Raw genomic sequence first — 57,671 nt, forward strand, 5'->3', positions numbered from 1 at the left:
GGCCATCACGCTGATAAACAGCGCCAGCCCCGGCCAGAACATTTGCAGCGGCTGGGTCCAGATATACTGGCGCGCGTCGTTAATCATCACGCCCCATTCGGCGGTCGGCGCGGTCACGCCGAGGCCGAGGAAGGACATCCCCGCAACGTGCAGCATCATATGGCCGATATCCAGCGTCGCCAGCACCAGCAGCGAGGGGATCACCGCACCTGCCAGATGATCAACAAACACCCGCACATGGCCCGCGCCAGAAAGCCGTGACGCCAGTACAAACTCGCGCTGGCGTAGCGAAATCACCAGGCTGCGCACCATGCGCGCATACCACGCCCAGTGCGACAGGGCGATGGCGATAATCACGTTGGTCAACCCGGTGCCGAGTACGCCGACCATAAAGAACGACAGAATCGAAGTCGGGAAGGTCATAAACATATCCGCGACGCGCATGGTGGCCTGATCAACGCGCCCGCCAATCAGCCCGGCGCTGCCGCCAATAACCAGCCCTAATGTCAGCACCAGCAGCAGGCAGGCCATTACCGAGCCGAGCGACACGCGGGTCGCCGCCATCAGCCGCGAGAAAATATCGCGCCCTAAATGATCGGTACCCAGCCAGTGCTGCGCATCCGGTGAAAGCAGGCGAGACGGTAGATCAATCGCCTGTGGGTCATACGGCAGCCACCACTGGCTGGTGAGCGCAATCAGCGCCAGCAGGGCGATAATGATCAGCGCCAGGCGTACCGACCAGCGGGAAGAGAGGAAAAAGTTCACGCGTGGGCTCCTTCATGACGACGAATGCGCGGGTCCAGCGCGGCGTTGAGCAAATCGACAATCAAATTACAGACCACAAAAACCACCACCATCATCAGCGTAAAGCACTGGATCACCGGATAGTCACGGTTAAAAATCGCCGACACCGCATAGCGCCCGACGCCCGGCCAGGCAAAGATGTTTTCGATAATCATCGTCCCGCCAATCAGTTCGCCAATGTGCATCCCCACGGCGGTGATCATCGGCAGCGAGGCATTGCGCAGAATATGACGACGTTCGGTCTGTTTGTCGTTCAGGCCGCGTAGCCGCGCCCAGGTGACGTGACGCTGACCGGCGACGTCCAGCATACTGGCGCGCAGTAGCCGTGCATTAATCGCCAGCGACATAAAGGCAATGGAAACCGCAGGCAAAATGATGTGCTGCCAGCCGCCGTAGCCCATCGCGGGTAGCCATTGCAGATACACCGAAAACGCCATCACCAGTAAAAACGCCAGCCAGAAGTTAGGCATCGACACGCCGAGAAACGCGATGAAACGTACGGCGAAATCCGGCAGACGGTCGCGATGGCGCGCCGCCCAGATACCGAGCGGCACGGAAGTGAGCAGAATTAATACCAGCGCGGCACCTGCAAGTTCCAGCGTGGCGGGCAGGAAGTTCAGCATATCGTCCAGCACCGGGCGTTGGCTGGCGAATGAGATACCAAAGTCAAGATGCAGCGCCTTCCACAACCAGGTGCCGTACTGGACGTACAGCGGCTGATCCAGCCCGAGCATGGTGCGGGTAGAAGCCAGCATCTCCGGCGTCGGCGGCAGGTTAGATAAACGCAGATAATCGAGCGCCGGGTCGCCGGTACCGAGGCGCAGCATCAGAAAAATGATCACCGAGGCGGCGAGCACCATCGGGATCAGCAGCAGAAAGCGGCGTAATACGTAACGCAACATTAAGGTTTCACCGGTTTAATCTGTTCGAACGGAATTTCGGTGGCGATCGGCGCGTAGGGGATGTTACCCAGCTCCGGTTTTGATACCACCATCATTGAGATGTAACTGATAGGCAGATAAACCGCCTCGTCATGCAGACGGGTCAGAATGTCGCGATACAGCGCCTGACGTTGCGTTTCGTCATGGGTCGCCAGCACTTCGCCGATCTCTTTATCAATCAGCGGCTTGTCGGCTAATCCTTGCTGTGCCTGGAAATCAGCGTGCGACGGTACGCGCATTGAACTCAGGAAGGCGTGTGGATCGTATGGCGCGCCCCAGGTGCGATGGAAAATCATGCCAAAACGACCGTCGCGCTGACGAGCATAGATACTGCTCTCTTCTTCGCCAATCAGTGAGACATCTGCGCCAATCTGGCGCATATCAGCCTGAATGATTTCCGCCATCGATTTGCTTAACGCATCGGTGCCGATGAACGACAGTTCAATGCGCAGCGGCTGACCATTTTTCTCGCGGATGTCTTTGCCCGCAGGCAACGTCCAACCGGCTTTTTCCAGCAACGCTTTCGCTTTCTGCGGATCGTACTGGCGCGGTTTCAGGCCGAGGTTGGCATAGGGCACAGAAGGAGCAAACAGGGTGTCTGCGACCTGCTGGGTGCCATACAACGCGTTATCAATCAGCGATTTTTTGTTTACCGCGTAATTAAGAGCTTCACGTACGGCCAGCTCGTTGGTGGGGGCTTTGGCGGTATTGAGCGCCAGCATCACGGTTTCGATCGGCTGTGACAGTTGGGTGTGGTAAGCCGGGTTCTGGCTAAAGCGGGCGAAGGTATCGAGCGGTAATAACCCTTCGTTTCCGTACAGCAGGTCGATATCGCCAGTTTCAAACGCCACCGCGCGGGTAGTCGGGTCCGGGATGACGTTAAAAGTGATCTTCTTAATCGCCGGCTTCTCGCCCCAGTAGTTTTCGTTACGGACAAAGACATCGTACTGATTCAGTTTCGATTCCTGCAAAACCCACGGCCCGGTGCCAATTGGCGCTTTAATCCCGTTCATGGTTTCATGGTTTTTAAACTGCGAGGGGGCGATAAAGCGGAAAGGGCGCGGCAGGGCCAGTTCTTGCAGGAAAGGATAGTAGGCGCTTTTCAGGGTGATTTGCAGCTCTGTTTTACTGAGTGCTTTGACATCAACAATCTGGTTTGCCAGCTCCAGCCAGGCGTGACGTTGACGGTTATCGAGCACTGCGCGGAAGTTTTCTGCCGCCGCCTCTGCATCAAACGGTTCGCCGTTGGAGAATTTCACGTCATCACGCAGGGTGAAGGTCCAGGTTTTACCATCTTCTGAATGAGTCCAGCTTTTTGCCAGCCACGGGATCACCGAACCGTCTGCCTGATATTTCACCAATGGTTCATAAACCATGCTCTGGGCGAACATCTGGTTAGGCGTGTAAAGGTGCGGGTTTAGTGGCCCGACATTCACCGGCCAGGCGGCGGTGATTTCATCTGGTGCAGCGGCATGGACGATAAAAGACGCACAAGCCAGCAGCGCAAATAGAGTGCGGCGGAGTGTGGAGAGCATGGTAACCCCAATGGATTAAAATAGATGGCGGAAATAAGTATGACGATTTTAAGTATTCGTCATACTGATAACCTGTTCTGGATCAAAAGATGGACAGTCGGGTGGGCGGATCAGTTAACTGAATCGATCCATTGCACACTGTCGGCGGTGAGCGTAAAGGGGGTAGGGGTGCAGATCGCCAGGCTTAAATTTTCTAGCTGACAATGGCTGACTGACAGCGAGGAGTGATAGGTGCTGTCTACGCTGACGATTTGCCAGGCGCTGCCGCCACGCTGTTTCACGATGGCTTCTTTGCGCGTCCAGATGCGCCAGAACATTTCCAGTTGCTGATCAGGATGCACGGCGTCCATCTCAGCGTGTTCCCCGAGGCTGAACACGGCGTTCGCCAGCCAGCGCCAGTTGGCGCGCGGGCGAATCACTTCGATATCGCAGCCGACTTCGCCTTCATCGCTCAACAGCAGGGCGATATCGTCACCGCTATGGCTTAAGTTGAACCATAGCGGCGTTTCCGGCGCGAATGCCGGTTTGCCTTGTTCGCCATAGATGATCTCCGGTAGCGGGGAAAGCGTGTGCGAAAGCAATGCACGCCCCGCCAGCCAGCGTTCGCGTCGTGGACCTTGCGGTGCTTGATCGCGTAAAGCCGGTGGCAGTGGAGCTGCGCTTAAGGTCGAAACTTTCCCCAGAACTATCCGATACATATCAGGGCCAACGTTTAATGGAAAATGAAAGTGCGTATCGTAACACTTGTCGCCTCATCCCGGTAACCGACTTTTCGGTCTGCCTGGTCCCAGTAAAATCGCCAGTTTGCTACCGCCTTTCGTAGTTTCCATCCAGATTTTACACACGCTGGTTAATGGCACCGAAAGTAGCATCCCTACCGGGCCGAGCAGCCATCCCCAAATTAACAATGAAAGAAATACCACCATGGTGGACATCCCCAGGCGATGGCCCATCATCCGTGGTTCTAAAATATTGCCGATGACCATATGGACCACTAAAAACAATGCGCCGACCAGAATACATTCGTAAATACCATTAAAAAGCAGCACCTGAACCATTGGCGGTACGGCGGAAATTACCGCGCCGATATTGGGCACGTAGTTGAGCAAAAACGCCAGTACTGCCCACATCAGCGCAAACTGTACGCCCATTAGCGCCAGCCCCAGCCAGACGATGACACCTGTCCATAAACTGAGTAGCGTCTTCAATGCAAGATAGTGCGAAACGCCTTTAAGTGCGCGGTGTAATCCTGCGATGTGAATCTGTGGGTTATTCAGCGCAAAACGCATTTTGTAAGGGACGTGGCGCACTTCAAACAGCATGAAAACTACGGTCATCACCAGCAAAAGCACGCTCGCCATTGCCCCGGAAAGCCCGGTCATTAGCGCCGTGGTGAAGGTAACCACTTTTTCCGAGTCCATCCGCTGCAGTATTCGCTCCGGCGACATATGCAAATTAAGAAAAGGCAACATCTCCTGCAATTTAAAAAGTTTGCGCGTCAGCTCCTTATTAAACTTCGGCAGCATAGAGATAAATTCGTTAAACGATGCCGCCAGTACGCCGACCAGCGCAGTTAGTGCGATCAGCATCACCACCACCACAATCGTAATGGCAACGGGGCGTTGTACTCCCCGACGAATAAACCAGGTGACGAGCGGGTTGAGGACGATGGCAAAAAACAGCGCCAGTAACAGCTGCACAATGATATCTGCCGCTGCGTGAATGCCCGCGAGGATCACTACCAGCGAGGCCAGCTTGAGCAGAATGTGCATGCCCGTTTTATCGGGTTGAGGGGTTTCCATTGGGGCTTCCTTGTGACTTTTTGTATTAAGTGTAGCGGGAGTCACGCCAGCAATATTCTGATTCTTACTGCTGATTTTCACGTCAGCACGTGGTAAAAATGAAACACTGTTGTAAAAATGTGGTGATCCTCATGCCCGAACCCGTAGCCGAACCCGCGCTAAACGGATTGCGCCTGAATTTGCGCATTGTCTCCATTGTCATGTTTAACTTCGCCAGCTACCTCACCATCGGGTTGCCGCTCGCTGTATTACCGGGCTATGTCCATGATGTGATGGGCTTTAGCGCTTTCTGGGCAGGATTGGTTATCAGCCTGCAATATTTCGCCACCTTGCTGAGCCGCCCTCATGCCGGACGTTACGCCGATTTGCTGGGCCCCAAAAAGATTGTCGTCTTCGGTTTATGCGGCTGCTTTTTGAGCGGTTTGGGATATCTGACGGCAGGATTAACCGCCAGTCTGCCCGTCATCAGCCTGTTATTACTGTGCCTGGGGCGTGTAATCCTTGGGATTGGACAAAGTTTTGCCGGAACGGGATCGACCCTGTGGGGTGTTGGCGTGGTTGGTTCGCTACATATCGGGCGGGTGATTTCGTGGAACGGCATTGTCACTTACGGGGCGATGGCGATGGGTGCGCCGTTAGGTGTCGTGTTTTATCACTGGGGCGGCTTGCAGGCGTTAGCGTTAATCATTATGGGCGTGGCGCTGGTGGCCATTTTGTTGGCGATCCCGCGTCCGACGGTAAAAGCCAGTAAAGGCAAACCGCTGCCGTTTCGCGCGGTGCTTGGGCGCGTCTGGCTGTACGGTATGGCGCTGGCGTTGGCTTCCGCCGGATTTGGCGTCATCGCCACCTTTATCACGCTGTTTTATGACGCTAAAGGTTGGGACGGTGCGGCTTTCGCGCTGACGCTGTTTAGCTGTGCGTTTGTCGGTACGCGTTTGTTATTCCCTAACGGCATTAACCGTATCGGCGGCTTAAACGTGGCGATGATTTGCTTTAGCGTTGAGATAATCGGCCTGCTACTGGTTGGCGTGGCGACTATGCCGTGGATGGCGAAAATCGGCGTCTTACTGGCGGGGGCAGGGTTTTCGCTGGTGTTCCCTGCATTGGGTGTAGTGGCGGTAAAAGCGGTTCCGCAGCAAAATCAGGGGGCGGCGCTGGCAACTTACACCGTATTTATGGATTTATCGCTTGGCGTGACCGGACCACTGGCTGGGCTGGTGATGAGCTGGGCGGGCGTACCGGTGATTTATCTGGCGGCGGCGGGACTGGTCGCAATCGCGTTATTACTGACGTGGCGATTAAAAAAACGGCCTCCGGAACACGTCCCTGAGGCCGCCTCATCATCTTAAAACTTACTGAATAACCAGCGTATTAATGATGTTTTCTGCGGTGGTCTGCGCTTTTTGCTGATCGTCAGCGGGCAGCGTAATTTGCATGGTCAGCAGTTGATTACCCACGTTACCCAGAATAACGGAAGAGTACGCCGTCTGGCCTTTCGCGGAGATAATGCTGTCTAACTGCTGCATTTTGTGACCTTTCAGCTCAATGGCTTTATTGGTTACCACTTGCAGCTGCGGATCGCGGCTACGTTGCTGATCTTCCAGACGCTTCGCCAACACCGCCAGATCTTCTTTCGGATCATCGCCCATGATGACGATGACTGCTTTCTGCCCGGTGGCATCGGACCAGACATGCATGTTATTGGCCTGCGTTCCCAGCTTACCGCTCTGGTCGGTCATATCCGCTGGCAGCGAGAAACTTAACTTGCCATCAAGCAGGTTGACGGGATTCCCGGTAGCGTTACTTTCCGCGACCGAACCCTGCGCCGTAGCGTTAGTGTCTTTATCATCACAGGCCGCAAGCCCCATAACCAGCAGGCCAATTCCGACATATTTAACCAGATTGCGCATTGACTTCTTCCTTTCGATAAACGGCCATAACGGCTCATTCATCCATCTTATCACAACTCTGATAACGAACCTTTAACTCGCCTGCAAAGCGTTGATTTCAGATTTATCTGCCAGTCTTTTCAACAGCATATTGAGTAATACGCCATACATTGGCAGGAAGAAAACGATACTGATTAACACTTTGAAACAGTAATCGACCAGCGCGATTTCCATCCAGTGTTCAGCCATAAAGGCATCGGGGCTGCGCCAGAAGGCAATGAAGAAGAAGGCCAGCGTGTCGCTGACGTTCCCAAACAGGGTGGAAGCTGTTGGTGCCAGCCACCAGCGGCGACTCTGACGCAGGCGGTTAAAAACGTGCACGTCGAGGATCTGGCCCAGCGCGTAGGCCATGAAACTGGCGGTGGCGATACGGGCGACAAACAGGTTGAAGTGAGCGAGTGCGCCGAATCCCTGCCAGGAGCCCATATAGAACAGCGACGAGATGACGTAGGAGATCAGCAACGCCGGGATCATCACCGCAAAGATGATACGACGGGCCAGCGGTGCGCCAAAAATACGCACGGTCAGGTCGGTAGCAAGGAAAATAAACGGAAAGCTAAATGCGCCCCAGGTGGTATGGAAACCAAAAATGGAGACGGGAAGCTGAACCAGATAGTTACTGGAGGTGATCACCAGCAGATGAAATAACGATAACCAGAACAACGCCTTATAGCGTTGAGTTTGCGAGAAAACGTTCATATTGTACCTTTTTGATTAACCATTGGGGTGAGGGAACCCAATACGTACGACACGTCTGTTACCTTAACATAATAACGTGCTGACCCTTTTTTCGAGCCGCCGCATGATACTGCTTTACGTTGACAATGCAATGGTTAATTTTCACGCAATCGTTAACCTGGTTTGCTTACGGACTCACAGGGCGTAAACTAGCGCCGTTTTTTTATGTGATGAGAAGAAAATGACCGATCTCTTTTCCTGCCCTGACCACACACTCGACGCACTTGGCCTGCGCTGCCCGGAACCAGTAATGATGGTGCGCAAAACCGTGCGCAATATGCAGCCAGGTGAAACGTTGCTGATTATTGCTGACGATCCGGCGACGACCCGCGATATTCCTGGGTTTTGTACCTTTATGGAACACGAACTGGTTGCTAAAGAGACGGATGGACTGCCTTATCGTTATTTGATTCGTAAAGGCGGTTGATGGGGGAAGATTGGCTTCGATGCCGCCTTTTCCCCTCACCCTCACCCTAACCCTCTCCCCAGAGGAGCGAGGGGACCGATCGCGCTCAATGTTGCGATCGGTTTGCCTTATTTCCTGCGCAACAGCCTTAACGCATTCGCCGTCACCAGCACCGTCGCACCGGTATCTGCCAGCACCGCCAGCCACAGGCCGGTCATCCCTAAAAGTGTGGTGACGAGGAAGATCCCTTTCAGCCCCAGCGCAATAGTGATGTTCTGGCGGATATTGGCGTGAGTGGCGCGTGCCAGTTCAATCATTTGCACCAGGCCGCGCAGGTGGTTATGGGTTAATGCTGCGTCGGCGGTTTCCAGGGCCACGTCTGTGCCACTGCCCATTGCAATCCCAATAGCGGCGGCTTTCATCGCTGGCGCGTCGTTAATACCATCACCGACCATCGCCAGCGGCGCATGTTGATTCAGCTCGGTCACCGCTTTGACTTTATCTTCCGGCAACAGGCCCGCTTTAAACTCCAGCCCCAACTCCCCGGCAATTGCCGCCGCTGCGCGTGGATTATCGCCGGTGAGGATCACCCCTTTGACGCCCAGCGCGTTCAGTTCACTGATGGCAGTTGCAGCATCGGCGCGCAGGGTATCCTGCAATGCAATTACGCCAAGCACGTCATCGTTACGCACTACCAGCACTACCGTTTGCCCGGCGCTTTCCAGTTCATTAATCAAACCAGCAAATGCAACAGCCGGATGTTTTCCGGCAGCGCATATCAACACGCGCTCACCGTTAACCTGCGCTTCAATGCCAGACCCAACCAGCGCCCGCTGTGATTGGGCGGCGGGAATGGCGAGTTCAGCAACCTGTGCTTCGCGCACAATGGCTTGCGCCAGTGGATGCGTCGCGCCTTGCTCGACCGCCGCTGCCAGTGTCAGCAGTTCGGATTCACTAATACCCGTTGCCGGATGAATCGCGGTAACGCGCGGTTTACCGACGGTCAGCGTACCGGTTTTATCAAACGCCACCTGGGTAACACGACCTAGTTGTTCCAGCGCCGCACCGCCTTTAATCAACGCCCCACGACGCGCTGCTGCTGCCAGCCCGGAGGTTATCGCCGCGGGCGTGGAGATAACTAACGCACACGGGCAACCAATCAGCAGCAGCGTCAGCCCTTTATAAATCCACTCTTGCCAGCTGGCGGCAAACAGCAGCGGCGGCACCAGCGTTACCAGCAGGGCGACGGCCATAATCGCGGGCGTGTAGATACGGCTGAAACGGTCGATAAACCGCTCAATGGGGGCGCGACGCTCTTCGGCTTCTTCGATCAGTTTCAGAATCCGGTCAATGGCGCTGGCACCCGGTTCTGACAGCACTTCCAGCGTTACCAGACGGTCTACGCTGGTGGCTCCTGCAGGAACTTTATCGCCCGTCGCGCGCTCCACCGGAATGGATTCGCCGGTCAGGGCGCTTTCATCAAAACTGGCAAACGGTGAGAGCAGTTTACCGTCGGCAGGCAAACGTCCACCTGCGGCGACTTCAATCACATCGCCAGGGCGCAGGCTGTTAATCGCCACCTCTTCCCGCTCACCGTTACGCAGGCGCGTGGCGGTTTCTGGTTTCAGCGCCATTAACGCGCTAACGCCCTGACGCGCGCGGCTGGCGGCCCAGCCTTCCAGTCGTTCACCAATCAAAAACAGCAGCAACACCATCGCAGCTTCAGCCGTTGCGCCAATAAACAGCGCACCAATAGCGGCTACGCTCATTAACGTTTCAATGGCGAAGTAGCTGCCGGATTTGATCAGCCGTAATGCCTGACGAGCAATCGGGTACAGCCCAACCAGCGTGGTCGCGATAAACGCCAGTTGCCCGAACGGATGATTGAACTGCTCCAGACCCCAGCTGATTGCCATCATCACGATTAGCGTAATCAGCGGCAGATTCTCTTTCAGGCGTGATGCTTGTGGTTCGTCGGTAGCCTGTTCATCGCGCAGGGAATAGCCCGCTTTTTGCACCGCAGATTCAACTTGTGCACGGATGTCATTGTCGGCATCAACCACCAGTTTTTCGGTGGCGAACAGTACCTGCACCTGATTCACGCCTGCAAGCTGGCGCACGGCATTTTCTACCTTGCGCGCACAGGCGGCGCAGTCCATGCCGCTGACTTTCCAGCTATAGCGGGTGCCGGAGACGTTTTCAGAGAGAGTTGGCGTGCTGGAACATGCGCCGTCGCAGCAACAGTCGTTGGCGTTCTGTACCGTGGTTAGCGGTTTGAACGCAGCAAATTGAGGGGCTTTCTTGCCGTGATTGTCAGGAGTCGACATGGCATCCTCCGGTTAAGTTTTTTCTCATTAACCGAAGGATACACTCTGGAGTCGACTCCAGAGTCAAGTTTTATCAGAGATACAGCGAGCGAACGATGAGGAAATGACCGGCAAAGTAGCAGGCCGCAGCAATCGCGTTGTCCGCACGGAAGCGTCGGCGATAGTGACTACCCAGCCAGACAAAGTTACTGATAAACAGCAACGAAGCGCCGACAAACGCAGAGAGCGCCGGAGCGGTCGGACGGAAGAACCACAGTTCACCTGCCAGCCACACCATCACCAGCGTCATGCCGATAAACGTGCAGATAGGCCAACGATACTCTTCCAGACGCGTCCAGATAATCGCCAGTAACAGCGCGCCCAGAACCAGCAACACCAGTGGCAGAGGCCAGAAGAAAGAGAGCGTCATCTGACTGGCGAAATAGATGGTGTACAGCAGGTGCGAGAGGAAAAACGCGCCGATGGCGTACATCAGACGTTGACGTGGCAACAGGGTTAGCGCATCGCCCAGCAGTGAGGCGCACAGCCCCGCCAGCACCAGATAGCTAATGGCGTCGAACATTGGCGCTTGCCAGGCCAGTAACAGCAGGAGAAGAAGGGTTAACGGTTTAAACACCCAGCGTTGCCAGGTTGGCCCACGATACGATGCATCCACAGATAGCCATGCGGAAAGACAGACAGCGATAAACGACCAAAGCATCTTAGTTCCTTGAATTCGTTATTTTTTCGTAAGCGGAATGCCTACGGTCTTGCTTCCAGTTTAGTGGCGAGGGTGGACGGATGACAACACCATAACTGGCAGGGTATGCTTAATTCCGCATTTTCCGATGAGGGATAAAGATGAGCAAACCACCTCTTTTCTTTATTGTTATCATTGGCTTAATCATCGTCGCCGCATCGTTTCGTTTTATGCAACAACGACGGGAAAAAGCTGATAATGATATGGCACCGCTCCAGCAAAAGCTGGTGGTGGTGAGCAACAAGCGGGAAAAACCGATTAACGATCGCCGTTCGCGCCAGCAGGAAGTAACTCCGGCAGGCACCAGTATGCGCTATGAGGCAAGCTTCAAACCGCAAAGCGGAGGAATGGAGCAGACGTTTCGCCTCGACGCCCAGCAGTACCACGCCCTGACAGTGGGCGATAAAGGTACGCTGAGCTATAAAGGAACGCGCTTTGTCAGCTTTGTAGGCGAACAATAAGGTTATTTTTTAACTTTAAATTTCTTCTGCCAGACCAGCAGTTCAAACACGCCGAAAAGGAAAATCCGCACCTTTTCGGCGGTGGTCATCTGCGGGCCATCTTTCGGTAAAGTGGATTTCAATAGCGCCAGTTGCATACCATGCATCAGCACGGTAAAAATCAGCGCCACGTTAACGAAAATATTCAGCGGACGCGGGAAGGGATGCACCAAGTTGAGGATTAAAAATCCCCAAACACAGAGCATTAACAAACGACCAATATTAATCAGCATCACTTTCTCCTTGTGCTTCGCGTTGATACAGCCGATAAGCCACCTGACCCGCCACTTTTTCCCGATGTAATGACCAGTTCGCCGGAACGGTGGGCAGACCGTTTTCGACTTCGCTTTCGACATAAATCAGGGCTTCGTCAGCCAGCCAGCCGTTATCTTCCAGTAAATTTATCGTCTCTTCTAACAAGCCACGGCGGAACGGTGGATCGACAAACACGATATTATGCGGTATGCCTTTTTGCGCCAGGAATGACATCGCGTTGCTGTTCACCACGCGTGCATTGCCTGCTTTTAGTGTCGCCAGATTCTTAATTAACTGCTGAGAAACCGCGCGATCCATCTCAATCAACGTGGCCCCCGCAGCGTAGCGCGATAACGCTTCCAGCCCCAGCGCGCCGCTCCCGGCGAAGCAATCCAGACATTGGGCATCAACAATGACCGGAGCCAGCCAGTTAAACAACGTTTCGCGTACGCGGTCGGTGGTGGGGCGCAGACCTGGGCTATCAGGAACCGGGAGTTTACGGCCTCGCCACTGCCCGCCAATAATGCGGATTTGGCCGCTGCCGGAATGATTCGGTTTTTTCATGATAAATTGCTCAATCCGCCAGATAACACATACTTGCAGGCGGTGATGTGAATTAAGTTAAGTGATAGACTATTTCATCATTTTTTTAGCTGCTATGTACATAGCGTTAACGCTGTGCCATGAAGCAACAGCGAGGAGTGTAGTCGCAAATGGCGAAAGAAAAAAAACGTGGCTTTTTTTCCTGGCTGGGCTTTGGTCAAAAAGAGCAGACCCCGGAAAAAGAGACAGAAGTTCAAAATGAACAACCGGTTGTAGAAGAAATCGTTCAGGCGCAAGAGCCTACGAAGGCTTCTGAACAAGCCGTTGAAGAGCAGCCGCAGGCGCATACTGAAGCCGAGGCGGAAACTTTTGCTGCCGAAGTTGTGGAAGTCACTGAACAGGTTGCTGAAAGTGAAAAAGCGCAGCCTGAAGCGGAAGTCGTTGCACAGCCGGAACCGGTCGTAGAAGAAACGCCGGAGCCAGTGGCTATCGAACGTGAAGAGCTGCCGTTGCCGGAAGACGTCAACGCCGAAGAGGTTTCGCCAGAAGAGTGGCGGGCTGAAGCGGAAACCGTAGAGATTGTCGAAGCGGCGGAAGAAGAAGCGGCTAAAGAAGAAATCACCGACGAAGAGCTGGAAGCACAGGCGCTGGCTGCCGAAGCGGCAGAAGAGGCGGTGATGGTGGTTCCTCCGGCAGAAGAAGAGCAGCCGGTGGAAGAAATCGCTCAGGAGCAGGAAAAACCGACCAAAGAAGGTTTCTTCGCGCGCCTCAAACGCAGCCTGTTAAAAACCAAAGAAAATCTCGGTTCAGGATTTATCAGCCTGTTCCGCGGTAAAAAAATCGACGATGATCTATTTGAAGAGCTGGAAGAACAGCTGTTGATCGCCGATGTGGGTGTGGAAACCACACGTAAAATTATCACCAATCTGACGGAAGGCGCATCCCGCAAGCAGCTTCGTGATGCCGAGGCGCTCTATGGCCTGCTGAAAGAAGAGATGGGCGAGATTCTGGCGAAAGTCGATGAGCCGCTGAATGTTGAAGGTAAAACGCCGTTCGTGATCCTGATGGTGGGCGTCAACGGTGTGGGTAAAACCACGACGATTGGTAAGCTGGCACGTCAGTTTGAGCAGCAGGGTAAATCGGTGATGCTGGCGGCGGGCGATACTTTCCGTGCAGCAGCGGTTGAGCAGCTTCAGGTCTGGGGTCAGCGCAACAATATTCCGGTGATTGCACAGCATACCGGGGCGGATTCCGCCTCTGTTATCTTCGACGCCATTCAGGCCGCTAAAGCGCGTAATATCGACGTCCTGATTGCCGATACCGCCGGACGCCTGCAGAACAAATCGCACCTGATGGAAGAGTTGAAGAAAATCGTCCGCGTGATGAAGAAACTCGACGTTGAAGCGCCGCATGAAGTTATGCTGACTATCGATGCCAGCACCGGGCAGAACGCGGTAAGCCAGGCCAAACTGTTCCATGAAGCCGTTGGCTTAACCGGCATCACGCTAACGAAACTGGACGGCACGGCGAAAGGCGGGGTAATTTTCTCGGTGGCTGACCAGTTTGGTATCCCTATCCGCTACATTGGTGTCGGCGAACGTATTGAGGATTTGCGTCCGTTTAAGGCGGACGACTTTATAGAGGCACTTTTTGCCCGAGAGGATTAACAATGATTCGCTTTGAACATGTCAGCAAGGCTTATCTCGGTGGGAGACAGGCGCTGCAGGGCGTTACGTTCCATATGCAGCCGGGTGAGATGGCGTTTCTGACCGGTCATTCCGGCGCAGGGAAAAGTACCCTCCTGAAGCTGATCTGTGGGATTGAGCGGCCCAGCGCCGGGAAAATCTGGTTTAGCGGCCATGACATCACGCGTCTGAAAAACCGTGAAGTTCCGTTTCTGCGCCGCCAGATTGGCATGATTTTCCAGGATCACCATCTACTGATGGACCGTACTGTCTATGATAACGTGGCGATCCCGCTGATTATCGCCGGTGCCAGCGGTGACGATATTCGTCGTCGTGTATCGGCGGCGCTGGATAAAGTCGGGCTACTGGACAAAGCGAAGAACTTCCCTATTCAGCTTTCTGGCGGTGAACAACAGCGTGTTGGCATTGCCCGCGCGGTGGTGAACAAGCCCGCGGTACTGCTGGCGGACGAACCGACTGGTAACCTGGACGACGCGTTGTCGGAAGGGATTCTACGTCTGTTTGAAGAGTTTAACCGCGTTGGGGTAACCGTATTGATGGCAACGCACGACATCAACCTGATTTCACGGCGTTCCTATCGCATGCTCACCCTGAGCGATGGTCACTTGCATGGAGGCGTGGGCCATGAATAAGCGCGATGCAATCAATCATATTCGGCAGTTTGGCGGGCGTCTTGATCGCTTCCGTAAATCGGTCGGCGGCTCTGGCGACGGCGGTCGTAACGCACCGAAACGCGCGAAATCCTCGCCAAAACCGGTAAATCGCAAAACCAACGTTTTCAACGAACAGGTACGCTATGCCTTCCACGGCGCATTGCAAGATCTGAAAAGTAAACCGTTCGCCACGTTTTTAACGGTGATGGTTATCGCCATCTCCCTGACGCTGCCCAGCGTCTGTTATATGGTGTACAAAAACGTTAACCAGGCGGCGACGCAATATTATCCGTCACCGCAAATCACTGTTTACTTGCAAAAAACGCTGGACGATGACGCCGCTGCGGGTGTGGTGGCACAGTTGCAGGCCGAGCAAGGCGTAGAGAAAGTGAATTATCTTTCTCGTGAAGACGCACTGGGCGAGTTCCGTAACTGGTCTGGTTTTGGTGGTGCGCTGGATATGCTGGAAGAAAACCCGCTTCCGGCAGTGGCGGTGGTGATCCCGAAACTCGATTTTCAGGGGACGGAATCACTGAATACGCTGCGTGATCGTATCACCCAGATTAACGGCGTTGACGAAGTGCGGATGGATGACAGCTGGTTTGCCCGTCTGGCGGCGTTGACCGGGCTGGTCGGGCGCGTTTCGGCGATGATCGGCGTGTTGATGGTGGCGGCAGTGTTCCTCGTCATCGGCAACAGTGTGCGTCTGAGCATCTTTGCTCGCCGTGACTCCATTAACGTGCAGAAACTGATTGGTGCGACGGATGGTTTCATCCTGCGCCCGTTCCTGTACGGAGGCGCATTGCTGGGATTTTCTGGCGCATTGCTGTCATTAATTTTGTCAGAAATTCTGGTACTGCGTTTGTCATCGGCGGTTGCGGAAGTGGCACAGGTTTTCGGAACGAAGTTCGATATCAATGGCTTATCGTTCGATGAATGCCTGCTATTGCTGCTGGTATGCTCGATGATTGGCTGGGTGGCAGCGTGGCTTGCCACGGTACAACATTTACGCCACTTTACGCCGGAATAATAAAATCGTGTTATACTCTTTCCCTGCAATGGGTTCCGTAGCAGGGAAAGAGACCCCGTTGTCTCTTCCCGGTATTTCATCTCTATGTCACATTTTGTGCGTAATTTATTCACAGCGTTGCATTGAACTTGTGGATAAAATCACGGTCTGATAAAACAGTGAATGATAACCTCGTTGCTCTTAAGCTCTGGCACAGTTGTTGCTACCACTGAAGCGCCAGAAGATATCGATTGAGAGGATTTGAATGACTGACAAAATGCAAAGTTTAGCTTTAGCCCCAGTTGGCAACCTGGATTCCTACATCCGGGCAGCTAACGCGTGGCCGATGTTGTCGGCTGACGAGGAGCGGGCGCTGGCTGAAAAGCTGCATTACCATGGCGATCTGGAAGCAGCTAAAACGCTGATCCTGTCTCACCTGCGGTTTGTTGTTCATATTGCTCGTAATTATGCGGGCTATGGCCTGCCACAGGCGGATTTGATTCAGGAAGGTAACATCGGCCTGATGAAAGCAGTGCGCCGTTTCAACCCGGAAGTGGGTGTGCGCCTGGTCTCCTTCGCCGTCCACTGGATCAAAGCAGAGATCCACGAATACGTTCTGCGTAACTGGCGTATCGTCAAAGTTGCGACCACCAAAGCGCAGCGCAAACTGTTCTTCAACCTGCGTAAAACCAAGCAGCGTCTGGGCTGGTTTAACCAGGATGAAGTCGAAATGGTGGCCCGTGAACTGGGCGTAACCAGCAAAGACGTACGTGAGATGGAATCGCGTATGGCGGCACAGGACATGACCTTTGACCTGTCTTCCGACGACGATTCCGATAGCCAGCCGATGGCTCCGGTGCTCTATCTGCAGGATAAATCATCTAACTTTGCTGACGGCATTGAAGATGATAACTGGGAAGAGCAGGCGGCAAACCGTCTGACCGACGCGATGCAAGGTCTGGACGAGCGTAGCCAGGATATCATCCGCGCGCGCTGGCTGGATGAAGACAACAAGTCCACGTTGCAGGAACTGGCTGACCGTTACGGTGTTTCCGCTGAGCGTGTGCGCCAGCTGGAAAAGAACGCGATGAAAAAACTTCGCGCTGCCATTGAAGCGTAATTTCCGCTACTCAGCAGAGAACCCTGGATGAGAATCCGGGGTTTTTGTTTTTTGGGCCTCTGTAATAATCAATTTCCCCTCCGGCAAAACGCCAATCCCCACGCAGATTGTTAATAAACTGTCAAAATAGCTATTCCAATATCATAAAAATCGGGTATGTTTTAGCAGAGTATGCTGCTAAAGCACGGGTAGTCATGCATAAAACGAAATAAAGTGCTGAACAACAACATCACAACACACGTAATAACCAGAAGAATGGGGAACCTCAGGATGAACATGAAGGGTAAAGCGTTACTGGCAGGATGTATCGCGCTGGCATTCAGCAATATGGCTCTGGCAGAAGATATTAAAGTCGCGGTCGTGGGCGCAATGTCCGGTCCGGTGGCCCAGTACGGTGACCAGGAGTTTACTGGTGCTGAGCAGGCGGTTGCGGATATCAATGCTAAAGGTGGTATCAAAGGCAACAAACTGCAAATCGTGAAATATGACGATGCCTGTGACCCGAAACAGGCGGTTGCGGTGGCGAACAAAGTCGTTAACGACGGCATTAAATATGTGATTGGTCACCTCTGTTCTTCATCAACGCAGCCAGCGTCAGACATCTATGAAGATGAAGGCATTTTAATGATCACCCCAGCGGCAACCGCGCCAGAGCTGACCGCTCGTGGCTATCAGCTGATCCTGCGCACTACCGGCCTGGACTCCGACCAGGGGCCGACGGCGGCGAAATATATTCTTGAGAAAGTGAAACCGCAGCGTATTGCTATCGTCCACGACAAACAGCAGTACGGCGAAGGTCTGGCGCGTGCGGTGCAGGACGGCCTGAAGAAAGGCAATGCTAACGTGGTGTTCTTTGATGGTATCACCGCTGGGGAAAAAGATTTCTCAACGCTGGTGGCGCGTCTGAAGAAAGAGAATATCGACTTCGTTTACTACGGTGGTTATCACCCGGAAATGGGGCAAATCCTGCGTCAGGCACGCGCGGCAGGGTTGAAAACTCAGTTTATGGGGCCGGAAGGTGTGGCTAACGTTTCGCTGTCTAACATTGCGGGCGAATCAGCGGAAGGGCTGCTGGTGACCAAGCCGAAGAACTACGATCAGGTTCCGGCGAACAAACCCATTGTTGATGCGATCAAAGCGAAAAAACAGGACCCAAGCGGCGCATTCGTTTGGACCACCTACGCCGCGCTGCAATCTTTGCAGGCGGGCCTGAATCAGTCTGACGATCCGGCTGAAATCGCCAAATACCTGAAAGCGAACTCCGTGGATACGGTGATGGGGCCGCTGACCTGGGATGAGAAAGGCGATCTGAAAGGCTTTGAGTTCGGCGTATTTGACTGGCACGCCAACGGCACGGCGACTGATGCGAAGTAATCATTAATCGGCAACTTTGGGTTGCCGCCAAATTGCTAATATCGAGTACGTTGCTTCATGCCGGATGCGGCGTAAACGCCTTATCCGGCCTACAAGATCCAAAGAAATCAGTAGATTGCAACACACGTTGTAGGCCTGATAAGCGTAGCGCATCAGGCAATTTCTCGTTGGTCATCACTTTGGAAATCAAACTTTACGATTAACGCTTCTCCCAGCCGTCCTGTTGTGCCGTAAACCCCAATGCCTGCATAAACGTCGCCATCACGCCGCGATCTTCCACGCCTGCATCCGCCATCCACCAGCATGAAACGCCAGGATTGTTACGCAAAACCTCTTCCAGCAGATATTGCCCCACACCGCGACGGCGGGTGACTTCCCGCACGCGCAGGGAATCCAGTGCGCCCTCCGTGCCGCTTAAGGTTACCCGTACGGCCGCGAGCAGACGCTCGTTAAAAAGCGCGGCGTAGATACGGTGGTTATCGTCAACCTGTAACGAGGAAGGGGAATACTCCGGCCAGATCTTTTGCAGGTCAATCCGGTCCTGGTCGCTAAAGTTTTCTAATCGAATGATGGTCAGCTTCATGGGTAACCCGTGTAAATCACAAAAGTGGAACCAGTGTAGCGAAATAATTTAATCGGAGGCTTTCTCTTTTTTATTTCTTTTGGCAGGTGATTAATTTTTTTTCAGCAATAATTACAAAGTTAAAACATTAGAGAATGAAAAATACCCAGCATAATCCCCTGAATGGTAGTGAATTATTCCGCCCTTTGTACCGTTATTTTATGCTGACAACGGCGCTTTTTTCTGTTTATCTATCAATAAATTCAGAATATTATCTGTTCTTAATCGACTGAAAAATAGGGATTTTAATCGCTATCATCACAAAATACTGCGCTAAACCCTTAATCAGACAGGCAAAAACAGTGCAGTATAAAAAAAGAACAGTCTGATTTGTTAACACATAAGAACAAAGCAACACAACATCACGAATGGGGATTTTTGACTATGAAACGGAATGCGAAAACTATCATCGCAGGGATGATTGCACTGGCAATTTCACACACCGCTATGGCTGACGATATTAAAGTCGCCGTTGTCGGCGCGATGTCTGGCCCGATTGCCCAGTGGGGCGATATGGAATTTAACGGCGCGCGTCAGGCGATTAAAGACATTAATGCCAAAGGGGGAATTAAAGGCGATAAGCTGGTTGGCGTGGAATATGACGACGCCTGCGACCCGAAACAAGCCGTTGCGGTCGCCAACAAAATCGTTAACGACGGCATTAAATACGTTATTGGGCACCTGTGTTCCTCCTCTACCCAACCTGCATCAGATATCTACGAAGACGAAGGTATTCTGATGATTTCGCCGGGAGCGACCAACCCGGAGCTGACCCAACGCGGTTATCAACACATCATGCGCACTGCCGGGCTGGACTCTTCCCAGGGGCCAACGGCGGCAAAATACATTCTTGAGACGGTGAAGCCCCAGCGCATCGCTATCATTCACGACAAACAACAGTATGGCGAAGGGCTGGCGCGTTCGGTGCAGGACGGGCTGAAAGCGGCTAACGCCAACGTCGTCTTCTTCGACGGCATTACCGCCGGAGAGAAAGATTTCTCCGCGCTGATCGCCCGCCTGAAAAAAGAAAACATCGACTTCGTTTACTACGGCGGTTACTACCCGGAAATGGGGCAGATGCTGCGCCAGGCCCGTTCCGTTGGCCTGAAAACCCAATTTATGGGGCCGGAAGGTGTGGGTAATGCGTCGCTGTCGAACATTGCTGGCGATGCTGCCGAAGGCATGTTGGTCACTATGCCAAAACGCTATGACCAGGATCCGGCAAACAAAGGCATCGTTGATGCGCTGAAAGCAGACAAGAAAGATCCGTCCGGGCCTTATGTCTGGATCACTTATGCGGCGGTGCAATCTCTGGCGACTGCCCTTGAGCGTACCGGCAGCGATGAGCCGTTGGCGCTGGTGAAAGATTTAAAAGCTAACGGTGCAAACACCGTGATTGGGCCGCTGAACTGGGATGAAAAAGGCGATCTTAAGGGATTTGATTTTGGTGTCTTCCAGTGGCACGCCGACGGTTCATCCACGGCAGCCAAGTGATCATCCCACCGCCCGTGAAATGCGGGCGGGTTTAGAAAGGTTACCTTATGTCTGAGCAGTTTTTGTATTTCTTGCAGCAGATGTTTAACGGCGTCACGCTGGGCAGTACCTACGCGCTGATAGCCATCGGCTACACCATGGTTTACGGCATTATCGGCATGATCAACTTCGCCCACGGCGAGGTTTATATGATTGGCAGCTATGTCTCATTTATGATCATCGCCGCGCTGATGATGCTGGGCATTGATACCGGCTGGCTGCTGGTGGCGGCGGGATTCGTCGGCGCAATCGTCATTGCCAGCGCCTACGGCTGGAGTATCGAACGGGTAGCCTATCGTCCGGTGCGTAACTCTAAGCGCCTGATTGCGCTTATTTCCGCAATCGGCATGTCTATCTTCCTGCAAAACTACGTCAGCCTGAACGAAGGTTCGCGCGACGTGGCGCTGCCCAGCCTGTTTAACGGTCAGTGGGTGGTGGGCCATAGCGAAAACTTCTCTGCCTCTATTACCACCATGCAGGCGGTGATATGGATTGTTACTTTCCTCGCCATGCTGGCGCTGACGATTTTCATTCGTTATTCCCGTATGGGGCGCGCCTGCCGTGCCTGCGCGGAAGATCTGAAAATGGCGAGCCTGCTTGGCATCAACACCGATCGGGTAATTGCGCTGACCTTTGTGATTGGCGCGGCGATGGCGGCGGTGGCGGGTGTGCTGCTCGGTCAGTTCTACGGCGTAATTAACCCCTACATCGGCTTTATGGCCGGGATGAAAGCCTTTACCGCTGCGGTGCTCGGTGGGATTGGCAGCATTCCGGGAGCGATGATTGGCGGCCTGATTCTGGGGATTGCGGAGGCGCTCTCTTCTGCCTATCTGAGTACGGAATATAAAGATGTGGTCTCATTCGCCCTGCTGATTCTGGTGTTGCTGGTGATGCCGACCGGTATTCTGGGTCGCCCGGAGGTAGAGAAAGTATGAAACCGATGCATATTGCAATGGCGCTGCTTTCTGCCGCGATGTTCTTTGTCCTCGCTGGCGTCTTTATGGGCGTGCAACTGGAGCTGGATGGCACCAAACTGGTGGTCGACACGGCTTCAGACATCCGTTGGCAGTGGGTGTTTATCGGCACGGCGGTGGTCTTTTTCTTCCAGCTTTTGCGACCGGCTTTCCAGAAAGGGCTAAAAAGCGTTTCCGGGCCGAAGTTTATTTTGCCCGCGATTGATGGCTCCACGGTGAAGCAGAAACTCTTCCTCGTGGCGCTGCTGGTGCTTGCGGTGGCGTGGCCGTTTATGGTCTCACGCGGGACGGTGGATATCGCCACTCTGACCATGATCTACATTATTCTCGGCCTCGGGCTGAACGTGGTGGTAGGGCTTTCCGGCCTGCTGGTGCTGGGGTACGGTGGCTTTTACGCCATCGGCGCTTACACCTTTGCGCTGCTCAATCACTATTACGGTCTGGGCTTCTGGACCTGTCTGCCGATTGCTGGATTAATGGCAGCGGCGGCGGGCTTCCTGCTTGGTTTTCCGGTGTTGCGTCTGCGCGGTGACTATCTGGCGATCGTTACCCTCGGTTTCGGCGAAATTGTGCGCATATTGCTGCTCAATAACACTGAAATCACCGGCGGCCCGAACGGAATCAGTCAGATCCCGAAACCGACGCTCTTCGGACTCGAGTTCAGCCGTACCGCCCGTGAAGGCGGCTGGGACACGTTCAGTAATTTCTTTGGCCTGAAATACGATCCCTCCGATCGCGTCATTTTCCTCTACCTGGTGGCGTTGCTGCTGGTGGTGTTAAGTCTGTTTGTCATTAACCGCCTGCTGCGGATGCCGCTGGGCCGTGCGTGGGAAGCGTTGCGTGAAGACGAGATCGCCTGCCGTTCGCTGGGCTTAAGCCCGCGTCGTATCAAGCTGACTGCCTTTACCATCAGCGCCGCGTTTGCCGGTTTTGCCGGAACGCTGTTTGCTGCGCGTCAGGGCTTTGTCAGCCCGGAATCCTTCACCTTTGCCGAATCGGCGTTTGTGCTGGCGATAGTGGTGCTCGGCGGTATGGGCTCGCAATTTGCGGTAATTCTGGCGGCAATTTTGCTGGTGGTGTCGCGCGAATTGATGCGTGATTTCAACGAATACAGCATGTTAATGCTCGGTGGTTTGATGGTGCTGATGATGATCTGGCGTCCGCAGGGTTTGCTGCCCATGACGCGCCCGCAACTCAAGCTGAAGAACGGCGCAGCGAAAGGAGAGCAGGCATGAGTCAGCCATTATTATCTGTTAACGGCCTGATGATGCGCTTCGGCGGCCTGCTGGCGGTGAACAACGTCAATCTTGAACTGTACCCGCAGGAGATCGTCTCGTTAATCGGCCCTAACGGTGCCGGAAAAACCACGGTCTTCAACTGCCTGACCGGATTCTACAAACCCACCGGCGGTACCATTTTACTGCGCGATCAGCACCTGGAAGGTTTACCGGGGCAGCAAATCGCCCGCATGGGCGTGGTGCGCACCTTCCAGCATGTGCGTCTGTTCCGTGAAATGACGGTGATTGAAAACCTGCTGGTGGCGCAGCATCAGCAACTGAAAACCGGGCTGTTCTCCGGCCTGTTGAAAACGCCCTCTTTCCGTCGCGCCCAGAGTGAAGCACTCGACCGCGCCGCCACCTGGCTTGAGCGTATTGGTTTGCTGGAACACGCCAACCGTCAGGCGAGTAACCTGGCCTATGGTGACCAGCGTCGTCTGGAGATCGCCCGCTGCATGGTGACGCAGCCGGAGATTTTAATGCTCGATGAACCGGCGGCGGGTCTTAACCCAAAAGAGACGAAAGAGCTGGATGAGCTGATTGCCGAACTGCGTAACCATCACAACACCACTATCTTGTTGATTGAACACGATATGAAGCTGGTGATGGGGATTTCAGACAGAATTTACGTGGTCAACCAGGGGACGCCGCTGGCAAACGGTACGCCGGAGCAGATCCGTAATAACCCGGACGTGATCCGTGCCTATTTAGGTGAGGCATAAGATGGAAAAAGTCATGTTGTCCTTTGACAAAGTCAGCGCCCACTATGGCAAAATCCAGGCGCTGCATGAGGTGAGCCTGCATATCAATCAGGGCGAGATTGTCACCCTGATTGGCGCGAACGGGGCGGGGAAAACCACCTTGCTCGGCACGTTATGCGGCGATCCGCGCGCCACCAGTGGGCGAATTGTGTTTGATGATAAAGACATTACCGACTGGCAGACAGCGAAAATCATGCGCGAAGCGGTGGCGATTGTTCCGGAAGGGCGTCGTGTTTTCTCGCGGATGACGGTGGAAGAGAACCTGGCGATGGGCGGCTTTTTTGCCGAACGCGACCAGTTCCAGGAGCGCATAAAGTGGGTGTATGAACTGTTTCCACGTCTGCATGAGCGCCGTGTTCAGCGGGCAGGCACCATGTCCGGCGGTGAGCAGCAGATGCTGGCGATTGGTCGCGCGCTGATGAGCAACCCGCGTTTATTGTTGCTTGATGAGCCATCGCTCGGTCTTGCGCCGATTATCATCCAGCAAATTTTCGACACCATCGAGCAGCTGCGCGAGCAGGGGATGACTATCTTCCTCGTTGAGCAGAACGCCAACCAGGCGCTGAAGCTCGCTGATCGCGGCTACGTTCTGGAAAACGGTCATGTGGTGCTCTCCGATACCGGCGACGCGCTGCTGGCAAATGAAGCGGTGAGAAGTGCGTATTTGGGCGGGTAATAATATTTTGAGTAAAAAGGAGTCGAATGACTCCTTTTTTGTACTTGTTAGTTGTACAATTTAATTGTACTTAATATGGAGGGTATCATGCATACCATGAACTACAGCGAAGCGCGGCAGAACCTTGCATTGGTTCTGGAAACAGCGGCGACAGGTACTCCGGTAACGATCACGAGGCGTGGGCATAAGGCAGCTGTGATTATTAGCGCAGAAGAGTTTGAACGTTACCAGAAGGCTAAACTGGATGCGGAATTTGACGCCATCATGGCTATTCATGGCAGCGAAATTAAGGAGTTAGCGGATAAATGACCATTCAGTTTATCTCAGCGGAGGAGATAATTTATTTCCACGATAAATTGCTTAGCGTTACACCAGGTGTAACAGGAATGTCCGATCCAGGGCGAGCAGAAGCGCTTTTGTACCGGGTACTGAATAAGTATGAGTATGAAGGCGTTTCTGATCTTTGGCTGCTGGCGGCGATGCATCTATTGGCAATCTCGCGCGGTCATATCTTTAATGATGGTAATAAGCGCACCGCACTGTTTATCACGCTATTATTCCTTAAACGTAACGGCATCATACTTGCTGCAAACCCAGAGTTTGTAGAATTGACGGTTGATGTGGCGGCGGGAAAAGTATCGTTAGAAGATATCGTTACCCGCTTGCGTCAACGCGGTACCTGACAAGGTTCTTAGCCATTCTGCTTTTTATCCGTGCCCCATCTCCCATTTTCCCTCACCCGTACCGTCACCGCCTTGTCATCTTTCTGACACCTTACTATCTTACAAATGTAACAAAAAAGTTATTTTTCTGTAATTCGAGCATGTCATGTTACCCCGCGAGCATAAAAAGCGTGAATTCGCGCATTCGGTACAACAAGAGAGATAAACGATGAAACCGTTACATTATACAGCTTCAGCACTGGCGCTCGGACTGGCGTTAATGGGGAATGCACAGGCAGTGACGACCATTCCGTTCTGGCATTCTATGGAAGGGGAACTGGGTAAAGAGGTGGATTCTCTGGCCCAACGTTTTAACGCCGAAAATCCGGATTACAAAATTGTACCGACCTATAAAGGCAACTACGAACAGAATTTAAGCGCGGGGATTGCCGCATTTCGTACCGGCAACGCGCCGGCTATTTTGCAGGTTTATGAAGTTGGCACCGCCACCATGATGGCGTCGAAAGCCATTAAACCGGTATATGACGTGTTTAAAGAGGCGGGGATTCAGTTCGATGAGTCGCAGTTTGTGCCGACGGTTTCAGGCTACTACTCCGACAGCAAAACCGGCCACTTACTCTCCCAGCCGTTCAACAGCTCGACTCCCGTTCTCTATTACAACAAAGACGCCTTCAAGAAAGCCGGTTTAGACCCGGAACAGCCGCCGAAAACCTGGCAGGATCTGGCGGACTATGCCGCGAAACTGAAAGCCTCCGGTATGAAGTGCGGCTACGCCAGCGGCTGGCAGGGCTGGATCCAACTGGAAAACTTTAGCGCCTGGAACGGTCTGCCGTTTGCCAGCAAAAACAACGGCTTTGACGGCACAGACGCGGTGCTGGAGTTCAACAAGCCGGAGCAGGTGAAACACATCGCTATGCTCGAAGAGATGAACAAGAAGGGCGATTTCAGCTACGTCGGGCGTAAGGATGAATCCACTGAGAAGTTCTATAACGGTGATTGCGCGATGACCACCGCCTCTTCCGGTTCTCTCGCCAACATTCGCGAGTACGCCAAATTTAACTATGGCGTAGGCATGATGCCTTACGACGCCGATGCGAAAGATGCGCCGCAAAACGCCATTATCGGCGGAGCCAGCCTGTGGGTAATGCAGGGTAAAGATAAAGAAACTTATACGGGTGTGGCGAAGTTCCTCGACTTCCTCGCGAAGCCAGAAAACGCTGCCGAGTGGCATCAGAAAACTGGTTATCTGCCAATCACCAAAGCGGCGTATGACCTGACCCGTGAGCAGGGCTTTTATGAGAAAAACCCAGGTGCGGATACCGCGACGCGTCAGATGCTGAATAAGCCGCCGTTACCGTTCACCAAAGGGCTGCGTTTGGGCAACATGCCGCAGATCCGCGTGATTGTGGATGAAGAGCTGGAGAGCGTGTGGACCGGTAAGAAGACGCCACAGCAGGCGCTGGATACCGCCGTTGAGCGTGGGAATCAGTTACTGCGCCGCTTTGAGCAGTCTACGAAGTCTTAATTCTCTTACCCTCACCCTAACCCTCTCCCAAAGGGAGAGGGGACCGATCGGCGTGGTATCCAGGTGCCGTGTCGGTTTGCAACTTCGCTCGGTGGGAAAGTATGCACCGCCTTTCTCCCTCGCCCCTCTGGGGAGAGGGCCGGGGTGAGGGGAACACAACACGAAGAGTTTAACTATGTCATCATCCCGTCCGGTGTTCCGCTCGCGCTGGCTGCCCTATTTGCTGGTCGCGCCGCAGCTCATCATCACCGTTATCTTTTTTATCTGGCCTGCGGGCGAAGCGTTGTGGTACTCGCTGCAAAGCGTCGATCCGTTTGGTTTCTCCAGCCAGTTTGTCGGCCTGGATAACTTCGTCACGCTGTTTCATGACAGCTACTATCTCGACTCCTTCTGGACGACGATAAAATTCAGCACCTTTGTCACCGTCAGTGGTTTGCTGGTGTCGCTGTTCTTTGCGGCGCTGGTGGAGTACATCGTGCGCGGCAGCCGTTTCTATCAAACCTTGATGCTGCTGCCGTATGCCGTGGCTCCCGCCGTTGCCGCCGTATTGTGGATCTTCCTGTTTAACCCTGGTCGCGGGCTGATCACCCATTTTCTCGCTGAGTTCGGCTACGACTGGAACCACGCGCAAAACAGCGGTCAGGCGATGTTTCTGGTGGTGTTTGCCTCGGTGTGGAAGCAAATCAGCTACAACTTCCTGTTCTTCTATGCCGCGCTGCAATCCATTCCCCGTTCGTTGATCGAAGCCGCAGCCATCGACGGTGCAGGCCCGATTCGCCGCTTCTTTAAGATTGCGCTGCCGCTTATCGCTCCGGTGAGTTTCTTCCTGCTGGTGGTGAACCTGGTGTATGCCTTCTTCGACACCTTCCCGGTGATCGACGCCGCCACGTCCGGCGGGCCAGTACAGGCCACCACGACGCTGATTTATAAGATCTACCGCGAAGGCTTTACCGGACTGGATCTGGCTTCGTCTGCCGCGCAGTCGGTAGTGTTGATGTTCCTCGTCATCGTGCTGACGGTGGTGCAGTTCCGCTATGTTGAAAGCAAGGTGCGTTACCAATGATTGAGAACCGTCCGTGGCTGACAATATTCAGCCATACCATGCTGATCCTCGGGATCGCGGTGATCCTCTTCCCACTGTACGTGGCGTTTGTCGCGGCGACGCTGGATAAACAAGAAGTCTACGCCGCGCCGATGACGCTTATTCCCGGCACGCATCTGCTGGAAAACATCCACAACATCTGGGTGAACGGGGTAGGCACGAATAGTGCGCCGTTCTGGCGGATGTTGCTTAACAGCTTTGTGATGGCGTTTAGCATTACGCTCGGCAAAATTACCGTCTCGATGCTCTCGGCATTTGCCATTGTCTGGTTTCGTTTTCCGCTGCGTAACCTCTTCTTCTGGATGATTTTTATCACTCTGATGTTGCCGGTTGAAGTGCGTATTTTCCCGACGGTGGAAGTCATCGCCAATCTGAAGATGCTCGACAGCTACGCCGGCTTAACGCTGCCGCTGATGGCCTCGGCGACCGCCACGTTTCTGTTTCGCCAGTTCTTTATGACCCTACCGGATGAACTGGTGGAAGCCGCGCGGATCGACGGCGCGTCGCCAATGCGTTTCTTTTGCGACATCGTTTTTCCGCTGTCCAAAACTAATCTGGCGGCGCTGTTTGTGATCACCTTTATTTACGGCTGGAACCAGTATTTGTGGCCGTTGTTGATTATTACCGACGTGGATCTCGGCACCACCGTGGCGGGGATTAAAGGGATGATCGCCACTGGCGAAGGCACCACGGAATGGAACTCGGTGATGGCGGCGATGTTGTTAACGCTGATCCCACCAGTAGTGATTGTTTTAGTGATGCAGCGTGCCTTCGTGCGCGGCCTGGTCGATAGTGAGAAATAAGATGGCAGGACTGAAATTACAGGCAGTAACCAAAAGCTGGGATGGCAAAACCCAGGTCATTAAACCGCTGACCCTTGATGTGGCGGATGGCGAATTTATCGTGATGGTCGGGCCGTCTGGCTGCGGGAAATCGACGTTATTGCGAATGGTGGCCGGACTGGAGCGGGTGACGGAAGGCGATATCTGGATCAACGACCAGCGGGTGACCGAAATGGAGCCGAAAGATCGCGGGATTGCGATGGTGTTCCAGAACTACGCGCTTTATCCGCATATGAGCGTCGAAGAAAACATGGCGTGGGGGCTGAAAATTCGCGGCATGGGCAAGCAGCAAATTGCCGAGCGCGTTAAAGAAGCGGCGCGCATTCTGGAGCTGGACGGCCTGCTCAAACGTCGCCCGCGTGAGCTATCCGGCGGTCAGCGTCAGCGTGTGGCGATGGGCCGCGCGATTGTGCGCGATCCGGCGGTGTTCCTGTTTGATGAGCCGCTCTCTAACCTCGATGCCAAGTTGCGTGTGCAGATGCGTCTTGAACTGCAACAGCTGCACCGTCGCCTGAAAACGACTTCACTCTACGTTACCCACGATCAGGTTGAGGCGATGACGCTCGCCCAGCGAGTAATGGTGATGAACGGCGGCGTTGCCGAACAGATTGGCACGCCAGTTGAAGTGTACGAAAAGCCCGCCAGCCTGTTTGTAGCGAGTTTTATCGGCAGCCCGGCGATGAACCTGCTGACAGGCCGCGTGAATAACGAAGGCACGCATTTCGAACTGGACGGCGGTATTGCGCTGCCGCTAAACGGTGGCTACCGTCAGTATGCCGGGCGTAAAATGACCCTCGGCATTCGCCCGGAACATATAGCGCTAAGCTCGCAGGCAGAAGGTGGTGTGCCGCTGGTGATGGACACGCTGGAGATCCTCGGTGCAGATAACCTGGCGCACGGACGCTGGGGCGAACAGAAGCTGGTGGTGCGACTGGCGCATCAGGAGCGCCCGACGGCAGGCAGCACGCTGTGGCTGCATCTGCCGGAAAATCAGCTGCATCTTTTTGATGGTGAAACAGGACAACGAGTATGAGTAACTGGCCTTATCCCCGCATCGTCGCCCATCGTGGCGGCGGTAAACTGGCCCCGGAAAACACCCTGGCGGCAATCGACGTGGGGGCAAAATACGGTCATAAGATGATCGAATTTGACGCGAAGTTATCGAAAGATGGCGAGATCTTCCTGCTCCATGACGACAATCTCGAACGTACCAGCAACGGCTGGGGCGTCGCGGGTGAACTGAACTGGCAGGATTTACTGCGCGTGGATGCAGGCAGTTGGTACAGCAAAGCGTTTAAAGGTGAGCCGCTACCGTTGCTTTCGCAGGTGGCGGAACGCTGTCGCGAACACGGGATGATGGCGAATATCGAAATCAAACCCACCACTGGCACCGGGCCATTAACGGGCAAAATGGTGGCGCTGGCGGCACGCGAACTGTGGGCCGATATGACGCCGCCGCTGCTGTCATCCTTTGAGATTGATGCTTTAGAAGCTGCACAACAGGCTGCACCGGAACTGCCGCGCGGTTTGTTGTTGGATGAGTGGCGCGACGACTGGCGAGAACTGACCGCGCGACTGGGCTGCGTCTCTATTCATCTCAATCATAAGTTGCTTGATAAAGCGCGAGTGATGCAGTTGAAAGACGCCGGATTACGGATTCTGGTTTATACCGTCAATAAACCCCAGCGCGCGGCAGAGTTGCTGCGCTGGGGCGTGGATTGCATCTGCACCGATGCGATTGACGTGATTGGACCGAACTTTACGGCCCAATAGTTTTCAACGGAATATTAGGCTGCGGCGTGCTGGGCTGATTCAGCATGTCGCCGTTTCTCCTCTCCGGCAACATATGCTGCTGATTCAACGAACTATCCGGATTACGGTTGCTGTTTAACATCCCGCCGTTGGTGTTGGGCAGCATTTGCTGCCGGGCGGGATTTCGCTCCCCCGGCTGTGACTGCAACACCCGCTGAGAATTATTGTTGATCTGGTTTTCTAAATGCTGCTGTTGCAACTGCGTTTGCGTTTTCAGTTGCTGATTCAGCATCCCTTTTTGCTGGATTTGCTGCGTTTGCATTTGAGTCTGCATCCGCTGCTGGCTGGGGATCTGATATCCCGGCTGGTTGGGGTTGTTCAGAGTATTAATGGGCTGTGCAAAGCCGACAAACGGCAGGAGTGCCGTCAAAAGCAGAAGTCGTTTCATCGCGTATCCTCCTCTGAAGATATTCTTTAAGTTTACTCGCTTCCCGGCAAAACGATGATTAATTCAGAGTTATATACCAGGCTTAGCTGGGGTTGCCCCTTAATCTCTGGAGAATAACGATGATAAAACCGACGTTTTTACGCCGGGTAGCCATTGCTGCTCTGCTCTCAGGAAGTTGTTTTAGCGCCGCCGCCGCGCCTCCTCCGCCACCTGTTTCTTATGGCGTGGAGGAAGATGTCTTCCATCCGGTACGCGCGAAACAGGGGATGGTGGCGTCTGTAGATGCTACTGCCACTCAGGTGGGCGTGGATATCCTCAAGGAGGGCGGGAATGCCGTTGATGCTGCCGTGGCGGTGGGCTACGCGCTGGCGGTAACGCATCCGCAGGCGGGGAATCTGGGCGGCGGTGGTTTTATGCTGATCCGCACTAAAGATGGCAACACCACGGCTATCGATTTCCGTGAGATGGCACCCGCTAAAGCGACCCGCGATATGTTCCTCGATGACCAGGGCAACCCGAACAGCAAAAAATCACTCACTTCGCATCTGGCCTCCGGTACGCCAGGTACGGTCGCAGGTTTCTCGCTGGCGCTGGAGAAGTACGGCACCATGCCGTTAAATAAAGTGGTGCAGCCGGCGTTTAAACTGGCACGCGATGGTTTTATCGTTAATGACGCGCTGGCTGACGATCTCAAAACCTACGGTAGCGAAGTGTTGCCGAATCACGAAAACAGCAAGGCTATCTTCTGGAAAGAGGGCGAGCCGCTGAAAAAGGGCGACAAACTGGTGCAGGCGAACCTGGCAAAGAGCCTGGAGATGATTGCCGAAAATGGCCCGGACGAATTCTACAAAGGCACAATAGCGGAGCAGATCGCTCAGGAGATGCAGAAAAACGGCGGCCTGATCACGAAAGAAGATTTAGCGGCCTATAAAGCGGTCGAGCGCACACCAATAAGCGGCGATTATCGCGGGTATCAGGTTTACTCCATGCCACCGCCATCTTCCGGCGGGATCCATATCGTACAAATCCTCAATATTCTGGAAAACTTCGATATGAAGAAATACGGCTTTGGCAGCGCCGACGCGATGCAAATCATGGCAGAAGCTGAGAAATACGCCTACGCCGACCGCTCGGAATATCTTGGCGATCCGGATTTTGTCAAAGTCCCGTGGCAGGCGCTGACCAATAAAGCCTATGCCAAATCTATTGCCGATCAAATCGATATCAATAAAGCGAAGCCATCCAGCGAAATTCGCCCTGGCAAGCTTGCGCCTTATGAGAGTAATCAAACTACCCATTACTCTGTAGTGGATAAAGACGGTAACGCGGTGGCGGTGACCTATACGCTGAACACCACCTTCGGTACGGGCATTGTCGCGGGCGAGAGCGGTATTCTGCTTAATAACCAAATGGATGATTTCTCCGCCAAACCGGGCGTGCCGAACGTTTACGGGCTGGTGGGTGGTGACGCTAACGCGGTCGGGCCGAATAAACGTCCGCTGTCGTCGATGTCACCAACCATTGTGGTGAAAGACGGTAAAACCTGGCTGGTCACCGGAAGCCCAGGCGGGAGCCGGATTATCACCACCGTGCTGCAAATGGTGGTGAACAGCATCGATTATGGTATGAATGTCGCCGAAGCGACCAATGCACCGCGTTTCCACCATCAGTGGTTGCCGGACGAGCTGCGTGTCGAAAAAGGGTTTAGCCCGGATACGCTCAAGCTGCTGGAAGCAAAAGGTCAGAAAGTGGCGCTGAAAGAGGCGATGGGTAGTACACAAAGCATTATGGTTGGGCCGGACGGCGAGTTGTACGGCGCATCCGATCCGCGCTCGGTGGATGATTTAACGGCGGGGTATTAATATCTTAAGCCCTCCCGGTAGGTGAGGGCTTAAATGACAAACTTAGATTGCAAATTCTCTATTTCACCCGCGCCATATAATACGCATCGATATATTCACCATTACGAAAAGCGTAATTTTTGCCGGTGCCTTCTATGTGAAATCCGAATTTTTTATAGACGGCGATTGCCGGGGCGTTATCCGCAAATACCGTCAACTCAATACGATCTATCCGTAGCCAGTTATCGCACATTTCAATCAATTCGCGGATCAGGGCGCTGGCGACGCCGCGGTTGTGCCAGCGGGAGTCAACACAGATACCAAAAGTTGCAACATGACTGCGGCGTGGGCCTTGATAAGCCTCAATGAAAAGATGACCCACCACGATGCCATCAATGCAGGCAACCAGTTGTTTAAACCCCTGGCGATCTTTCAATCTTTCTGGCCACCAGCCTTCCGAAGGATGAGGTAGTTGTAGTGTGTTGCAATACACCTCCGGCTGGGCGTGAATCTGCCTGATGGCCTCGTAATCCCGTGTTTCTGCGTGGCGTATCACTATCTCACTCATTCCTTTGTCCTCTTTGGGGTAAATGTCCCTTTCAACATCATTGACTTTCACATACGAGTCAAATGCATTTTTTTGCAAAAAGTGTTGGACAAGTGCGAATGAGAATGATTATTATTGTCTCGCGATCAGGAAGACCCTCGCGGAGAACCTGAAAGCACGACATTGCTCACATTGCTTCCAGTATTACTTAGCCAGCCGGGTGCTGGCTTTTTTTTTGATCTTTCGTTCTCAATTTATCCACGGGGGGCTTGTGTTCGTTATGCGCACTCCAGTAGGAACCGCGTCCGCTTTGCGCTAAGGTGTAAATAACCACCTTAATAAGGACGAAATCATGGTCATCAACTGCGCCTTTATTGGCTTCGGCAAAAGCACCACCCGTTACCATCTGCCGTATGTACTTAACCGCAAGGATAGCTGGCATGTCGCGCATATTTTTCGTCGCCATGCGAAGCCGGAAGAACAGGCTCCCATTTATTCCCATATCCATTTCACCAGCGATCTCGACGAAGTACTAAACGATCCCGATGTTAAGCTAGTTGTGGTCTGCACCCATGCGGACAGCCACTTCGAGTACGCGAAGCGCGCGCTGGAAGCCGGGAAAAATGTGCTGGTCGAAAAACCGTTCACCCCGACACTTGCGCAGGCGAAAGAGCTGTTTGCACTGGCGAAAAGCCAAGGGCTGACCGTCACGCCGTATCAGAATCGTCGCTTTGATTCCTGCTTCCTGACAGCGAAAAAAGCGATTGAAAGCGGCAAGCTGGGAGAGATTGTCGAAGTGGAAAGCCATTTTGACTATTACCGCCCAGTGGCAGAAACCAAACCTGGACTGCCGCAGGATGGCGCGTTTTATGGCCTTGGTGTGCATACGATGGACCAGATTATTTCTCTGTTCGGTCGCCCGGATCACGTCGCTTATGACATCCGCAGCCTGCGTAATAAAGCCAATCCTGACGACACCTTTGAAGCGCAGCTGTTTTATGGCGACCTGAAAGCCATCGTCAAAACCAGCCATCTGGTGAAAATCGATTATCCGAAATTTATCGTTCACGGTAAGAAAGGTTCGTTTATTAAATACGGTATCGACCAGCAGGAAACCAGCCTCAAGGCTAATATTATGCCGGGCGAACCGGGATTCGCGGCGGATGATTCGGTCGGTGTGCTGGAGTATGTCAATGACGAGGGCGTGACGGTCAGAGAAGAGATAAAGCCGGAGATGGGCGATTACGGGCGCGTTTATGATGCGTTGTATCAAACCATCACTAACGGTGCGCCAAATTACGTCAAGGAATCTGAAGTTCTTACCAATCTGGAAATCCTTGAACGAGGATTTGAGCAAGCCTCTCCCTCCACAGTGACTCTCGCGAAGTAAGTTTGATGGCCCCTCGAATAGTTCAATTTTTTTGAACAGAGGGGTCAATTTTCACCCTCTATCATCCCAGGCGGATCGGGTCCACACTAAGCCCATCGAAATCATTCAGGGGGCGAATAAAAATGATCTACTTACGCAAAGCAAATGAACGTGGTCATGCAAATCATGGCTGGCTGGACTCCTGGCATACTTTCTCTTTTGCCAACTATTACGATCCGAACTTTATGGGCTTCTCCGCGCTGCGCGTGATTAACGACGACGTGATTGAAGCAGGGCAGGGCTTCGGCACTCACCCGCATAAAGATATGGAAATTTTGACCTACGTGCTGGAAGGTACTGTTGAGCATCAGGACAGCATGGGCAATAAAGAGCAGGTTCCGGCGGGTGAATTCCAGATTATGAGTGCGGGTACGGGTATTCGTCACTCAGAGTACAACCCAAGCAGCACCGAGCGTCTGCATCTGTATCAGATCTGGATCATGCCTGAAGAAAACGGTATTACGCCGCGTTATGAACAGCGTCGCTTCGATGCCGTACAGGGCAAACAGCTGGTGCTCTCGCCGGATGCGCGAGATGGTTCGCTGAAAGTGCATCAGGATATGGAACTGTATCGTTGGGCATTGCTGAAAGATGAGCAGTCGGTGCATCAGATTGCCGCTGAACGCCGCGTCTGGATCCAGGTGGTGAAAGGCAATGTCACCATTAACGGCGTGAAAGCCTCGACCAGCGATGGTCTGGCAATCTGGGATGAGCAGGCAATCTCCATTCATGCGGATAGCGACAGCGAAGTGTTACTGTTCGATCTGCCGCCGGTTTAAAACTCAACGGTATCTTTGAAGCCTGCCTTTTTGCAGGCTTCCTCGCTCGCTCCGGTCGCGTGCTGATGTACGCTTCCGGGGTTTTGCCGCGTCGTTAGCACAATGCGATGCAATTGATTTAGTGTATATCTAATAATTGTAAACAAGCACTGTTTTCCCCGGGAAGGTTCTGATGCGTCCGTGTTAAACTAAGAGAATCTATCTCTTTTGTACCTTCAGGACGATGAAAAAGAAAAGACCCGTACTTCAGGATGTGGCTGACCGTGTAGGCGTGACCAAAATGACGGTCAGCCGTTTTTTACGCAACCCGGAGCAGGTTTCCGTCGCTCTACGCGGCAAGATTGCCGCCGCTCTTGATGAACTGGGTTATATTCCCAATCGCGCACCCGATATCCTCTCTAACGCCACCAGCCGGGCGATTGGCGTCCTGTTACCTTCTCTCACCAACCAGGTTTTCGCGGAAGTATTACGCGGAATCGAAAGCGTCACCGACGCGCACGGTTATCAGACCATGCTGGCCCACTACGGTTATAAACCGGAAATGGAGCAAGAGCGCCTCGAATCAATGCTCTCATGGAATATCGACGGACTGATCCTCACCGAACGTACCCACACGCCGCGCACCTTAAAGATGATTGAAGTGGCGGGGATTCCGGTGGTGGAGTTGATGGACAGCAAGTCGCCGTGCCTCGATATTGCCGTCGGTTTTGATAACTTTGAAGCGGCACGCCAGATGACCACCGCCATTATTGCTCGCGGGCATCGCCACATTGCCTATCTTGGCGCACGTCTCGACGAACGTACTATCATCAAACAGAAGGGATACGAACAGGCGATGCTGGATGCAGGCCTGGTGCCATATAGCGTGATGGTTGAGCAATCTTCTTCTTACTCTTCCGGTATTGAACTGATTCGCCAGGCGCGGCGGGAATATCCGCAGCTGGATGGCGTGTTCTGTACCAACGATGACCTGGCGGTCGGCGCGGCGTTTGAATGTCAGCGTCTGGGGTTAAAAGTTCCTGACGATATGGCGATTGCCGGTTTCCACGGTCATGACATTGGTCAGGTGATGGAACCACGGTTGGCGAGCGTACTGACGCCGCGTGAGCGGATGGGCAGTATCGGCGCTGAACGCCTGCTGGCGCGTATTCGTGGCGAATCTGTGACACCGAAAATGTTAGATTTAGGTTTCACCTTGTCACCGGGCGGATCTATTTAAGCCCACAAATTTGAAGTAGCTCACACTTATACACTTAAGGCACGGATGGATATTGCTTCTGATATTGTCCGGCCGGACAATGTTACCGATAACAGTTACCCGTAACATTTTTAATTCTTGTATTGTGGGGGCACCACTTTGAGCACGACTAACCATGATCACCACATTTACGTTCTGATGGGCGTCTCAGGCAGCGGCAAATCTGCGGTCGCCAGTGAAGTGGCGCATCAACTTCATGCCGCGTTTCTTGATGGCGATTTCCTCCATCCGCGCTGCAATATCGAAAAAATGGCGTCTGGTGAACCGCTGAATGACGACGATCGCAAACCGTGGTTGCAGGCGCTGAACGACGCCGCGTTTGCTATGCAGCGCACCAATAAAGTGTCGCTGATCGTCTGTTCTGCACTGAAAAAACACTATCGCGATTTGCTGCGTGATGGTAATCCGAATCTCTCGTTCATCTACCTGAAAGGCGATTTTGATGTGATTGAAAGCCGCCTGAAAGCGCGCAAAGGCCATTTCTTTAAAACCCAAATGTTGGTGACGCAGTTTGAAACGCTGCAGGAGCCGGGTGCAGACGAAACCGATGTACTGGTGGTAGATATCGATCAACCGCTGGAAGGTGTTGTGGCAAGCACCATTGAGGTTATTAAAAAAGGCAAATAAGTAGTGACTACATTAACGCTTGTTTTAACAGCAGTAGGGTCTGTTTTACTGCTGCTGTTTTTAGTCATGAAGGCACGTATGCACGCTTTCCTGGCTTTAATGGTGGTGTCTATGGGGGCTGGCCTTTTTTCCGGTATGCCGCTCGATAAAATCGCAGCGACGATGGAAAAAGGGATGGGAGGCACTCTCGGCTTCCTGGCGGTTGTTGTCGCCCTGGGAGCTATGTTTGGCAAGATCTTACATGAAACCGGCGCAGTCGATCAGATTGCCGTCAAAATGCTCAAATCCTTCGGCCACAGCCGCGCGCATTATGCCATCGGCCTTGCGGGGTTGGTCTGTGCGCTACCGCTGTTCTTTGAAGTGGCGATAGTTCTGCTGATTAGCGTTGCTTTCTCAATGGCGCGCCACACCGGTACGAACCTGGTGAAGCTGGTAATCCCATTATTCGCAGGCGTGGCGGCAGCGGCGGCGTTCCTGGTGCCAGGGCCAGCGCCAATGCTGCTGGCATCGCAGATGAACGCCGATTTTGGCTGGATGATCCTGATTGGCCTGTGTGCGGCAATTCCGGGAATGATTATTGCCGGGCCGCTGTGGGGTAATTTCATCAGCCGCTACGTGGAGTTGCATATTCCTGACGACATCAGCGAACCGCATCTCGGCGAAGGCAAAATGCCATCTTTCGGATTCAGCCTGTCGCTGATCCTGTTGCCGCTGGTGCTGGTGGGGCTGAAAACCATTGCCGCGCGTTTTGTGCCAGAAGGCTCTACCGCTTACGAATGGTTCGAGTTTATTGGTCATCCGTTTACCGCGATTCTGGTTGCTTGTCTGGTAGCGATTTATGGCCTGGCAATGCGTCAGGGCATGCCAAAAGACAAAGTGATGGAGATTTGCGGTCACGCGCTGCAACCGGCGGGGATCATTCTGCTGGTGATTGGTGCGGGCGGCGTGTTCAAACAGGTGCTGGTTGACTCTGGCGTAGGTCCGGCACTGGGCGAAGCGTTAACCGGCATGGGCCTGCCGATTGCTATCACCTGCTTCGTGCTGGCCGCTGCAGTGCGCATCATTCAGGGTTCTGCAACCGTAGCCTGTTTAACGGCGGTGGGACTGGTGATGCCAGTCATTGAACAACTGAACTACTCCGGTGCGCAAATGGCGGCGCTGTCGATTTGTATCGCCGGTGGTTCGATTGTTGTCAGCCACGTTAACGACGCCGGTTTCTGGTTGTTCGGTAAATTTACCGGCGCGACCGAAGCCGAAACGCTGAAAACCTGGACCATGATGGAAACCATCCTCGGCACTGTTGGTGCCATCGTTGGGATGATTGCGTTCCAGCTGTTGAGTTAATTACTGCGACAAATTACTGCGAGCTTGCTCGCAGTAATTCATTTCTCTTATCTCCTCTCTTCATCTTTTTGATCTCTCTCGCAAATTTACCTGCTAATAATCCGTTCTAATCACTGCCTAAAGATCGCAGGAGATAAAGATGGAAAAGCACGGAGCTGAATTGCTTTTACAGCGGATGTTAGGAAATACCACCGCTACTTTCAGGGAAGGGCAATGGGAAGCCATAGACGCGGTGGTGAACCAACGGCGAAAACTGCTGGTTGTCCAACGCACTGGCTGGGGGAAAAGTGCCGTGTACTTCATCGCCAGTAAAATCTTCCGCGATCGCGGCGCTGGCCCGACAATTATCATCTCTCCTTTGCTTGCCCTGATGCGTAACCAGGTTGCCGCCGCTGAACGGTTAGGTATTACGGCTGAAACGTTGAATTCTACAAACAGAGAAGAATGGCAGCGCATTAGCGATAAGTTGCTGCAAGGTGAGGTCGATTGCTTGCTGGTTTCCCCGGAACGTTTGGCAAACCAGGACTTTATCGAAACGGTTTTATATCCTATAGCCGATCGTATTGGCTTGCTTGTGGTCGACGAGGCGCACTGCATCTCTGATTGGGGCCACGATTTTCGCCCGGATTACCGACGTATATTAGATATTTTGCGCCAACTGCCTGCGAATACCCCTGTTCTGGGTACAACCGCGACAGCGAATAATCGTGTCGTTGAGGATATCCGTCAGCAATTGGGTGACATTATGATTCAGCGTGGAACGCTGGCTCGCGAAAGTTTGGCGCTTGATGCCTTAGTCTTAGGTGAACAGTCATCCCGTCTGGCATGGTTAGCAACGGTTATCCCTCAGTTTTCCAAATCGGGAATTGTTTATACCCTGACTACTCGCGATGCCGAACTTGTCGCCGAGTGGTTAAGGACAAATGGTATCAGTGCATTTGCTTACTACAGCGGCGTGACTTGTGAAGGCGCGGAAGATTCTAATACTTCCAGGGAATATCTGGAGCAGGCGCTGCTGGCAAATAAAATCAAAGTGCTGGTCGCGACGACGGCATTAGGTATGGGGTTTGATAAACCTGATTTAGGTTTTGTCATTCATTATCAAATGCCGGGGTCTATTGTCGGTTACTACCAACAGGTAGGGCGTGCCGGGCGTGCTATAGATACCGCTGTTGGCATATTGCTTTGTGGTGGTGAAGACCGCGCTATTCATCAATTCTTCCGTGAAAGCGCCTTTCCTGCGGAGGCGCAAATTGATGAAATACTCAACGTACTTAGCGAGAATGACGGTCTTACCCTACGAGGCATTGAACAACGGACGAATCTCCGTTATGGGCAAATAGAAAAAGCACTGAAATTATTGGTAGCTGAAAATCCATCGCCTGTGGTGTATACCGAGAAATTATGGCGCAGAACTATCGTCAGTTTTTCTCCTGATCATGAACGAATTAACCATTTGATGAATCAGAGAAAAAGTGAGCTGTCAGACGTTGAAAGCTATATCACGACCAAGGAGTGCAAAATGCAATTTCTGCGCCGCGCACTCGATGAGTCAGGTGCCGAACGTTGTGGTAAATGTAGCAGTTGTCTTCAGCGTCCGTTGTTGTCGCCCGACATTGATAGCGGCTTACTCCATGCGGCAAATTTATTTATTAAACATGCTGACCTGCCATTAAATCTCAATAAACAGGTGGCAGCTGGGGCTTTTACGCAATACGGATTTAAAGGGAACTTGCCTGCGGGTTTACAAGGATCTACGGGGCGAATCCTTTCTCGTTGGGGAGATTCCGGGTGGGGAAAGCAGGTAGCACAAGAGAAAAAAACGGGGCGTTTCAGTGATGAGCTGGTGGAGGCATGTGCGGAAATGGTTCGCCAGCGCTGGAATCCGCATCCTGAACCAACCTGGGTATGCTGCGTTCCTTCATTAAGGCACCTCGACCTGGTTCCTGATTTTGCCCGGCGACTGGCGGCGAAACTTGGCTTACCTTTTATTGATGCCATTGAAAAAGTCGTGGACAATCCACCGCAGAAAATGCAGCAAAACCGTTTTCACCAGTGTCAAAATCTCGACGGGGCGTTTGTGATTACCCCTCCTTTGATGCCAGGTCCGGCGTTGCTGGTTGACGATATCGTGGATTCTGCATGGACGCTGACAGTTCTGACAGCACTGTTACGCCAGGCAGGTTGCCCGACGGTTTATCCTCTTGCCCTTGCTTCTACCTCGGTAAAAAATTGATGAATCTTTCAGCCAATGCACAAGCAACTCTCCTGCTAACCAGCGATTTTTCTCGCGCGGCGGCGAGTGAGTATAAACCTCTTAGTAATAGTGAATGGGGGAAGTTTGCATTATGGCTGAAGCACCAACGTATCAGTCCCGCCGAGCTTCTGGTGCCGCAACCGCAAGAGAAACTTACAGGCTGGAGCGATCCGCGTATTTCTCAGGAGCGTATTCTTGGCTTGCTGGCGCGTGGTCATAGTCTGGCGTTGGCGGTAGATAAGTGGCAACGCGCCGGTTTATGGATCATAACCCGAGGAGATGCTGATTATCCCGTTCGCTTGAAAAACCGATTGCGAATGGATGCACCTCCCGTTTTATTTGGCTGCGGGAATAAAGCATTACTGCAAGCGGAAGGTATGGCGATTGTTGGCTCGCGAGATGCTCCGACTGACGATTTGCGCTATACCCAACAACTGGCCGCGAAACTGGCCCAACAGGGGATTTGCGTTATCTCTGGTGGTGCGCGAGGTATTGATGAATGTGCAATGGCGTCGGCACTGGAGGCCGGGGGAACTGCCGTTGGCGTATTAGCTGATAGCTTGTTAAAAACGAGCACATTAGTGAAATGGCGTGAAGGGCTTATAGCAGGCAACCTGGTGTTGATTTCGCCGTTTTACCCAGAGGTACGTTTCACCGTCGGCAATGCGATGGCGCGAAATAAATATATTTATTGCCTTGCTGAAAGCGCAATGGTTGTACGTGCGGGAATGACCGGTGGAACGATAACCGGGGCGATAGAGGCATTAAAACATCAGTGGCTGCCTGTGCAGGTAAAACCAAATCAGGATATGCAATCAGCCAATTCACGATTAGTAGAAAATGGGGCGTCATGGAGTGCTGAACAGGCTGAGAATGTGACGATCAGACAGCCAGACGTTCCTGGGCTGATGTATGACAGAGCACTCCGTAACGCTCAACCAGAACTGTTTTCGCTGCATGAAGATGACGCAAATTACGCAGTAATGCCCGCGCATACGCCTGTCGATTTTTATCAACTCTTTGTGGCGGAACTGGCGATCTTTGCAAAAGAATCGATAAGTATTGAAAGGCTGGCGTCTTGTACTGGTTTAACCATCGAACAAATTAGTGTGTGGCTGAACCGCGCAGAAGAAGAGGGAAGGGTTATCCGATTGGGCGAAGGTCATTATCAGTTCAGGTAATAAAACAGGTGCCGCGTCTGGTTGTGTGCAGCACCTGTTTCAACCTTACCCCTTCATCCACATTCGAATGCCGTCGAGGAACATCTGAGTTGCCATCATCACCAGAATCAATCCCATCAGGCGTTCAAGTGCGTTCACCCCTTTCTCGCCCAGCAGACGTAAAAATAGCGAAGACTGTAGCAGGATGACAAAGGTGCCGCCCCAGGCCAGTAGCAGAGCAATTACCAGATGTCCCATTTGATTCGGGTACTGATGAGACAACAACATCAGCGTGGCGAGAATAGTCGGCCCGGCGACTAACGGAATTGCCAACGGCACGATAAACGGCTCTTCACCTGCCGGAAGCCCGCTGCTATTTCCTGAAGCACTGGGGAAAATCATCTTAATGGCGATCAGAAACAGAATGATGCCGCCAGAAATGGAGACGGTTTCTGCTCGCAGGCTGAGAAATGCCAGAATTTTCTCACCCGCAAACAGGAACACCAGCATCACCAGGAGAGCAATAAGCAACTCTCGCACCATGATTGCCCGCCGTCTTTTCGGTTCAGTATGTTTCAGTACGGACATGAAAATAGGTAGGTTTCCGAGCGGATCCATAATCAGGATCAATAAAACTGCTGCAGAAATGATTTCATTCATAACTCAAATTCCCTGATAATTGCCGCGGACTTTCTGCGTGCTAACAAAGCAGGATAAGTCGCATTACTGATGGCTTCGCTATCATTGATTAATTTCACTTGCGACTTTGGCTGCTTTTTGTATGGTGAAAGATGTGCCAAGAGGAGACCGGCACATTTATACAGCACACATCTTTGCAGGAAAAAACGCTTATGAAAAATGTTGGTTTTATCGGCTGGCGCGGTATGGTCGGCTCCGTTCTCATGCAACGCATGGTTGAAGAGCGCGACTTCGACGCCATTCGCCCTGTCTTCTTTTCTACTTCTCAGCTTGGTCAGGCTGCGCCGTCTTTTGGCGGAACCACTGGCACACTTCAGGATGCCTTTGATCTGGAGGCGCTAAAGGCCCTCGATATCATTGTGACCTGTCAGGGCGGCGATTATACCAACGAAATCTATCCAAAGCTTCGTGAAAGCGGATGGCAAGGTTACTGGATTGACGCAGCATCGTCTCTGCGCATGAAAGATGACGCCATCATCATTCTTGACCCCGTCAATCAGGACGTCATTACCGACGGATTAAATAATGGCATCAGGACTTTTGTTGGCGGTAACTGTACCGTAAGCCTGATGTTGATGTCGTTGGGTGGTTTATTCGCCAATGATCTTGTTGATTGGGTGTCCGTTGCAACCTACCAGGCCGCTTCCGGCGGTGGTGCGCGACATATGCGTGAGTTATTAACCCAGATGGGCCATCTGTATAGCCATGTGGCAGATGAACTCGCGACCCCGTCCTCTGCTATTCTCGATATCGAACGCAAAGTCACAACCTTAACCCGTAGCGGTGAGCTGCCGGTGGATAACTTTGGCGTGCCGCTGGCGGGTAGCCTGATTCCGTGGATCGACAAACAGCTCGATAACGGTCAGAGCCGCGAAGAGTGGAAAGGGCAGGCGGAAACCAACAAGATCCTCAACACATCTTCCGTAATTCCGGTAGATGGTTTATGTGTGCGTGTCGGGGCATTGCGCTGCCACAGCCAGGCATTCACTATTAAATTGAAAAAAGATGTGTCTATTCCGACCGTGGAAGAACTGCTGGCTGCACACAATCCGTGGGCGAAAGTCGTTCCGAACGATCGGGAAATCACTATGCGTGAGCTAACCCCAGCTGCCGTTACCGGCACGCTGACCACGCCGGTAGGCCGCCTGCGTAAGCTGAATATGGGACCAGAGTTCCTGTCAGCCTTTACCGTGGGCGACCAGCTGCTGTGGGGGGCCGCGGAGCCGCTGCGTCGGATGCTTCGTCAACTGGCGTAATCTTTATTCATTAAATCTGGGGCGCGATGCCGCCCCTGTTAGTGCGTAATACAGGAGTAAGCGCAGATGTTTCATGATTTACCGGGAGTTAAATAGAGCATTGGCTATTCTTTAAGGGTGGCTGAATACATGAGTATTCACAGCCTTACCTGAAGTGAGGACGACGCAGAGAGGATGCACAGAGTGCTGCGCCGTTCAGGTCAAAAAAATGTCACAACCAGAAGTCAAAAATCCAGTTGGATGGGGTGACACAATAAAACAGGAAGACAAGCATGTCCGATCGTATCGATAGAGACGTGATTAACGCGCTAATTGCAGGCCATTTTGCGGATCCTTTTTCCGTACTGGGGATGCATAAAACCACCGCGGGACTGGAAGTCCGTGCCCTTTTACCCGACGCTACCGATGTGTGGGTGATTGAACCGAAAACCGGGCGCAAACTCGCAAAACTGGAGTGTCTCGACTCACGGGGATTCTTTAGCGGTGTCATTCCGCGACGTAAGAATTTTTTCCGCTATCAGTTGGCTGTTGTCTGGCATGGTCAGCAAAACCTGATAGATGATCCTTACCGTTTTGGTCCGCTAATCCAGGAAATGGATGCCTGGCTATTATCTGAAGGTACTCACCTGCGCCCGTATGAAACCTTAGGCGCGCATGCAGATACTATGGATGGCGTCACAGGTACGCGTTTTTCTGTCTGGGCTCCAAACGCCCGTCGGGTCTCGGTGGTTGGGCAATTCAACTACTGGGACGGTCGCCGTCATCCGATGCGCCTGCGTAAAGAGAGCGGCATCTGGGAACTGTTTATCCCTGGGGCGCATAACGGTCAGCTCTATAAATATGAGATGATTGATGCCAATGGCAACTTGCGTCTGAAGTCCGACCCTTATGCCTTCGAAGCGCAAATGCGCCCGGAAACCGCGTCTCTTATTTGCGGGCTGCCGGAAAAGGTTGTGCAGACTGAAGAGCGCAAAAAAGCGAATCAGTTTGATGCGCCAATCTCTATTTATGAAGTTCACCTGGGCTCCTGGCGTCGCCACACCGACAACAATTTCTGGTTAAGCTACCGCGAGCTGGCCGATCAACTGGTGCCTTATGCTAAATGGATGGGCTTTACCCACCTCGAACTGCTGCCCATTAACGAGCATCCGTTCGATGGCAGTTGGGGTTATCAGCCAACCGGCCTGTATGCACCGACCCGCCGTTTTGGTACCCGCGACGACTTCCGTTATTTCATTGATGCCGCACACGCAGCTGGTCTGAACGTGATTCTCGACTGGGTGCCAGGCCACTTCCCGACCGATGACTTTGCGCTTGCCGAATTTGATGGCACGAACTTGTATGAACACAGCGATCCGCGCGAAGGCTATCATCAGGACTGGAATACGCTGATCTACAACTATGGTCGCCGTGAAGTCAGTAACTTCCTTGTCGGTAACGCGCTTTACTGGATTGAACGTTTTGGTATTGATGCGCTGCGCGTCGATGCGGTGGCGTCAATGATTTATCGTGACTACAGCCGTAAAGAGGGGGAGTGGATCCCGAACGAATTTGGCGGGCGCGAGAATCTTGAAGCGATTGAATTCTTGCGTAATACCAACCGTATTCTTGGTGAGCAGGTTTCCGGTGCGGTGACAATGGCGGAGGAGTCTACCGATTTCCCTGGTGTTTCTCGTCCGCAGGACATGGGCGGTCTGGGCTTCTGGTACAAGTGGAACCTCGGCTGGATGCATGACACCCTGGACTACATGAAGCTCGACCCGGTTTATCGTCAGTATCATCACGATAAACTGACTTTCGGGATGCTCTACAACTACACTGAAAACTTCGTCCTGCCGTTGTCGCATGATGAAGTGGTCCACGGTAAAAAATCGATTCTCGACCGGATGCCGGGCGACGCATGGCAGAAATTCGCTAACCTGCGCGCCTACTACGGCTGGATGTGGGCATTCCCGGGCAAGAAACTGCTGTTCATGGGGAACGAATTTGCCCAGGGCCGCGAGTGGAACCATGACGCCAGCCTCGACTGGCATCTGTTGGAAGGCGGCGATAACTGGCACCACGGTGTCCAGCGTCTGGTGCGCGATCTGAACCTCACCTACCGCCACCATAAAGCAATGCATGAACTGGATTTTGACCCGTACGGCTTTGAATGGCTGGTGGTGGATGACAAAGAACGCTCGGTGCTGATCTTTGTGCGTCGCGATAAAGAGGGTAACGAAATCATCGTTGCCAGTAACTTTACTCCGGTGCCGCGTCATGATTATCGCTTCGGCATTAACCAGCCGGGCAAATGGCGTGAAATCCTCAATACCGATTCCATGCACTATCACGGCAGTAATGCCGGCAATGGCGGCACGGTACACAGCGATGAGATTGCCAGCCACGGTCGTCAGCATTCATTAAGCCTGACACTACCACCGCTGGCCACTATCTGGCTGGTTCGGGAGGCAGAATGACACAACTCGCCATTGGCAAACCCGCACCCCTCGGCGCGCATTACGACGGTCAGGGCGTCAACTTCACACTTTTCTCCGCTCATGCCGAGCGGGTAGAACTGTGTATCTTTGACGCCAATGGCCAGGAACATCGCTATGACTTGCCAGGGCACAGTGGCGACATTTGGCACGGTTATCTGCCGGATGCGCGTCCGGGTTTGCGTTATGGTTATCGCGTTCATGGCCCCTGGCAACCCGCCGAGGGGCATCGCTTTAACCCGGCGAAGTTGTTGATTGATCCTTGCGCGCGGCAAATTGACGGGGAGTTTAAAGATAACCCGCTGCTGCACGCCGGTCATAATGATCCTGACTATCGCGACAACGCCGCCATTGCGCCGAAATGCGTAGTGGTGGTTGATCACTATGACTGGGAAGATGATGCCCCGCCGCGCACGCCGTGGGGCAGTACCATCATTTATGAAGCCCATGTCAAAGGATTAACGTACCTGCACCCGGAGATCCCGGTCGAGATCCGTGGCACTTATAAGGCCCTGGGGCATCCGGTGATGATCAACTATTTGAAACAGTTGGGCATTACCGCGCTGGAACTGCTGCCGGTGGCGCAGTTTGCCAGCGAACCACGCCTGCAACGTATGGGGCTTAGTAACTACTGGGGTTACAACCCGGTGGCGATGTTTGCGCTGCATCCGGCGTATGCCTGCTCCCCAGAAACGGCGCTGGATGAGTTTCGCGATGCAATCAAAGCACTGCATAAAGCGGGTATCGAAGTCATTCTTGATATCGTGCTCAACCATAGTGCGGAACTGGACCTCGACGGCCCGTTATTCTCTCTGCGTGGGATCGACAACCGTAGCTATTATTGGATAAGAGAAGACGGCGATTATCACAACTGGACCGGTTGTGGCAACACGCTCAATTTGAGTCATCCGGCGGTGGTGGATTATGCCAGCGCCTGCCTGCGTTATTGGGTAGAAACCTGCCACGTCGATGGTTTCCGCTTTGATCTGGCGGCAGTCATGGGCCGTACGCCAGAGTTTAGTCAGGATGCGCCGTTGTTTACCGCTATCCAGAACTGCCCGGTGCTCTCGCAGGTGAAGTTAATTGCTGAACCGTGGGATATTGCTCCTGGTGGTTATCAGGTGGGAAATTTCCCGCCGCTGTTTGCCGAGTGGAACGATCATTTCCGCGATGCTGCCCGTCGTTTCTGGCTTCATTATGATTTGCCTCTGGGGGCGTTTGCCGGGCGTTTTGCTGCCTCCAGCGATGTTTTTAAACGTAATGGTCGTCTGCCGAGTGCCGCGATTAATCTCGTCACCGCGCATGACGGTTTTACGCTTCGCGACTGCGTTTGCTTCAACCATAAACATAATGAAGCAAACGGAGAAGAAAATCGCGACGGGACCAACAACAATTACAGTAACAATCATGGTAAAGAAGGGTTAGGCGGTACTCTTGACCTGGTTGAACGGCGTCGCGACAGCATTCACGCCCTGTTAACAACGTTGTTGCTCTCCCAGGGTACGCCGATGTTACTGGCCGGTGACGAACATGGTCACAGCCAGCATGGCAATAACAATGCCTACTGTCAGGATAACCAATTAACCTGGTTGGACTGGTCGCAGGCAAGCAGTGGTTTAACCGCATTTACCGCCGCGTTAATCCATCTGCGCAAGCGCATTCCCGCTTTGGTGGAGAATAGCTGGTGGGAAGAAGGCGACGGCAATGTCCGTTGGCTAAATCGATATGCTCAACCTTTAAGCACGGATGAGTGGCAAAACGGGCCGAAACAGCTGCAAATTCTGCTCTCGGATCGCTTTTTGATCGCAATTAACGCCACGCTTGAGGTAACAGAGATTGTTTTACCTGCTGGGGAGTGGCACGCCATTCCCCCATTCGCTGGAGAGGATAACCCAGTGATTACGGCTGTCTGGCAGGGACCTGCACACGGATTGTGTGTGTTCCAGAGATGATAAAAAAGGAGTTAGTCATGGTTAGTTTAGAGAAGAACGATCACTTAATGTTGGCGCGCCAGCTGCCATTGAAATCTGTTGCCCTGATACTGGCGGGAGGACGTGGTACCCGCCTGAAGGATTTAACCAATAAGCGAGCAAAACCGGCCGTACACTTCGGCGGTAAGTTCCGCATTATCGACTTTGCGCTGTCTAACTGCATCAACTCCGGGATCCGTCGTATGGGCGTGATCACCCAGTACCAGTCCCACACTCTGGTGCAGCACATTCAGCGCGGCTGGTCATTCTTCAATGAAGAAATGAACGAGTTTGTCGATCTGCTGCCAGCACAGCAGAGAATGAAAGGGGAAAACTGGTATCGCGGCACCGCAGATGCAGTTACCCAAAACCTCGACATTATCCGCCGTTATAAAGCGGAATACGTGGTGATCCTGGCGGGCGACCATATCTACAAGCAAGACTACTCGCGTATGCTTATCGACCACGTCGAAAAAGGCGCACGTTGCACCGTTGCTTGTATGCCAGTACCGATTGAAGAAGCCTCCGCATTTGGCGTTATGGCGGTTGATGAGAACGATAAAATTATCGAATTCGTTGAAAAACCAGCTAACCCGCCGTCAATGCCGAACGATCCGAGCAAATCTCTGGCGAGTATGGGTATCTACGTCTTTGACGCCGACTATCTGTATGAACTGCTGGAAGAAGACGATCGCGATGAGAACTCCAGCCACGACTTTGGCAAAGATTTGATTCCCAAGATCACCGAAGCCGGTCTGGCCTATGCACACCCATTCCCGCTCTCTTGCGTACAATCCGACCCGGATGCCGAGCCGTACTGGCGCGATGTGGGTACGCTGGAAGCTTACTGGAAAGCGAACCTCGATCTGGCCTCTGTGGTGCCGGAACTGGATATGTACGATCGCAATTGGCCAATTCGCACCTACAATGAATCATTACCGCCAGCGAAATTCGTGCAGGATCGCTCCGGTAGCCACGGGATGACCCTTAACTCACTGGTATCCGGCGGTTGTGTGATCTCCGGTTCGGTGGTGGTGCAGTCCGTTCTGTTCTCGCGCGTTCGCGTGAATTCATTCTGCAACATTGATTCCGCCGTATTGTTACCGGAAGTATGGGTAGGTCGCTCGTGCCGTCTGCGCCGCTGCGTCATCGATCGTGCTTGTGTTATCCCGGAAGGCATGGTGATTGGTGAAAACGCAGAGGAAGATGCACGTCGTTTCTATCGTTCAGAAGAAGGCATCGTGCTGGTAACGCGCGAAATGCTACGGAAGTTAGGGCATAAACAGGAGCGATAATGCAGGTTTTACATGTATGTTCAGAGATGTTCCCGCTGCTTAAAACCGGCGGTCTGGCTGATGTTATTGGGGCATTACCCGCAGCACAAATCGCAGACGGCGTTGACGCTCGCGTACTGTTGCCTGCATTTCCCGATATTCGCCGTGGCGTGACCGATGCGCAGGTAGTATCCCGTCGTGATACCTTCGCCGGACATATCACGCTGTTGTTCGGTCATTACAACGGGGTTGGCATATACCTGATTGACGCGCCGCATCTCTATGATCGTCCGGGAAGCCCGTATCACGATACCAACTTATTTGCCTATACCGACAACGTATTGCGTTTTGCGCTGCTGGGGTGGGTTGGGGCAGAAATGGCCAGCGGGCTTGACCCATTCTGGCGTCCTGATGTGGTGCATGCGCACGACTGGCATGCAGGTCTTGCGCCTGCGTATCTGGCGGCGCGCGGGCGTCCTGCGAAGTCGGTGTTTACTGTGCACAACCTGGCCTATCAAGGCATGTTTTATGCACATCACATGAATGACATCCAATTGCCATGGTCATTCTTTAATATTCATGGGCTGGAATTCAACGGACAAATCTCTTTTCTGAAGGCCGGTCTGTACTATGCCGATCACATTACGGCAGTCAGTCCAACCTACGCTCGCGAGATCACCGAACCGCAGTTTGCCTACGGTATGGAAGGTCTGTTGCAACAGCGTCACCGTGAAGGGCGTCTTTCCGGCGTACTGAACGGCGTGGACGAGAAAATCTGGAGTCCAGAGACGGACTTACTGTTGGCCTCGCGTTACACCCGCGATACGTTGGAAGATAAAGCGGAAAATAAGCGCCAGTTACAAATCGCAATGGGGCTTAAGGTTGACGATAAAGTGCCGCTTTTTGCAGTGGTGAGCCGTCTGACCAGCCAGAAAGGTCTCGACCTGGTGCTGGAGGCCTTACCGGGTCTTCTGGAGCAGGGCGGGCAACTGGCGCTACTCGGCGCGGGCGATCCGGTGCTGCAGGAAGGTTTCCTTGCGGCGGCAGCGGAATACCCCGGCCAGGTGGGCGTTCAGATTGGCTATCACGAAGCATTTTCGCATCGCATTATGGGCGGCGCGGACGTCATTCTGGTGCCCAGCCGTTTTGAACCGTGCGGCTTAACGCAACTTTATGGATTGAAGTACGGTACGCTGCCGTTAGTGCGGCGCACCGGTGGGCTTGCTGATACGGTTTCTGACTGTTCTCTTGAGAACCTTGCAGATGGCGTCGCCAGTGGGTTTGTCTTTGAAGATAGTAATGCCTGGTCGCTGTTACGGGCTATTCGACGTGCTTTTGTACTGTGGTCCCGTCCTTCACTGTGGCGGTTTGTGCAACGTCAGGCTATGGCAATGGATTTTAGCTGGCAGGTCGCGGCGAAGTCGTACCGTGAGCTTTACTATCGCTTGAAATAGTTTTCAGGAAACGCCTATATGAATGCTCCGTTTACATATTCATCGCCCACGCTTAGCGTAGAAGCTCTTAAGCACTCTATCGCTTACAAGCTGATGTTTACGATTGGAAAGGACCCGGTCGTCGCCAATAAACATGAATGGCTGAACGCAACGTTATTTGCTGTGCGCGATCGTCTCGTGGAGCGCTGGTTACGTTCAAACCGTGCCCAGTTGTCGCAAGAAACTCGCCAGGTTTACTACCTGTCGATGGAGTTTTTGATTGGCCGTACGCTCTCCAACGCCATGTTGTCGCTAGGAATTTACGAAGATGTACAGGGCGCACTGGAAGCGATGGGGTTAAATCTCGAAGAGCTGATTGATGAAGAAAATGACCCAGGCCTCGGTAACGGTGGCCTGGGACGTCTGGCGGCTTGCTTCCTTGATTCTCTGGCGACGTTAGGGTTGCCGGGGCGCGGTTACGGCATCCGCTATGACTACGGTATGTTCAAGCAGAACATCGTTAACGGTAGCCAGAAAGAGTCACCTGACTACTGGCTGGAATACGGTAACCCGTGGGAATTCAAACGCCACAACACGCGCTATAAAGTCCGTTTTGGCGGTCGCATTCAGCAGGAAGGTAAAAAAACGCGCTGGATTGAAACCGAAGAGATTCTGGGAGTGGCTTACGATCAGATTATCCCGGGTTACGACACTGACGCGACCAACACGCTGCGTTTGTGGAGTGCGCAAGCCAGTAGCGAAATTAACCTCGGTAAATTCAACCAGGGTGACTACTTCGCGGCAGTGGAAGATAAAAACCACTCCGAGAACGTATCTCGCGTACTGTATCCGGACGACTCCACCTACTCCGGGCGTGAGCTGCGCCTGCGTCAGGAATATTTCCTGGTTTCCTCGACCATTCAGGACATTTTAAGCCGCCATTATCAGTTGCATAAAACCTACGATAACCTGGCGGATAAAATCGCGATTCATCTCAACGATACCCATCCGGTGTTGTCGATTCCTGAGTTGATGCGCCTGCTGATTGATGAGCACCAATTTAGTTGGGACGACGCGTTTGGGGTCTGTTGCGAGGTTTTCTCTTACACCAACCACACGCTGATGAGCGAGGCGCTGGAAACCTGGCCGGTTGATATGCTGGGTAAAATTCTGCCGCGTCATCTGCAGATCATCTTTGAAATTAACGACTATTTCCTGAAAACCTTGCAGGAACAGTATCCGAACGATACCGATCTGCTGGGACGGGCGTCGATCATTGATGAATCCAACGGTCGTCGTGTGCGTATGGCCTGGCTGGCGGTTGTGGTGAGCCACAAAGTTAACGGTGTATCGGAACTGCACTCTAACCTGATGGTGCAATCGTTGTTTGCCGACTTTGCGAAAATCTTCCCGGGTCGTTTCACCAACGTCACCAACGGTGTGACGCCGCGTCGCTGGCTGGCGGTTGCGAACCCATCGCTTTCAGCCGTGCTGGACGAACACCTGGGCCGTAACTGGCGCACCGACCTTAGCCTGCTTAATGAGCTGCAACAACACTGTGATTTCCCAATGGTTAATCACGCGGTGCATCAGGCGAAGCTGGAGAACAAAAAGCGTCTGGCGGAGTATATCGCCCAGCAGCTGAATGTGGTGGTAAATCCGAAAGCGCTGTTCGATGTGCAAATCAAACGTATTCACGAATACAAACGTCAATTGATGAATGTGTTGCACGTGATCACCCGCTATAACCGCATCAAGGCCGACCCGGATGCGAAGTGGGTACCGCGCGTGAATATTTTTGGCGGTAAGGCGGCTTCAGCCTATTACATGGCGAAGCACATTATTCATTTGATCAATGACGTAGCGAAAGTGATCAACAACGATCCGCAGATTGGCGACAAGCTGAAAGTCGTGTTCATCCCGAACTACAGCGTTAGCCTGGCGCAGTTGATCATTCCGGCGGCCGATCTGTCTGAACAGATTTCACTGGCGGGGACGGAAGCTTCCGGCACCAGTAACATGAAGTTTGCGCTTAACGGCGCGCTGACTATCGGTACGTTGGACGGTGCGAACGTCGAGATGCTGGATCATGTCGGTGCTGACAATATCTTTATCTTTGGTAATACAGCGGAAGAAGTGGAAGAACTGCGTCGTCAGGGCTACAAACCGCGTGAATACTATGAGAAAGATGAGGAGCTGCATCAGGTGCTGACGCAAATCGGCAGCGGTGTATTCAGTCCGGAAGATCCGGGTCGCTATCGCGATCTGGTTGATTCGCTGATCAACTTCGGCGATCACTACCAGGTACTGGCGGATTATCGCAGCTATGTCGATTGTCAGGATAAAGTCGACGAACTCTACGAGCTTCAGGAAGAGTGGACCGCAAAAGCGATGCTAAACATTGCCAATATGGGCTACTTCTCTTCTGACCGTACGATCAAAGAGTACGCCGATCATATCTGGCATATTGATCCAGTGAGATTGTAAGTTCGCAAAGTGGTAACTGCCGTGTGTTCTCTTAAAGCTATCGTTAATGGGCACACGGCATTTTTATATCAGATAAACGATATGTCATGACAATTTACAGACAGCATCGATATATAATTCATATTTATTAATTTTTAATAATGATTCTCATCTGAGTATGTATCATACAATAAGCATTATAAATAACTAATAAATTATTTATTATATTTATATATTACCCCACTCTTCAGTTATCCTGTCTAAAATAAATCTCTTTGTTTTCAAATGACTGTATTTTTATATAAAGTCAATCATTGCGAGCATGGATTCTTTTAGTTATATTACCAAGCAGCTCATATAATATTTTCAAGCCATTCTATCTCTTATTTTTTCTGTGGTTAACTACACCAGCTTTATTTAAATAATTTGACTTATTAAAGCTGAATGTAAAAATAATCGCCAATATTGCTTGGATTTTTTAACAAAAGGAAAGGTATAAATGAAATTCAATCTATCTAATTTATCCGCAGTTTTACTCGCATCAGGTATGCTGATGTCAACTGCAGTAACCGCTGCGCCAGGCGATGCATCACAATTTGGTGGTGCGGATACAGACTGGAGCACCGTTGATTATCCAAAACTCACCGATATGGATAACAACACCGATGCGATGGGCGGAAACATCCGCTTTACTGGTCGTGTGGTTAAAGCGACGTGTAAGGTTGCTACAGAATCGAAACAGATTGAAGTGGTACTGCCAGTCGTACCTTCTAACGCTTTCACGGGCATTGATACCGAAGCAACGGGTGCCAGTAACCAGACTGACTTCAACATTAAACTGACTGATTGTAGCAATACGGACAGTCAAAATATTGAATTTCGTTTTACTGGCGTAGCAGACGGTGCCAACCAGACGCTTGCCAATGAAGTGGAAGGAGCTGCTGATGCTGATGGTACTGGCGAAGCGGGAGCTACGGGTGTAGGGATTCGTATTTATTCTAAAAACACGACAACTGATGGCCTGATTAAGCTGAACACACAAACTCCCCAGGGGAGTAGTTCTTCCGCAGCCTACGTGATTCCTGGCGATGCTGCCACTCATGATTTTACTGCGGCATTTACCGCGGGCTATGCTCAGAACGGTAGTACCGTTGCACCAGGTCTGGTGAAATCGACGGCAAGTTTCGTCGTGCTGTACGAATAATTACAGCAAGATAATTTCAGGTTACAGTTACTTGTAACCTGAAATTAATATTACGTGTTTATTTGTAATAAATAGACTCGTATCAGTAATTACAATTAATTTCATCTACAAGGATGCAGTATGAGATGGATTTCAAAAAATAAATGTTTTACGAATAGAAACATTAATTCTTTGCAGAAGACCCAATATGTCATAAGGGCCGGTGCTCTATTTTTACTATCCGCCATATCTATCAATGCTATTGCTGCGGGTGGCTTCGGTCTTGGTTCTACGCGTCTGGTTTATCCATCTGACAGTCAGCAAATTACGCTAAGTGTACAGAATGGTGGGGCTAACACCAGCTATTTAATCCAGTCATGGATTGATGACAATCAAAGCAGTAAAAAAAGTCAGGATTTTGTGGTTACGCCTCCTTTATTTATGTTACCAACGCGAAAAGAAGCCTCATTGAGGATAATGTTTATTGGTAAATCACAGTTACCGACTGATCGCGAAACATTATTCTGGATGAATGTGAAAGCGATTCCGCCAACGGATGAGAAGAATACCCAGAAAAACACGTTACAACTGGCGTTACAAAACAGAATTAAATTATTTTACCGTCCGACTAATTTACCCGTTCAAGCTGGTAAAGCACGGGATATGCTGCGATTTAAATACGAAGGTAAACAGCTAAGAGTCATTAACCCTTCTCCCTATTATCTGACGGTGACTGGAATCAGGGTGCAAGGGGCAAAATTACCTAATGCGTTTGTTCCACCGAAAAGTGACGTAACAGTGTCTTCACCAGTGACGTTAGCCGGTGAAATTACTTATCAAACTATCAATGATTACGGTGCCACAACGGCCAGGCAAAAGGGAACGATGCAATAAACCTGGAAGATTAAAACGTTAAAGCAACTCAGGTCAGGGATATGAACCTAAAGCTCAGAAAACTCGAACACAGGATGGCAAGGCAGAAGCAGATGAGGCGGTGTATGCTGCTTCTACTGACACTTTTGCCTGCGTGTTCAGTGGCGGGTATGCGTTTTAACCCTGCATTCCTGTCGGGTGATACAGAAGCTGTTGCTGATTTATCTCGTTTTGAGAAAGGGATGACATATCTACCTGGTAGTTATGAGGTTGAAATATGGGTCAATGATTCGCCTTTGACATCACGTAAGGTTACTTTCAAAGCTGATGAGCAGAATCAGTTGATCCCCTGTTTTTCGCTCGATGAGTTAGTTACTTTAGGAATTAACAAAAGTGCATTGCCGGAACAGGCGCAAGCAGAGGGAAATAATTGTCTCGATTTACGTATATGGTTCGCAGAAGTTCAATACACTCCTGAACTGGATGCGCAACGACTCAAACTGACCTTTCCGCAGGCAATATTAAAGCATGAAGCCCGTGGTTATATTCCACCTGAGGAATGGGATAATGGTATCCCGGCCATTCTTATTAATTATGATTTTTCTGGCAACAGTGATCGTGGAGACTATGCGTCTGATAGTTATTATTTAAATCTCCGTTCAGGTTTAAATTTAGGGGCGTGGCGTTTTCGTGATTATTCTACATGGAGTCGTTCAGGTAATTCACCGGGTAAAATTGCACATGTGAGTAGTACGTTACAACGAGTAATTATTCCTTTTAAAAGTGAATTAACACTAGGTGATACCTGGTCTTCATCGGATGTTTTCGACAGTGTGAGTATTCGTGGTGCTAAACTTGAATCCGATGAAAACATGCTACCCGATAGCCAAAGTGGTTTTGCCCCCACTGTGCGCGGTATTGCTAAAAGCAATGCTCAGGTAACGATCAAACAAAATGGCTATGTTATTTATCAGACATATACTCCTCCCGGACCTTTTGAAATCAACGATCTGAACCCTACGTCTTCCGCTGGGGATTTGGAAGTTACGATCAAAGAGTCTGATAATTCCGAAACTATCTATACCATTCCTTACGCCGCTGTTCCCATTCTTCAACGCGAAGGGCATATTAAATATTCGGCAACTGCCGGTAAATATCGTAGCAATAGCTATAATCAAAACAGTCCGAATGTCTTTCAAGGAGATTTGATTTGGGGGTTACCCTGGGATATTACCGCCTACGGAGGGATGCAATACTCAAATAATTATCGGGCAATAGCACTCGGGCTTGGGTTCAACCTTGGTATGTTTGGTGCGACGTCATTTGATTTAACGCAAGCCAATAGCACGCTTGCCGATGGCAGTAAACATCAAGGGCAATCGTACCGTTTCCTATATTCAAAATCGTTAGTGCAGACAGGTACGGCGTTTCAGATTATTGGTTATCGCTATTCGACGGAGGGATTTTATTCGTTGAGTGATACCACATACAAACAAATGTCGGGTACGGTTATCGATCCAGATACCCTTAATGAAAAAGACTATGTTTATAACTGGAATGATTTTTATAATTTACGTTATAACAAAAGAGGAAAGTTTCAGGCAAATATATCGCAACCATTGGGCGAATATGGCTCTATGTATTTGGCGGCAAGTCAACAAACTTACTGGAATACGAATAATAAAGATACCTTGTATCAGGTCGGCTATAATACGAGTGTACATGGGATTTATTTAAATATTGCTTATAATTATAGTAAGTCACCAGGTTCAGATGCGGACAGAATCTTATCCGTAAATGTCTCATTGCCGATCAGCAATTGGTTATCACCAGCTGTCGATGGGCGTACTGCGACAAATTCTATGACAGCAACTTATGGTTATAGTCAGGATAATAGCGGTCATGTGAATCAGTATACTGGAGTATCTGGATCGCTGCTGGAACAACATAATCTCAACTATAATATTCAACAAAATTTTGCTAACCAGAATAATGGCGAAAATGGCTCGGTAGGGTTAAATTACCGCGGTACTTATGGTTCACTAAATTCCGGATACAGCTACGATAATAATGGTAACCAGCAATTTAACTATGGTTTAAGTGGTGCCATGGTTGTTCACGAAAATGGTTTAACGCTAAGTCAGCCGTTAGGTGAAACAAATATACTGATAAAAGCACCAGGAGCCAACAATGTAAATGTGG

General features: G+C 52.1%; 52 protein-coding genes (2 of these 52 cut by a window edge). 37 read left to right on the plus strand and 15 right to left on the minus strand.

Translation table 11 applies throughout. The features are described from left to right. From nikC to ACK8NJ_RS01270, 5 genes are all read right to left on the minus strand, one after another. A protein-coding gene (nikC, locus tag ACK8NJ_RS01250) for a nickel ABC transporter permease subunit NikC (protein ID WP_001008963.1) crosses the window boundary here: on the minus strand, window positions 1–765 show its 5' portion. It extends 69 nt beyond the left edge of the window; only the first 765 of its 834 coding nucleotides appear in the window; it begins with the start codon at window positions 763–765; its stop codon lies off the left edge, out of view. Further along, window positions 762–1,706 carry a nickel ABC transporter permease subunit NikB gene (gene nikB / locus ACK8NJ_RS01255; protein ID WP_000947068.1) on the minus strand — a complete coding sequence of 315 codons (945 nt, stop codon included), beginning with the start codon at window positions 1,704–1,706 and terminating at the stop codon, window positions 762–764. Before nikB ends, nikC begins: the two co-directional genes overlap by 4 nt. Beyond that, window positions 1,706–3,280: a nickel ABC transporter substrate-binding protein gene (gene nikA, locus ACK8NJ_RS01260; RefSeq protein ID WP_411962054.1), complete on the minus strand. Its 1,575-nt coding sequence runs from the start codon at window positions 3,278–3,280 to the stop codon at window positions 1,706–1,708. Before nikA ends, nikB begins: the two co-directional genes overlap by 1 nt. A gap of 110 nt (window positions 3,281–3,390) precedes the next feature. Beyond that, entirely contained in the window at window positions 3,391–3,978 is a 588-nt protein-coding gene (acpT, locus tag ACK8NJ_RS01265) for a 4'-phosphopantetheinyl transferase AcpT (protein ID WP_032341182.1), read from the minus strand. Window positions 3,979–4,032: 54 nt separating this feature from the next. Beyond that, on the minus strand, window positions 4,033–5,082 hold the full coding sequence (locus ACK8NJ_RS01270) for an AI-2E family transporter (protein ID WP_085459106.1): 1,050 nt from the start codon (window positions 5,080–5,082) through the stop codon (window positions 4,033–4,035). Window positions 5,083–5,213: 131 nt separating this feature from the next. On the opposite strand from ACK8NJ_RS01270, the gene ACK8NJ_RS01275 reads away from it, so the two are divergent. Then, window positions 5,214–6,431, plus strand: a complete 1,218-nt coding sequence (locus ACK8NJ_RS01275) for an MFS transporter (RefSeq protein ID WP_001309018.1) — start codon at window positions 5,214–5,216, stop codon at window positions 6,429–6,431. Window positions 6,432–6,434: 3 nt separating this feature from the next. Here the strand turns inward: ACK8NJ_RS01275 and dcrB are convergent, their stop codons facing one another. Together dcrB and ACK8NJ_RS01285 are read right to left on the minus strand one after the other, a co-directional pair. Further along, entirely contained in the window at window positions 6,435–6,992 is a 558-nt protein-coding gene (gene dcrB / locus ACK8NJ_RS01280; RefSeq protein ID WP_001245295.1) for a phage sensitivity protein DcrB, read from the minus strand. A 72-nt stretch (window positions 6,993–7,064) separates the two neighbouring features. Further along, on the minus strand, window positions 7,065–7,730 hold the full coding sequence (locus tag ACK8NJ_RS01285) for a 7-cyano-7-deazaguanine/7-aminomethyl-7-deazaguanine transporter (protein WP_001100467.1): 666 nt from the start codon (window positions 7,728–7,730) through the stop codon (window positions 7,065–7,067). 220 nt (window positions 7,731–7,950) lie between these two features. On the opposite strand from ACK8NJ_RS01285, the gene tusA reads away from it, so the two are divergent. Then, entirely contained in the window at window positions 7,951–8,196 is a 246-nt protein-coding gene (gene tusA, locus ACK8NJ_RS01290) for a sulfurtransferase TusA (RefSeq protein ID WP_000130615.1), read from the plus strand. A 107-nt stretch (window positions 8,197–8,303) separates the two neighbouring features. Here tusA and zntA read toward each other — a convergent pair whose 3' ends face one another. Continuing rightward, entirely contained in the window at window positions 8,304–10,502 is a 2,199-nt protein-coding gene (zntA, locus tag ACK8NJ_RS01295; RefSeq protein ID WP_411962055.1) for a Zn(II)/Cd(II)/Pb(II) translocating P-type ATPase ZntA, read from the minus strand. A 73-nt stretch (window positions 10,503–10,575) separates the two neighbouring features. Next, window positions 10,576–11,202: a lysoplasmalogenase gene (locus ACK8NJ_RS01300; RefSeq protein ID WP_000964718.1), complete on the minus strand. Its 627-nt coding sequence runs from the start codon at window positions 11,200–11,202 to the stop codon at window positions 10,576–10,578. Between the two features lie 140 nt (window positions 11,203–11,342). Between ACK8NJ_RS01300 and ACK8NJ_RS01305 the strand changes: the two genes are divergently transcribed. Further along, window positions 11,343–11,702 (plus strand): DUF2500 domain-containing protein, encoded by a 360-nt coding sequence (locus tag ACK8NJ_RS01305; protein ID WP_000042886.1) that lies wholly within the window; start codon window positions 11,343–11,345, stop codon window positions 11,700–11,702. 2 nt (window positions 11,703–11,704) lie between these two features. On the opposite strand, the gene ACK8NJ_RS01310 is transcribed toward ACK8NJ_RS01305, so the two are convergent. Both ACK8NJ_RS01310 and rsmD read right to left on the minus strand, forming a co-directional pair. After that, the gene (locus tag ACK8NJ_RS01310; RefSeq protein WP_001295207.1) at window positions 11,705–11,974 is read right to left on the minus strand and encodes a DUF1145 family protein; all 270 of its coding nucleotides are present in this window, start codon (window positions 11,972–11,974) and stop codon (window positions 11,705–11,707) included. After that, entirely contained in the window at window positions 11,964–12,560 is a 597-nt protein-coding gene (rsmD, locus tag ACK8NJ_RS01315) for a 16S rRNA (guanine(966)-N(2))-methyltransferase (protein WP_000743187.1), read from the minus strand. The genes ACK8NJ_RS01310 and rsmD overlap by 11 nt, the downstream gene beginning before the upstream one ends. Window positions 12,561–12,709: 149 nt before the next feature. Between rsmD and ftsY the strand changes: the two genes are divergently transcribed. The 5 genes from ftsY to livJ all read left to right on the plus strand — a co-directional run bounded on the left by ftsY (window position 12,710) and on the right by livJ (window position 18,401). Further along, window positions 12,710–14,206 (plus strand): signal recognition particle-docking protein FtsY, encoded by a 1,497-nt coding sequence (ftsY, locus tag ACK8NJ_RS01320; RefSeq protein WP_097438979.1) that lies wholly within the window; start codon window positions 12,710–12,712, stop codon window positions 14,204–14,206. A 2-nt stretch (window positions 14,207–14,208) separates the two neighbouring features. Next, a complete protein-coding gene (ftsE, locus tag ACK8NJ_RS01325; RefSeq protein ID WP_000617723.1) occupies window positions 14,209–14,877 on the plus strand; it encodes a cell division ATP-binding protein FtsE in 669 nt (222 codons plus the stop codon). Further along, window positions 14,870–15,928, plus strand: coding sequence for a permease-like cell division protein FtsX (gene ftsX, locus ACK8NJ_RS01330; RefSeq protein WP_048971495.1), 1,059 nt, complete (start codon window positions 14,870–14,872; stop codon window positions 15,926–15,928). Before ftsE ends, ftsX begins: the two co-directional genes overlap by 8 nt. Window positions 15,929–16,172: 244 nt before the next feature. After that, window positions 16,173–17,027 carry an RNA polymerase sigma factor RpoH gene (gene rpoH / locus ACK8NJ_RS01335; protein ID WP_000130217.1) on the plus strand — a complete coding sequence of 285 codons (855 nt, stop codon included), beginning with the start codon at window positions 16,173–16,175 and terminating at the stop codon, window positions 17,025–17,027. 270 nt (window positions 17,028–17,297) lie between these two features. Then, window positions 17,298–18,401, plus strand: a complete 1,104-nt coding sequence (livJ, locus tag ACK8NJ_RS01340; RefSeq protein WP_001350438.1) for a branched chain amino acid ABC transporter substrate-binding protein LivJ — start codon at window positions 17,298–17,300, stop codon at window positions 18,399–18,401. Window positions 18,402–18,600: 199 nt separating this feature from the next. Here livJ and panM read toward each other — a convergent pair whose 3' ends face one another. Further along, a complete protein-coding gene (panM, locus tag ACK8NJ_RS01345; protein WP_001560059.1) occupies window positions 18,601–18,984 on the minus strand; it encodes an aspartate 1-decarboxylase autocleavage activator PanM in 384 nt (127 codons plus the stop codon). A 423-nt stretch (window positions 18,985–19,407) separates the two neighbouring features. On the opposite strand from panM, the gene livK reads away from it, so the two are divergent. The 12 genes from livK (at window position 19,408) to ugpQ (ending at window position 30,169) form a co-directional block, all read left to right on the plus strand. Next, complete coding sequence (gene livK, locus ACK8NJ_RS01350) at window positions 19,408–20,517, plus strand: high-affinity branched-chain amino acid ABC transporter substrate-binding protein LivK (protein WP_001389825.1); 1,110 nt, start codon at window positions 19,408–19,410, stop codon at window positions 20,515–20,517. A 47-nt stretch (window positions 20,518–20,564) separates the two neighbouring features. Beyond that, a complete protein-coding gene (gene livH / locus ACK8NJ_RS01355; RefSeq protein WP_411962056.1) occupies window positions 20,565–21,491 on the plus strand; it encodes a high-affinity branched-chain amino acid ABC transporter permease LivH in 927 nt (308 codons plus the stop codon). After that, the gene (gene livM / locus ACK8NJ_RS01360; RefSeq protein ID WP_000803799.1) at window positions 21,488–22,765 is read left to right on the plus strand and encodes a branched chain amino acid ABC transporter permease LivM; all 1,278 of its coding nucleotides are present in this window, start codon (window positions 21,488–21,490) and stop codon (window positions 22,763–22,765) included. The genes livH and livM overlap by 4 nt, the downstream gene beginning before the upstream one ends. Beyond that, window positions 22,762–23,529, plus strand: coding sequence for a high-affinity branched-chain amino acid ABC transporter ATP-binding protein LivG (gene livG, locus ACK8NJ_RS01365; RefSeq protein WP_000082101.1), 768 nt, complete (start codon window positions 22,762–22,764; stop codon window positions 23,527–23,529). Before livM ends, livG begins: the two co-directional genes overlap by 4 nt. 1 nt (window position 23,530) lies before the next feature. After that, window positions 23,531–24,244 carry a high-affinity branched-chain amino acid ABC transporter ATP-binding protein LivF gene (livF, locus tag ACK8NJ_RS01370; protein WP_000416895.1) on the plus strand — a complete coding sequence of 238 codons (714 nt, stop codon included), beginning with the start codon at window positions 23,531–23,533 and terminating at the stop codon, window positions 24,242–24,244. 87 nt (window positions 24,245–24,331) lie between these two features. Then, on the plus strand, window positions 24,332–24,553 hold the full coding sequence (locus tag ACK8NJ_RS01375; protein WP_000557315.1) for a type II toxin-antitoxin system Phd/YefM family antitoxin: 222 nt from the start codon (window positions 24,332–24,334) through the stop codon (window positions 24,551–24,553). Continuing rightward, entirely contained in the window at window positions 24,550–24,927 is a 378-nt protein-coding gene (locus ACK8NJ_RS01380) for a type II toxin-antitoxin system death-on-curing family toxin (protein WP_000155159.1), read from the plus strand. The genes ACK8NJ_RS01375 and ACK8NJ_RS01380 overlap by 4 nt, the downstream gene beginning before the upstream one ends. Before the next feature lie 208 nt (window positions 24,928–25,135). Then, window positions 25,136–26,452 (plus strand): sn-glycerol-3-phosphate ABC transporter substrate-binding protein UgpB, encoded by a 1,317-nt coding sequence (ugpB, locus tag ACK8NJ_RS01385; RefSeq protein WP_000803191.1) that lies wholly within the window; start codon window positions 25,136–25,138, stop codon window positions 26,450–26,452. Between the two features lie 175 nt (window positions 26,453–26,627). After that, entirely contained in the window at window positions 26,628–27,515 is an 888-nt protein-coding gene (gene ugpA / locus ACK8NJ_RS01390) for a sn-glycerol-3-phosphate ABC transporter permease UgpA (RefSeq protein ID WP_000099289.1), read from the plus strand. Continuing rightward, window positions 27,512–28,357, plus strand: a complete 846-nt coding sequence (gene ugpE, locus ACK8NJ_RS01395; protein WP_000572183.1) for a sn-glycerol-3-phosphate ABC transporter permease UgpE — start codon at window positions 27,512–27,514, stop codon at window positions 28,355–28,357. The genes ugpA and ugpE overlap by 4 nt, the downstream gene beginning before the upstream one ends. Before the next feature lies 1 nt (window position 28,358). Then, entirely contained in the window at window positions 28,359–29,429 is a 1,071-nt protein-coding gene (ugpC, locus tag ACK8NJ_RS01400) for a sn-glycerol 3-phosphate ABC transporter ATP binding protein UgpC (RefSeq protein WP_000907785.1), read from the plus strand. Further along, window positions 29,426–30,169: a glycerophosphodiester phosphodiesterase gene (gene ugpQ / locus ACK8NJ_RS01405; protein WP_000073583.1), complete on the plus strand. Its 744-nt coding sequence runs from the start codon at window positions 29,426–29,428 to the stop codon at window positions 30,167–30,169. Before ugpC ends, ugpQ begins: the two co-directional genes overlap by 4 nt. Here the strand turns inward: ugpQ and ACK8NJ_RS01410 are convergent. After that, entirely contained in the window at window positions 30,156–30,596 is a 441-nt protein-coding gene (locus ACK8NJ_RS01410) for a DUF2756 family protein (protein WP_411962057.1), read from the minus strand. The two genes, ugpQ and ACK8NJ_RS01410, sit on opposite strands and share 14 nt — an antisense overlap. Window positions 30,597–30,715: 119 nt before the next feature. Here ACK8NJ_RS01410 and ggt point away from each other — a divergent pair, with 119 nt between their 5' ends. Beyond that, window positions 30,716–32,458, plus strand: coding sequence for a gamma-glutamyltransferase (ggt, locus tag ACK8NJ_RS01415; protein WP_097512865.1), 1,743 nt, complete (start codon window positions 30,716–30,718; stop codon window positions 32,456–32,458). 58 nt (window positions 32,459–32,516) lie between these two features. Here ggt and yhhY read toward each other — a convergent pair whose 3' ends face one another. Then, the gene (yhhY, locus tag ACK8NJ_RS01420; RefSeq protein WP_024216389.1) at window positions 32,517–33,005 is read right to left on the minus strand and encodes an N-acetyltransferase; all 489 of its coding nucleotides are present in this window, start codon (window positions 33,003–33,005) and stop codon (window positions 32,517–32,519) included. Window positions 33,006–33,336: 331 nt separating this feature from the next. On the opposite strand from yhhY, the gene ACK8NJ_RS01425 reads away from it, so the two are divergent. The 7 genes from ACK8NJ_RS01425 to ACK8NJ_RS01455 all read left to right on the plus strand — a co-directional run bounded on the left by ACK8NJ_RS01425 (window position 33,337) and on the right by ACK8NJ_RS01455 (window position 41,859). Continuing rightward, window positions 33,337–34,374 carry an oxidoreductase gene (locus ACK8NJ_RS01425; RefSeq protein ID WP_336477410.1) on the plus strand — a complete coding sequence of 346 codons (1,038 nt, stop codon included), beginning with the start codon at window positions 33,337–33,339 and terminating at the stop codon, window positions 34,372–34,374. Between the two features lie 122 nt (window positions 34,375–34,496). After that, window positions 34,497–35,192 (plus strand): quercetin 2,3-dioxygenase, encoded by a 696-nt coding sequence (gene yhhW, locus ACK8NJ_RS01430; protein WP_000639811.1) that lies wholly within the window; start codon window positions 34,497–34,499, stop codon window positions 35,190–35,192. A 223-nt stretch (window positions 35,193–35,415) separates the two neighbouring features. Then, the gene (gntR, locus tag ACK8NJ_RS01435; protein ID WP_000730252.1) at window positions 35,416–36,411 is read left to right on the plus strand and encodes a gluconate operon transcriptional repressor GntR; all 996 of its coding nucleotides are present in this window, start codon (window positions 35,416–35,418) and stop codon (window positions 36,409–36,411) included. 138 nt (window positions 36,412–36,549) lie between these two features. Then, window positions 36,550–37,077, plus strand: coding sequence for a gluconokinase (gene gntK / locus ACK8NJ_RS01440; protein ID WP_411962058.1), 528 nt, complete (start codon window positions 36,550–36,552; stop codon window positions 37,075–37,077). Window positions 37,078–37,080: 3 nt separating this feature from the next. Then, complete coding sequence (gene gntU / locus ACK8NJ_RS01445) at window positions 37,081–38,421, plus strand: gluconate transporter (protein ID WP_000210111.1); 1,341 nt, start codon at window positions 37,081–37,083, stop codon at window positions 38,419–38,421. Between the two features lie 139 nt (window positions 38,422–38,560). After that, a complete protein-coding gene (locus tag ACK8NJ_RS01450; protein WP_411962059.1) occupies window positions 38,561–40,657 on the plus strand; it encodes a RecQ family ATP-dependent DNA helicase in 2,097 nt (698 codons plus the stop codon). Then, the gene (locus ACK8NJ_RS01455) at window positions 40,564–41,859 is read left to right on the plus strand and encodes a DNA-processing protein DprA (RefSeq protein ID WP_411962060.1); all 1,296 of its coding nucleotides are present in this window, start codon (window positions 40,564–40,566) and stop codon (window positions 41,857–41,859) included. The genes ACK8NJ_RS01450 and ACK8NJ_RS01455 overlap by 94 nt, the downstream gene beginning before the upstream one ends. Window positions 41,860–41,904: 45 nt before the next feature. On the opposite strand, the gene yhgN is transcribed toward ACK8NJ_RS01455, so the two are convergent. After that, window positions 41,905–42,498 carry an NAAT family transporter YhgN gene (gene yhgN, locus ACK8NJ_RS01460; RefSeq protein WP_001002544.1) on the minus strand — a complete coding sequence of 198 codons (594 nt, stop codon included), beginning with the start codon at window positions 42,496–42,498 and terminating at the stop codon, window positions 41,905–41,907. Between the two features lie 191 nt (window positions 42,499–42,689). On the opposite strand from yhgN, the gene asd reads away from it, so the two are divergent. The 9 genes from asd to ACK8NJ_RS01505 form a co-directional block, all read left to right on the plus strand. Beyond that, window positions 42,690–43,793, plus strand: a complete 1,104-nt coding sequence (gene asd, locus ACK8NJ_RS01465; RefSeq protein WP_000799961.1) for an aspartate-semialdehyde dehydrogenase — start codon at window positions 42,690–42,692, stop codon at window positions 43,791–43,793. A 272-nt stretch (window positions 43,794–44,065) separates the two neighbouring features. After that, window positions 44,066–46,252 carry a 1,4-alpha-glucan branching enzyme gene (gene glgB / locus ACK8NJ_RS01470; RefSeq protein ID WP_001283726.1) on the plus strand — a complete coding sequence of 729 codons (2,187 nt, stop codon included), beginning with the start codon at window positions 44,066–44,068 and terminating at the stop codon, window positions 46,250–46,252. Then, the gene (gene glgX, locus ACK8NJ_RS01475) at window positions 46,249–48,222 is read left to right on the plus strand and encodes a glycogen debranching protein GlgX (RefSeq protein WP_411962061.1); all 1,974 of its coding nucleotides are present in this window, start codon (window positions 46,249–46,251) and stop codon (window positions 48,220–48,222) included. The genes glgB and glgX overlap by 4 nt, the downstream gene beginning before the upstream one ends. A 17-nt stretch (window positions 48,223–48,239) precedes the next feature. Next, window positions 48,240–49,535 carry a glucose-1-phosphate adenylyltransferase gene (gene glgC, locus ACK8NJ_RS01480; protein ID WP_000253975.1) on the plus strand — a complete coding sequence of 432 codons (1,296 nt, stop codon included), beginning with the start codon at window positions 48,240–48,242 and terminating at the stop codon, window positions 49,533–49,535. Beyond that, window positions 49,535–50,968 carry a glycogen synthase GlgA gene (gene glgA / locus ACK8NJ_RS01485; RefSeq protein ID WP_001197646.1) on the plus strand — a complete coding sequence of 478 codons (1,434 nt, stop codon included), beginning with the start codon at window positions 49,535–49,537 and terminating at the stop codon, window positions 50,966–50,968. The genes glgC and glgA overlap by 1 nt, the downstream gene beginning before the upstream one ends. Before the next feature lie 18 nt (window positions 50,969–50,986). Continuing rightward, window positions 50,987–53,434 (plus strand): glycogen phosphorylase, encoded by a 2,448-nt coding sequence (gene glgP / locus ACK8NJ_RS01490; RefSeq protein ID WP_000993440.1) that lies wholly within the window; start codon window positions 50,987–50,989, stop codon window positions 53,432–53,434. A 478-nt stretch (window positions 53,435–53,912) separates the two neighbouring features. After that, complete coding sequence (locus tag ACK8NJ_RS01495) at window positions 53,913–54,617, plus strand: fimbrial protein (RefSeq protein ID WP_000671310.1); 705 nt, start codon at window positions 53,913–53,915, stop codon at window positions 54,615–54,617. 120 nt (window positions 54,618–54,737) lie between these two features. Then, on the plus strand, window positions 54,738–55,490 hold the full coding sequence (locus tag ACK8NJ_RS01500; protein ID WP_001267303.1) for a fimbria/pilus periplasmic chaperone: 753 nt from the start codon (window positions 54,738–54,740) through the stop codon (window positions 55,488–55,490). 41 nt (window positions 55,491–55,531) lie between these two features. Further along, a protein-coding gene (locus ACK8NJ_RS01505; RefSeq protein ID WP_411962062.1) for a fimbrial biogenesis usher protein crosses the window boundary here: on the plus strand, window positions 55,532–57,671 show its 5' portion. Its footprint extends 452 nt past the window's final position; 2,140 of the gene's 2,592 nt are visible here — the first part of the coding sequence; it begins with the start codon at window positions 55,532–55,534; its stop codon lies beyond the right edge, outside the window.

The sequence above is a fragment of the Escherichia sp. F1 genome, from assembly GCF_046764225.1.
Taxonomy (GTDB): domain Bacteria; phylum Pseudomonadota; class Gammaproteobacteria; order Enterobacterales; family Enterobacteriaceae; genus Escherichia; species Escherichia coli.

Bases quoted from the DNA above. Each gene is read 5' to 3' on its own strand.
- nikB (WP_000947068.1), bottom strand. From the start codon at position 1,706: ATGTTGCGTTACGTATTACGCCGCTTTCTGCTGCTGATCCCGATGGTG.
- nikA (WP_411962054.1), bottom strand. From the start codon at position 3,280: ATGCTCTCCACACTCCGCCGCACTCTATTTGCGCTGCTGGCTTGTGCG.
- acpT (WP_032341182.1), bottom strand. From the start codon at position 3,978: ATGTATCGGATAGTTCTGGGGAAAGTTTCGACCTTAAGCGCAGCTCCA.
- ACK8NJ_RS01270 (WP_085459106.1), bottom strand. From the start codon at position 5,082: ATGGAAACCCCTCAACCCGATAAAACGGGCATGCACATTCTGCTCAAG.
- ACK8NJ_RS01275 (WP_001309018.1), top strand. From the start codon at position 5,214: ATGCCCGAACCCGTAGCCGAACCCGCGCTAAACGGATTGCGCCTGAAT.
- dcrB (WP_001245295.1), bottom strand. From the start codon at position 6,992: ATGCGCAATCTGGTTAAATATGTCGGAATTGGCCTGCTGGTTATGGGG.
- ACK8NJ_RS01285 (WP_001100467.1), bottom strand. From the start codon at position 7,730: ATGAACGTTTTCTCGCAAACTCAACGCTATAAGGCGTTGTTCTGGTTA.
- tusA (WP_000130615.1), top strand. From the start codon at position 7,951: ATGACCGATCTCTTTTCCTGCCCTGACCACACACTCGACGCACTTGGC.
- zntA (WP_411962055.1), bottom strand. From the start codon at position 10,502: ATGTCGACTCCTGACAATCACGGCAAGAAAGCCCCTCAATTTGCTGCG.
- ACK8NJ_RS01300 (WP_000964718.1), bottom strand. From the start codon at position 11,202: ATGCTTTGGTCGTTTATCGCTGTCTGTCTTTCCGCATGGCTATCTGTG.
- ACK8NJ_RS01305 (WP_000042886.1), top strand. From the start codon at position 11,343: ATGAGCAAACCACCTCTTTTCTTTATTGTTATCATTGGCTTAATCATC.
- ACK8NJ_RS01310 (WP_001295207.1), bottom strand. From the start codon at position 11,974: ATGCTGATTAATATTGGTCGTTTGTTAATGCTCTGTGTTTGGGGATTT.
- rsmD (WP_000743187.1), bottom strand. From the start codon at position 12,560: ATGAAAAAACCGAATCATTCCGGCAGCGGCCAAATCCGCATTATTGGC.
- ftsY (WP_097438979.1), top strand. From the start codon at position 12,710: ATGGCGAAAGAAAAAAAACGTGGCTTTTTTTCCTGGCTGGGCTTTGGT.
- ftsE (WP_000617723.1), top strand. From the start codon at position 14,209: ATGATTCGCTTTGAACATGTCAGCAAGGCTTATCTCGGTGGGAGACAG.
- ftsX (WP_048971495.1), top strand. From the start codon at position 14,870: ATGAATAAGCGCGATGCAATCAATCATATTCGGCAGTTTGGCGGGCGT.
- rpoH (WP_000130217.1), top strand. From the start codon at position 16,173: ATGACTGACAAAATGCAAAGTTTAGCTTTAGCCCCAGTTGGCAACCTG.
- livJ (WP_001350438.1), top strand. From the start codon at position 17,298: ATGAACATGAAGGGTAAAGCGTTACTGGCAGGATGTATCGCGCTGGCA.
- panM (WP_001560059.1), bottom strand. From the start codon at position 18,984: ATGAAGCTGACCATCATTCGATTAGAAAACTTTAGCGACCAGGACCGG.
- livK (WP_001389825.1), top strand. From the start codon at position 19,408: ATGAAACGGAATGCGAAAACTATCATCGCAGGGATGATTGCACTGGCA.
- livH (WP_411962056.1), top strand. From the start codon at position 20,565: ATGTCTGAGCAGTTTTTGTATTTCTTGCAGCAGATGTTTAACGGCGTC.
- livM (WP_000803799.1), top strand. From the start codon at position 21,488: ATGAAACCGATGCATATTGCAATGGCGCTGCTTTCTGCCGCGATGTTC.
- livG (WP_000082101.1), top strand. From the start codon at position 22,762: ATGAGTCAGCCATTATTATCTGTTAACGGCCTGATGATGCGCTTCGGC.
- livF (WP_000416895.1), top strand. From the start codon at position 23,531: ATGGAAAAAGTCATGTTGTCCTTTGACAAAGTCAGCGCCCACTATGGC.
- ACK8NJ_RS01375 (WP_000557315.1), top strand. From the start codon at position 24,332: ATGCATACCATGAACTACAGCGAAGCGCGGCAGAACCTTGCATTGGTT.
- ACK8NJ_RS01380 (WP_000155159.1), top strand. From the start codon at position 24,550: ATGACCATTCAGTTTATCTCAGCGGAGGAGATAATTTATTTCCACGAT.
- ugpB (WP_000803191.1), top strand. From the start codon at position 25,136: ATGAAACCGTTACATTATACAGCTTCAGCACTGGCGCTCGGACTGGCG.
- ugpA (WP_000099289.1), top strand. From the start codon at position 26,628: ATGTCATCATCCCGTCCGGTGTTCCGCTCGCGCTGGCTGCCCTATTTG.
- ugpE (WP_000572183.1), top strand. From the start codon at position 27,512: ATGATTGAGAACCGTCCGTGGCTGACAATATTCAGCCATACCATGCTG.
- ugpC (WP_000907785.1), top strand. From the start codon at position 28,359: ATGGCAGGACTGAAATTACAGGCAGTAACCAAAAGCTGGGATGGCAAA.
- ugpQ (WP_000073583.1), top strand. From the start codon at position 29,426: ATGAGTAACTGGCCTTATCCCCGCATCGTCGCCCATCGTGGCGGCGGT.
- ACK8NJ_RS01410 (WP_411962057.1), bottom strand. From the start codon at position 30,596: ATGAAACGACTTCTGCTTTTGACGGCACTCCTGCCGTTTGTCGGCTTT.
- ggt (WP_097512865.1), top strand. From the start codon at position 30,716: ATGATAAAACCGACGTTTTTACGCCGGGTAGCCATTGCTGCTCTGCTC.
- yhhY (WP_024216389.1), bottom strand. From the start codon at position 33,005: ATGAGTGAGATAGTGATACGCCACGCAGAAACACGGGATTACGAGGCC.
- ACK8NJ_RS01425 (WP_336477410.1), top strand. From the start codon at position 33,337: ATGGTCATCAACTGCGCCTTTATTGGCTTCGGCAAAAGCACCACCCGT.
- yhhW (WP_000639811.1), top strand. From the start codon at position 34,497: ATGATCTACTTACGCAAAGCAAATGAACGTGGTCATGCAAATCATGGC.
- gntR (WP_000730252.1), top strand. From the start codon at position 35,416: ATGAAAAAGAAAAGACCCGTACTTCAGGATGTGGCTGACCGTGTAGGC.
- ACK8NJ_RS01450 (WP_411962059.1), top strand. From the start codon at position 38,561: ATGGAAAAGCACGGAGCTGAATTGCTTTTACAGCGGATGTTAGGAAAT.
- ACK8NJ_RS01455 (WP_411962060.1), top strand. From the start codon at position 40,564: ATGGACGCTGACAGTTCTGACAGCACTGTTACGCCAGGCAGGTTGCCC.
- yhgN (WP_001002544.1), bottom strand. From the start codon at position 42,498: ATGAATGAAATCATTTCTGCAGCAGTTTTATTGATCCTGATTATGGAT.
- asd (WP_000799961.1), top strand. From the start codon at position 42,690: ATGAAAAATGTTGGTTTTATCGGCTGGCGCGGTATGGTCGGCTCCGTT.
- glgB (WP_001283726.1), top strand. From the start codon at position 44,066: ATGTCCGATCGTATCGATAGAGACGTGATTAACGCGCTAATTGCAGGC.
- glgX (WP_411962061.1), top strand. From the start codon at position 46,249: ATGACACAACTCGCCATTGGCAAACCCGCACCCCTCGGCGCGCATTAC.
- glgC (WP_000253975.1), top strand. From the start codon at position 48,240: ATGGTTAGTTTAGAGAAGAACGATCACTTAATGTTGGCGCGCCAGCTG.
- glgA (WP_001197646.1), top strand. From the start codon at position 49,535: ATGCAGGTTTTACATGTATGTTCAGAGATGTTCCCGCTGCTTAAAACC.
- glgP (WP_000993440.1), top strand. From the start codon at position 50,987: ATGAATGCTCCGTTTACATATTCATCGCCCACGCTTAGCGTAGAAGCT.
- ACK8NJ_RS01495 (WP_000671310.1), top strand. From the start codon at position 53,913: ATGAAATTCAATCTATCTAATTTATCCGCAGTTTTACTCGCATCAGGT.
- ACK8NJ_RS01500 (WP_001267303.1), top strand. From the start codon at position 54,738: ATGAGATGGATTTCAAAAAATAAATGTTTTACGAATAGAAACATTAAT.